Genomic DNA, 53,534 nt, shown 5'->3' with positions numbered 1-53,534 from the left:
GCGTGGTGATGGCGTAGCCCTCGGGCCCCGTGAAGGTGAACATCCTGCCGAACGGGCCGTCCTCGGGTGCCTTCACGATGGGGACCCCGGCGGCCCGGAGCCTGTCGTGCAGGCCCTGCGCGTCAGGGGTCCGGAACCACAGGGCGACGCCGAGACCGGGCCTCGCGGCGGCGTCGAGATCCACGCCCGGCAGCGGCTCGCGGACGGCGAACGGGATGGGTTCGGTGGCGAACACCACCGCGTGGGGCGGCGAGACGGGCGCCCGGCGCAGCCCCAGGTGGTTCTCGTAGAAGGCGGCGGCCGCTTCCACGTCGCGCACCTGCAAGGCGATGAAGTCCGGCCCGGTCACGGTGTCGGTGCTGGTGTCGGTCATGCGTACTCCTCGGTCCACGGCCGTCCCATGTCAGGACTTTGACATAGGGGAAGTTAGGCGTCACCGCGCCCGCATGTCAAACTCCTGACATGTATGACGACGTGACCGAGCGCCTGGGGTACCGCCTCAAGCGCGCCGCCGCCGCCCTGCGCGGCGCGATGGACAAGGCGCTGCGCGAGTACGGCCTGACCGTGCCGCAGTACGCCTGCCTCGAACTCCTCGACCAGCGCCCCGGGCTGTCCAACGCCGAGCTGGCCCGCGGCACCTTCGTCACGCGGCAGTCCATGAACGTCGTCCTGCGCGGACTGCAGGACGGCGGGCTGATCACCCGCCCGGCCACCACCGACCGCGGCCGCGCCCTGCCCGCCCACCTCACCGAGGAGGGCCACCGCCGTCTCGCGGCGGCGCGCTCCGCCGTCTACGCCATCGACCAGCGCATGTCCGAGGCCGTCCCGGAGCACCGCCTCACCGAGCTCCTCGCCGACCTCGACCGTATGGCGGCGGCGGTCGAGGGGTGAGAACGGCCACGGCCCCGCCCCTCCGTGCGAGGGGCGGGGCCGGTCGCGTTAGTCTCGACGCGTGGATCCCAAGACCAGAAACCGCGTGATGGCCGGTGTGCTCGTACTGATGTTCGTCGTGGTGGCCGTGGCCGCCGCCGTCGGCCAGTAGCCCGCCGCCGCTACCAGGCGAACGCCTCCGGCGACGGCCCGGGACCGGGGAAGACCTCGTCCAGGCCCGCCAGCAGCTCCTGCGACAGCTCCAGCTCGACCGCGCGCAGCGCCGAGTCGAGCTGCTCCTGTGTCCGCGGCCCGACGATCGGTCCCGTGACCCCGGGACGGGTCAGCAGCCAGGCCAGCGCCACCTCCCCCGGCTCCAGACCGTGCTTGTCCAGCAGGTCCTCGTACGCCTGCACCTGCGCGCGTACCGAGCTGCTGGACAGCGCGTCCGCCGAACGGCCCGAAGCGCTGCGCCCCGACTCGGCGGCCTTGCGGATGGCGCCGCCCAGCAGGCCCCCGTGCAGCGGGGACCACGGGATCACGCCGAGCCCGTACGCCTCGGCGGCCGGGATGACCTCCATCTCCGCGCGCCGCTCGGCGAGGTTGTAGAGGCACTGCTCGCTGACCAGCCCGAGCCGCCCGGTGCGGGCCGCGGTCTCGTTGGCCTGGGCGATCTTCCAGCCGGGGAAGTTCGAGGAACCCGCGTAGAGGATCTTGCCCTGCTGGACGAGGACCTCGACGGCCTGCCAGATCTCCTCGAAGGGGGTACGCCGGTCCACGTGGTGGAACTGGTAGAGGTCGATGTAGTCCGTCTGGAGCCGCTTGAGGCTGGCGTCGACGGCCCGCCGGATGTTCAGCGCCGACAGGCGGTCGTAGTTGGGCCAGGCCTCGCCCTCGGCGGCCATGCTGGCGTAGACCTTGGTGGCGAGCACCGTCTTCTCGCGCCGACGGCCGCCCTGGGCGAACCAGGTGCCGATGATCTCCTCGGTGCGGCCCTTGTTCTCACCCCACCCGTACACATTGGCCGTGTCGAAGAAGTTGATGCCCGCGTCCTGGGCGGAGTCCATGATCGAGTGGCTTTCGGGCTCCCCGGTCTGGGGGCCGAAGTTCATGGTGCCGAGTACAAGTCGGCTGACCTTGAGTCCGGTGCGTCCGAGCTGCGTGTACTTCATGGGGCACTAGCCAACTGCCTGGAGTGGACTCCAGGCAAGACCCCGCCGTGACGGGCGTGTTACAGCCCCCGGTACGGGCCCCCGATGCCCCAGGCCTGGTGGAGGACGGCCGCGAACTCCCCCGCCAGGCGGTGCTCGCCCGAGGCGTTGGGGTGGGTGCCGTCGTAGGTGTCGTGGTGGATGTCGTACGCCTGCGGGCGCGCTGCCAGCAGGATCGGCGAGGCGCCGGTGGTCAGATCGGCCACCGCCTTCGCCAGGAGCTCGTTGAAGCGGGCCACCTCGGCCGCGAACGGGGCGTCCTCCTCGGCCCGGACGTTCGGGATGACGGGGAGGAGGACCATCCGTACGGCCGGACGGGCCTCGCGCGCGGCCGCGATGAAGCGGCGGGCGTTGGCGGCGGTCTCGTCGGCCTTGGTGTAGAAGCCGAGGTCGATCAGGCCGAGGGAGACGAGCAGGACGTCGGCCCGGGCCTCGCGGACCGCGGGGCCGATCAGCGGGGCCATGTGCTGCCAGCCCTCGCCCCAGCCGGCCAGGTGGCGGCGGGCGTCCGCGGGGAAGTCCGGGTCGGCGTACTCGTGGCTGGTGGGCGCGTCGGTGGAGGTGTCGTACAGCTCGCTGCGCGGGCCGACGATCGAGCAGGGGCCGCCGAGGGTCGCACCCAGGTGCTGCCACATCCGGTAGCGCCAGGTGTAGTCGCCGGCGCGTCCGATGGTCATGGAGTCGCCGACGAACATGAAACGCATCCGGTCATCATCGCGGATCGCGCGACAGGAGCATCTGTGATGCCGGACACGCGGCACGGCCTGGCAGGCTTGGGGGATGCGCCTGCTGCCGGTCCTGTCCGCCTCCGCCGCCCTCGCTCTCGCCCTGCTGCCGACGGCGGCCCTCGCGGCGGGGGGCTCCGGGGCGTCGTCGTTCACGATCAGCGATCCGCGGATCAAGGAATCGAGCGGGCTGGCGGCCAGCCGGATCCACCCCGGCGTGTACTGGACGCACAACGACAGCGACGACGGCCCGTACGTCTACGCGGTGGACTCGGCGACCGGCAGGACGGTGGCCCGGGTCACGCTGACCGGCATCGGCAGGCCCCGCGACGTCGAGGCGATCTCGCTGGGGCCGGACGGGCAGTTGTACGTCGGTGACATCGGGGACAACCGGGACGGCACCTGGGACCACGTGTGGATCTACCGGTTCCCGGAGCCGAAGGAGCTGGGCGACACCACGGTCAAGGCCGCGCAGTTCACGGTGCGGTACGCGGACGGGCCGCGGAACGCTGAGGCCCTGATGGTGCATCCGGTGACGGGCCGGGTGTACATCGCGAGCAAGAACGAGAGCAAGGGCGGCCTCTACGAGGGTCCGGAGCAGCTGTCGGCGAGCGGGACGAACGTGTTCCGGCGGGTCGCGGACGTGCCGTGGGTGACGGACGGGGCCTTCTCCCCCGACGGGAGCCGTCTGGCCCTGCGGGGCTATTTCACGGCGCGTGCGTACCCCTGGAAGGACGGCCGGCCGGAGGGCGCGGGCGAGCGGGTGGACGCGCCGTGGCAGGGACAGGCGGAGTCGGTGACGTACGCGGCGGACGGGTCGGCGCTGATGTTCGGCTCGGAGGGTGCCGACAGCCGTGTCATCGCGGTCCCGCTGACCGCGGCGGCTCCCTCCGCCTCCGCCTCCCCTTCGCCGCAGCCCGGCGCCCCCGCGGAGAAGGCCCCTTCCCCGGAGCCGCCCGGCAGCTTCACCAAGGGAGCCCTCGTCCTGGCGGTCGCCCTGGCCCTGACCCTCGCCGCGAAGCGCCTCTTCCGCCGCCGCGGCCCGGCGAAGTAGCCCTGCCGGGCAGCCTGCCGGTTCCCGGCGCGGCGCGCACCACGCCCGCCCGCCTGTCCGACCCGACCCCGGGCCGCTGCCCGGCCACCAGGACACCGCAGGGGCGCTGCACCACGCCCGCCCGCGGCCCGGCCGCTGGGACCTCCGCGGGACTGCTGCTCCGCGCCCGCCTCCGACCCGACCCCCGGGCCGCTGCCCGGCCACCGGGGCCGCGGCGCAGTCCCCGCCCCCGGTCCGACCCGACCCCCGGGAACTGCGGCCCGGCCGCCAGGACACCGCAGGAGCGCTGCACCACGCCCGCCCGCGGCCCGGCCGCTGGGACGGACCGCGACCCGGCTTCCCCCGAGCCGCTGCCCGGCCGCCAGGACACCGCAGAGGTGCTGCACCACGCCCGCCTGCGTCCGGGCCGCCGGGACCGCGACCCGGCCGCCGGGGCCGCGGCGCAGTGCCCGCCCCGCGCCCGAAGCGCCGACGGGGCCGGAATTGCCCCGTGGGCAATTCCAGCCCGGGCGCGGGGTTGCGCTGCGCGCCCTGTCGGGCAGCCGCCCGGCACGGCCCCGCCCGGGGCACCCCGGCGGCAGCCGGGGAGTTCGCGGGGCGGGGTCCGGGGGGCGGGGGCAGGGCCCCGGCAGCGGCGGCGCGGCGGGTCACTCCTCCCGGATCGGGATGCGGCCGTTCAGCGGACCGCTCGGCGCGGAGCCGTCCGCGGCCGCGGGACCGGCGGGGCCGGGGGTCTGCTGGGACATCGACGCCAGCAGCTGGCGGGCCACGCCCAGACCCGTGCCGCCCATCGTCAGCGCCTTCGCGAACATCTCCGACATGCCCTCCGCCCCGTTGAGCAGGACCATGTGCTCCACGTTCCCGAAGGCCCCCGCGCCCGCCTCCACGATCGCCGGCCAGTTCTCGGCCAGCTGCTGCGCGACGACCGCCTCCTGGTTCTCCGCCAGGGCCGCCGCCCGTGCCTTGATCGCCTCCGCCTCGGCGAGACCCTTCGCCTTCGCCGACGCGGCTTCCGCGAGACCCCGCGCCTGCGTGGCCGCCGCCTCCGCCTCACCCGTGGCCCTGGTCGCGGTCGCCGCCGCGAGACCCCGGGCCTCCGTGGCCTTGGCGTCGGCCGCGGCCGCCGTCGTCACCCGCGTGGCCTCCGCGGCGGCCGCCAGCTCCGTCTCCTTCGCCTTGGCCTGCGCCGCCGAGATCCGGGCGTCGCGCTCGGCCTCCGCCCGGGTCCGCGTCTCGTACGCCGCCGCGTCCGCGGGCTTGCGCACGTCCGCCTGCAGCTGCTGCTCGCGCCGGTGCGCCTCCAGCTCCGCGACCCGGGTCTCCTGCACGACGACCTCCTGCCGCGCGGCCGCCTCCGACAGCGGGCCCGCCTGCCGGGCCGTCGCCGCGGCCTTGTCCCGCTCGGCCTGGTAGCCGGCCTGGAGGATCTCGCTGTCGCGGGTGGCCTCCGACATCCGGGCGAACGCGGCCTGTTCGGCCTCGGTCGCCAGCCGGTTCGCCTCCGCCTGCGCGATCCGCGCGTCCCGCTGCACGGCGGCGGCGTGCGGCATCGCCAGGTTCTTGATGTAGCCCGTCGGGTCCTCGATCTCGTGGATCTGGAGCGAGTCGACGATCAGGCCCAGCTTCTCCATCTCGGTACCGCAGGCCGCCCGGGTCTGCCCGGTGAGCTTCTCCCGGTCCCGGATCATGTCCTCGACCGTCAACCCGCCCACGATGGACCGGAGATGGCCGGCGAAGACGATGTGCACCCGCTCGGGCATCATCTTCTGCTGGTCCAGGAAGCGGCGCGCGGCATTGGCGATGGACACGAAGTCGTCGCCGATCTTGAAGATCACCACGCCCTTGACCCGCAGCGGGATGCCCTGGTGGGTCACGCAGTCCACGTTCAGCTGCGTCTCGTTGAGGTCCAGCGACAGTTTCCGCACCGCCTGCACCCCGGGCAGGACCAGCGTCCCGCGCCCGGTGACGATCCGGAACCCCATCCCCTCGCCGATGCCCTCGGTCTTGTGCGCCGACCCGGAGATGACGAGCGCCTCGTTGGGTTCGGCCACCCGCCACATGAGCTTGAACAGGCCGATCAGAGCCAGAATTGCGGCGAGAACGATTCCCGCCACGACGCCGATAGCCATCGGCAACGCCCCCTTATCGCGGTGCCGTTCGACACCGACGAGGGCGAGTCTGCGCCTGCCCGGCGCCGGCGGGAAGACGCGCGGGACGTCTTGTCGCCATCTTGATACGCACAGGTCGCGCGGGGGCTCAGTTGTCGTAGGCCGCCATCACGTACACCGTGCGCGGCGGCAGGTACTCGACCACCGTCACCACCGTCCCGACGGCCAGCCGGCCGGTGCCCTGGACGGGGTAGGCGAGGAAGTGCTCGGCCCCGCCCCGGATCCGTACGATCACCTCGCCGACCAGCCCCGGCCCGACGGTCCCGGTCACCCGCCCGGGCATCCCCACCATGTCCACGTCGTCGTCCCCCATGGCCCGAGGGTACGCCGCCGCACCGGCCGGCCGGGGCTCCGCGGGGGAGTCCGGCGCGCGGCGCGGAGGCCTACGGAGGCCTACGAGTGGCCCAGGTCCGCGGCGGGGAGGTCCGAGACCGGGACCGAGCCGGTGTCGGGGGCCGGGCGCAGGAGGAACTCGTCCGAGGCCATCGAGTCGAGCACCGGCGGAGCCGGCCGCAGCGGAGCCGGCATGACCGCGGCCTCCGAGTGCCCGCCGCAGCCGTACGACAGGGAGACCAGCCGGCCGTCGGCCGGGCTGAACTCGTTCGCGCAGACACCGAAGGCCTGGCCCAGCGAGCCGCCGATCGCGACCAGGAAGCCGCAGGAGACGCACGACGCGGGCGCCGCCTGCGCCATCGGGGTCTTCCCGCCGAACGACTCGTCCCAGCGGTCGGCCGCGGTGTGCAGCCCGTACCGCGACAGCACGCGGGCGCGCCGCATGCCCAGTTCCTCGGCGACCGAGGTGATGGAGCCGCGCACCGGGACCACCATGCGGTCGGTGACGTCGGCGTCCTCCGCCTCGACCAGTTCGGCCATCTCGGTGGAGACCACCGAGTTCGGCGGCGGGGCGTCCTCGCCCGACCAGCCCGGCTCCAGGCGCAGGTCGTCGGAGTCGGTGGGCAGCAGGTCGCCCGGGCCCATGTCGCCGGGGCGCAGCCGCTCGCTCCACGGCACCCATTCGGGGGCCAGGAGGGCGTCGTCGCCGGGCAGGAGCACCGTCTCGTCGAGGGTGACGTTCTTCGCGCGGGAGGCCCGGGTCACGGTGACGGCCCAGCGCCAGCCCCGGTAGCCCGGTTCCTTGGACTCGAAGAAGTGCGTGACGACCCGGTCACCCTCCGCCACGGCGGAGACGTGCGCGCCCACCACTCCGGGGAAGGCGGCCTCCTCGGCCGCCGCTCGGGCGAGTTCTACCGCCTCGACGCACAGACGGTCGGGGGTACGCGGGGTACGGCTTCGCGTCGTCGCAGCACTCACTGGTCTCGTTCTCTCCTACGCCGTCTCACGAGTGCGCCGTCCGTACTGTCGTCCACAACGACCCGTCGGTCCTGTCCGTACGTGGAGCGGGCGGAGCGGACCAGAGGGCCGCGTCGACGTCCGCACCCGATCGGACTCCGGGCGCACCTTTATGCGATCCATTCTGCGGGATCGCGAAGAGGCGCGCGGCCAAGAGCAACCGCCGGTGGCGCGCTACGCACGCTACCTCCTCCGAAGCCTTGGGCCCACATGCAAGGTCCGATTCGCGGACAAGCCCGTGGGTTAAGGCGCGGGTGAAGGCGCGTCCGCGACGCGCCGGGAGGGGTCCGGGAGGGCCCGGTGGGGCACTATGGCCAGGTGGCACCCGTACGGTCGTCCGGCGACGGCTCGGGACCGGCCAGGCGGGCCGGCCGGGCCCTGGGGCGTGCCCTGCACCTGCCGATCACCGGTACGGCGCGCGGCATCCGGCGTGTCACGCACGCGCACGGGGCGGGTGAATCGGGCCTCGGCAAGCTGATCGAGCTGCACGCCATCAACGGCGCCGGCGATGTGATGATCACGGTGGCGCTGGCCTCGACGGTGTTCTTCTCCGTACCCACGGACGAGGCACGCGGCCGGGTGGCCCTGTACCTGGGGATCACGATGCTCCCCTTCACCCTGCTGGCCCCGGTGATCGGGCCGCTGCTGGACCGGCTGCCGCACGGGCGGCGGGCGGCGATGGCGGCCGCGATGCTGGCCCGGGCCCTGCTGGCGCTGATGATGTCGGGCGCGGTCGCCACGGGCGGACTGGAGCTGTATCCGGCGGCCCTGGGGGTGCTGGTGGCGTCCAAGTCGTACGGAGTGGTGCGCAGCGCCGTGGTTCCGCGCCTCCTCCCGCACGGGTTCCCCCTCGTGAAGGCGAACTCCCGGGTCACGCTGGCCGGCCTGCTGGCCACGGGCGCGGCGGCGCCGGTGGGCGCCGCGCTGCACCTGATCGGGCCGGAGTGGCCGCTGTACGGGGCCTGCGTGATCTTCGTCTGGGGCACCTTCGCGGCGTTCACGCTGCCGCACAAGGTGGACGAGGCCAAGGGCGAGCGGCGGGCCCGGCTCTCCACGCACGAGGCGCACTCGAAGCGGCCGGGGCTGCGGACGGTCAGCCGCTCGGTCCTGTGCGGCCTGCTGGCGAACGCCTCGATGCGCGCGCTGTCCGGCTTCCTGATCTTCTTCCTGGCGTTCCTGCTGCGGGTGCATCCGCTGGCGGGACAGAGCGCGGCGGTGTCACTGGGGATCGTGGGCGTCTCGGCGGGCGTCGGGAACGCGTGCGGCACGGCGGTGGGTGCGTGGCTGCGGGCCAGGGCGCCCGAGGCGATCATCGCTGCGGTACTGAGCCTGACCCTGGTGGTCGCGATCCTGGCGGCGGCCTTCTTCAGCGGTCTCCTCGTCGCCGTGCTGGCCGCCACGGCGGGCTTCTGCCAGGCGCTGGCGAAGCTGTCGCTGGACGCGATGATCCAGCGGGACGTCCCGGAGTCGGTCCGCACCTCCGCCTTCGCCCGGTCGGAGACGCTGCTCCAGGTGGCGTGGGTGCTGGGCGGCGCGATCGGCATCGTCCTGCCGCTGAACGGCGCCCTGGGCATGTCGGTGGCGGCGGCCATGGTCGCCCTGGGCACCACGATGGCCTTCCGCGGCCTCGTGGGAGCCCCCCGCCACCACCACCCGGGCGCCTCCCGCCCGCGGGTGGCCTGAAGTCCGGGGGCGGGGCCGGGGCACCGGCGCCGCACCGGGAGACCCGCGCCACAGCAGGTCAGTGGTACCCCATGCAGCGGCGCGGCCCGGCGGCCCGATAGCCTTCGGCTCATGACCGCACCGCTTATCCCGGGTAGGGCCCGCCGCAGCGTCGCGGCCCTCGGAGCCGTTTCCGCCGGCTTCCTCCTCCTCTCCGCATGCGGGGACAAGCCGACGCCCCTGGCCACCGTGACGGTCGGCACCTCGTCGGTGTCCGCCGAGGCCGCCTGCCAAGAAGGCAAGGAGCCGCTCACGATGGAGAAGCTCCAGGAGTGCCTCACCGAGGCGAAGGCCGCCAAGACCATCGAGTACGGGCGGGGTGACACCCTGCGCCTCGGGGTCGAGCCCGAGGTCGTCGAGGGCGGCAAGAAGTGGCAGGCGGTCCTGGACGGCCAGCAGATCACCGAGCCGTCCGAGAACACCTACCGCAGCTTCCCGGGCGCCGACGTCTTCGCCACCGGTGGCCAGGGCGAGGCCCCCGCCTCGAAGAAGCTGGCCTTCGTCCAGCTCGGCGAGGACGGCAAGCCGCTCTCCGTCTGGACCATCAACCTCAAGCTCAAGTAACCGGACGGCGCCGGTGCGCGTGCTCGTCGTGACCGCGGTGGCGGCGGAGGCCGACTCCGTCGCTGCCGGTCTGTCCCCTCATCCGGACGCCCCCGGTCCCGAACCGCGCACCCTGGCCGGGGGCTACCGCGTCACCCGGCGGGACCTTCCGGGCGTCGCCTTCGACGTGCTCGTCGGGGGCGTCGGTCCGGCGGCGGCCGCCGCCGGCACCGCCACCGCCCTGGTCCTCGCCGACTACGCGCTCGTCGTCTCCGCGGGGATCGGCGGCGGGTTCCAGCCCGCCGCACCGCCCGGCTCCCTCGTGGTCGCGGACGCGATCGTCGCCGCCGACCTGGGCGCCGAGACCGCCGACGGCTTCCTGGACGTGCGGGCGCTCGGCTTCGGGCACAGCGTGCACCTGCCGCCGCCCGAGCTCGCCGCCCGCGCCGCCGAGGCGACCGGGGCGCTGCTCGCGCCCGTGCTGACCGTCTCCACCGTCACCGGGACCGCCGCCCGGGCCGCCGAGCTCTCCGCCCGGCACCCGATGGCCGGGGCCGAGGCCATGGAGGGCTTCGGGGTCGCGGAGGCGGCCGCCGCGCACGGGCTGCCCGTACTGGAGATCCGCGCCGTGTCCAACGCCGTGGGCCCGCGTGACCGTGCCGCCTGGCGGATCGGGGACGCGTTGGCCGCCCTCGCCGACGGCTTCCGCACGCTGGGGCCCGTACTCGCGAACTGGGGAGAACGCCATGAGCGGTAACGCCGTGAAGATCGCCTACTCGCCGTGCCCGAACGACACCTTCGTCTTCGATGCCTGGGCGCACGGCCGCGTCCCGGGCGCGCCCGCGCTCGACGTCACCTTCGCCGACATCGACATCACCAACGGCATGGCCGAGCGCGGTGAGCTGGACGTGCTGAAGGTGTCGTACGCCGTGCTGCCGTGGGTGCTGGAGGAGTACGCGCTGCTGCCCTGCGGCGGCGCCCTGGGGCGCGGCTGCGGCCCGCTGGTGCTCACCCGTGAGCCGGACGTGGACCTCGCCGGGAAGACGGTGGCCGTGCCCGGCGAACGCTCGACCGCCTACCTGCTGTTCCGGCTGTGGGCGGCGGACGTGCTCCCGGACGGGGTCGGCAAGGTCGTCGTGCTGCCGTTCAACGAGATCATGCCAGCGGTGCGCGACGGCCGGGTGGACGCCGGACTGGTCATCCACGAGGCCCGGTTCACCTATCAGGACTACGGGCTGCACTGCCTGGCCGACATGGGCGAGCACTGGGAGTCCACGACCGGCCTGCCCATCCCGCTCGGCGCGATCATCGCCAAGCGCTCGCTGGGCGAGCGGCGGCTGCGCGCGCTCGCCGAGTCCGCCCGTACGTCGGTGCGGATGGCCTGGGACGACCCGGAGGCGTCCCGGCCGTACGTACGCGCCCACGCCCAGGAGCTGGACCCGGCCGTCGCCGACCAGCACATCGGGCTCTACGTCAACGAGTTCACCGCCGCCCTCGGCGACGACGGGTACGCGGCCGTGCGCGGACTGCTGACGAGGGCGGCGGCCGAGGGTCTGGTACCGGCCATTTCGCCCGGCGCGCTGGCCTTCCCCTAGCCCCCCTTGCCCCCGGAAGGCCCGACGGGGCCCTCGGTACGACGGTGCCCCGCCACTCGCAAGAGTGGCGGGGCACCGGACTTCCCGGGGGGTCAGACGTCGAGCTGGTCGGCCACCGCGCGCAGCAGACCGGCGATCTTCGTACCGTGCACCTTGTCCGGGTAGCGGCCGCGCTCCAGCATCGGGGTGATGTTCTCCAGCAGGGTCGTGAGGTCCTGCACGATCGAGGCGAGCTCGTCGGGCTTGCGGCGCTGCGCCGCCGCGACGGACGGCGCCGGGTCCAGTACCGTCACCGAAAGTGCCTGGTCACCGCGTTGTCCGGCCACGACACCGAACTCGACGCGCTGGCCGGGCTTGAGGGAGTCGACCCCGGCAGGGAGCACCGACGAGTGGACGAAGACGTCGCCGCCGTCGTCGCGGGAGAGAAAGCCGAAGCCCTTCTCGCTGTTGAACCATTTGACCTTGCCGGTAGGCACGTCCGTCCTCTGTCCTTGTGCTCGTCGGGGTCCGGAACGCCGCGGAACGGCTCCGGATAACAGCGCAGCGGGCCATGGATGACCCGCCGCTTCAAGGCTAATGGCCGGGAGCCGGGTGACAAGACGTTCCCCGGTCCTTCGCGGGCGGCCGCTTCGGCCGCTCCGGCCTGGGAACTACCCTGGTCGGGTGACTGTTACTCCTCATTCCGACGAAGCACGGCCCGGCGACGCACTGGTGAAGACCGGCGGCATCGTGTTCATCGTGGGCGCCGTGGCCACCCTCGCGACGATGGCCCCGCTGTTCCTCGACGTCGAGCCGTTCCCGTCGTACGCGTGGGCCGTGTGCATGCTGATGGGCGTCGGCTTCGCCATCTCCGCGGCGGGCGTGCTCCGGTCGGCCGCGGCGCAGCGCAGGGCGGCCCGGGCCTCGCAGGCCTGACCCGGGCCGGGACGGCCCTCAGACCGGCTGCGCGGCGACGTACTGCGCGAGCCACCCCGGCAGCGCGGTGAGGTCCGGGAGCACCACGTCCGCGCCCGCCGCCCGCAGTTCCGGCTCGGGGCACGGGCCGGTCGGCACGACCACGGACAGCGCCCCGGCCGTGCGGGCCCCGCGTACGTCGCCCACGTGGTCACCGACGTAGACCTGCGCCCCGTACTCGCGCAGCGCCCCGGCCTTGGCCTCCGCCCAGAGCCAGCCGACGACGGCGTCGGGCTCGATGCCCAGGTGCTCCAGGTGCAGCCGGGCGTTGGGCTCGTGCTTGGCCGTGACGACGATCGCGCGGCCGCCGAGCGCCCGGACGGCCTCGATCGCCTCGCGCGCGCCCGGCATCGCCGGGGTCGGCCCGATGGCGTGCGTGGGATAGATCTCGCGGTAGCGGTCCGCCATGGCCGGGATCTCGGCCTGCGGGAACCAGTGCGCGAGCTCCTCGTCCAGCGGCGGCCCGAGCCGCGTGACCGCCTCGTCGGCGTCGATGAACGTACCCGTCTCGGCCGAAAGTGCCAGGTAGGCCGCCCTGATGCCCGGGCGCGAATCGATCAGGGTCATGTCGAGGTCGAAGCCGACGGTGAGGTTCATACCCGCCATTGTGCCGAGGCGGGCGTACAGCGGGCCGACGCCGGGCTTACGGCAGGGGAACGTACGCGCGGCCCCCGGCGCCGTCGAACCGCGGTGAGGGACGGGCCGGCCGAGACCGGCGGACGGCGGACGGCGGACGGCGGACGGCGGACGGCGGACGGGACGCGGCGGGGCCCGTCAACGGCGGCGGGCCCGCCACACCAGGTAGAGGACGGACGCCAGCGCCGCGCCCCGCAGCAGCCACGGCCACATCCCGTGCAGCACCCCGCTCACCTGGTCCTCGGCCAGGGTCTCGCCCCACTTCTCGTTCATCCGGCCCCACAGCCACACCAGCGCCCCCGCCAGCACCACGCCGGGCGGGCCGAAGACGGCCCACTTGCGCTCGGCGGGCCGCAGCACGCGGGAGGCGTACGGCAGCAGCCAGCCGACGACGAGCAGCAGCCAGTACCCGGTGACCACTCCGGCGAGGAGGAAGGCCGCGGCCACCATCAGGAACGCGTTCGGCCGGGGCCGGGGCGCGACGGCCGCCGCGGCTTCCGGCCCGGCGGCCTCCGCCGCCGCTCCCTTCCTCGCGCGCCGCCGCTCGCGCAGGAACCGTACGAGGCTCTTCGCGCGCCCCCGCGCCGGGCCGGGCGGCGGCGCCGACTGCTCCTCGTCCTCCTCCGGGGCGTCCTTGAACGGCTCCGGGAACTCGATCCCGCCCGCGAAGCCGTCGACCTGCGGGCCCCCGCCGTACCCGCCCGGGCCGACCCGCCACCAGTCGGGCTCCGCCCCGCCGGAAGCGCCGAGTTCGTCCAGACCGGCCAGGTGCGGCGGCACGTTCCGCGGCTCCGCCTCCTCGCGCGGAGGCGGCACCCGCTTGCGGCCCAGTCGGCCCGGACCCCGCTGGGTGGGCACCGCCGGGACCGGATCCGGAACCGCCCGGGAGGGTTCCGGCAGCGCGCCGACGGTGTCCAGCACCTCCTCCGGCGTGCCGATCCGCTGCAGGATGGCCCGGACCGCGGCCGGCGTCTCCGGGTCGTACTTGGCGCGCCGACGGTCGATCTCGTCCCGCAGCCCCGCCACCAGCCGCATCCGGTCGCCGGAGGAAAGCTGCCGCCGCTGCGCCAAGTCCCCGACACGGCTCAGATATTCGTAGACCAACTGGTCGCTTTCGATCCCCACGCCCCGGCTCCTCCCGTACCTCCCCCACTTCGTGGGGGGACCCCCAAACCGAAGGTAGCGCGTGCGCCCATGGAGCTGTCGCGGACGCAGCGGATACCGTGGACCGGATGGGGACCGGCCGACTGACCGGCCGACGCGACCAGGAGGCGACTGTGCCCGAGGAAAGCACTGCGGGAGGATCCGGCGGAGGCGGCGCCCCGCGTTCCCTCGCCGAGGCGCTGCGCGCCCGCGACGACTCGGCGCTCGCCGCGCTGCTGCACGCCCGCCCGGACCTGCTCAGCCCGGTGCCCGGCGACGTGACCCAGCTGGCCACCCGCGCCGGCACCCGGGCCTCGGTGGTGCGGGCGCTGGAGCGTCTGGACCGGTTCGCGCTGCAGACCGCAGAGGCCCTGGCGGTCGCCCCGGACCCGTGCCCGTACCGGGTGCTGGAATCGCTGCTGACCGGGGAGGAAGGCACCACCGGCGAGGACAACGGGGCGCGCGCCGCGCTCCCCCGCGCCCTGGCCACCCTGCGCGACCAGGCCCTGGTGTGGGGCGACGACGACCGGCTGCGCCTGGTGCGCACGGCCCGCGAACTGCTCGCGCCGTCGCCCCAGCGCCCGTCCCCGACCGGCCTCGGCCCCACCGTCGCCGAGGCCACGGCCGGGATGTCGCCGACCCGGATCCAGGAGATCGTGGCGGCCGCCGGACTGCCCGCCACCCACGACCCGGTGTCCGCGGTGTCGGCGCTGACCGGGCTGTTCACCGACCCGGAGCGGATGTCGGCCCTTCTGGACCAGGCCCCCGCGGAGGCCCACCAGGTGCTCGGGCGGCTCGTGTGGGGGCCGCCGTACGGGGAGGTCACCCCGAACCCGACCGCGCCGGTGCGCTGGCTGCGCGACCACGGGCTGCTGCTGCCCGCCACCGCGCGGACCGTGGTCCTGCCCCGCGAGGTGGCGCTGCACCTGCGCGGCGGGCTCGCGCACCGGGACACCGCGCCGGTGGCCCCGCCCGTTCCCGCGCACCGCGAGCACCGTCCACAGCTTGTGGACGCAAACGCCGCCGGGCAGGCGATGGGCGCGCTGTCGACCGTCGAGGAGCTGGTGAAGTCCTGGGAGTACGCGGGTCCGCCGGTGCTGCGCGCGGGCGGGCTCTCCGTACGGGACCTCAAGCGGACCGCGGCCACGCTGGACACCACCGAGTCCGCGGCGGCGTTCTGGATCGAACTCGCCTACGCCGCGGGCCTGCTGGCCGGCGACGGGGAGGCTGACGAACGGTACGCGCCCACCCCCGCCTTCGACGACTGGTGCGAACTGCCGCCCGCCGAGCGGTGGGCGGCGCTCGCGGCGGCCTGGCTGCCGGCCACCCGCACCGCCGGCCTGGTCGGCGAGCAGGACGCCAAGGGACGCACCCTCTCGGTGCTCGGCCCCGAACTCGACCGCTCCGCCGCCCCCGAGGTGCGCCGGCGCGTCCTGGAGCTCCTCGCCGCGCTGCCCGAGGGCGCCTCCCCCGACCCGGGCGCCCTGCTGGACCGGCTCGCGTGGGAGCGTCCCGTACGCGGCACCAGCGACCTGCGGGCCCGCCTCGCGCACTGGACGCTGACCGAGACGGAGATCCTCGGCGTCACCGGCCGGGGCGCGCTCAGCGGCTTCGGCCGTGCCCTGCTGGAACAGCGCGACCCGGCGCCGCTGCTGGGCCCGCTGCTGCCGGAGCCGGTGGATCACGTACTGCTGCAGGCCGACCTGACGGCCGTCGCCCCCGGCCCGCTGCGCCGGCCGCTCGGCGACACGATGGCGCTGCTCGCGGACGTGGAGTCCAAGGGCGGGGCGACGGTGTACCGCTTCACGCCCGGATCGGTGCGGCGCGCCCTGGACGCCGGGCACGCCGCCGCGGACCTGCACGCCTTCCTCAAGGAGCACAGCCGCACGCCGGTCCCGCAGCCGCTGGCCTACCTGATCGACGACGTCGCCCGGCGGCACGGGCACCTGCGGGTCGGTTCGGCTTCCTCGTACGTGCGCTGCGACGACGACGCGGTGCTGGGCGAGATCCTGGCCGACAAGCGGTCGGCCGGGCTGGGGCTGCGCCGCCTCGCGCCGACGGTGCTGGCCGCGCAGGCCGAAGCCACCGCCCTGCTGGAGGGGTTGCGGGCCATCGGGTACGCGCCGGCCGCGGAGTCCCGCACCGGCGACGTACTGGTGACCCGGGCCGACGCGCACCGCACGCCGGCCCGCTCGGCGCCCGTACCGGTGCCGGACGGTCCGCCGGTGCCGGACGAGACGCTGCTGGGGGCGGCCGTACGGGCGATCCGCGCGGGCGACCTGGCGGCGACGGCGGTGCGCAAGGAGCCGGCGGCCGCCGCGGTCGTGCCGGGCGAACTGCCGCGCACCAGCGCGGCGGAGACGCTGGCGACGGTGCAGGCGGCCGCGCTGACCGGGTCGGCGGTGTGGATCGGGTACGTGAACGCGGACGGGGCGGCGAGCCAACGGGTCATCGCCCCGGTGAGGGTGGAGGGCGGTTTCGTCACCGGCTACGACCACACGGCGGACGAAGTGCGGACGTACGCGCTGCACCGGATCACGGGGGTCGCGGAGCTGGCGGAGGACCACGTCTGACGCGCAGGCCCGGGCCGGGCGCGCGGGACCGGACCGGGCGCGCGGGACCGGGTCCAAAAGCGCTGGCCGGACGGGGGCCGGACCCCGCACCCTGGTCCGTATGTCCGACGCCGTGTCCTTCGAGGTACCCGACCGCCAGATCCGCGCCGCCCACACCGGCACCACGGTCACCGTCTACCAGGCGTACGCCCCGTCCCTCGGGGTGCCAGCGGCCCGTGACGGCCGCTTCCCGCCCGCCTGGAAGCGGGAGCGGATGACGTGGATCAAACCGTCGTTCCTGTGGATGATGTACCGCTGCGGCTGGGCCACCAAGGCCGACCAGGAGACGGTGCTGGCGATCGACGTCACCCGCGAGGGCTTCGACCGCGCGCTGCGCGAGGCCTGTCTGTCCCACTACGAGCCAGGTGTGCACGCGGACCGCGACACCTGGCAGCAGGCGCTGCGCGCGACGCCGGCCCGCGTCCAGTGGGACCCGGAGCGCGACCTCCACCTGAACCCGCTGCCCTACCGCTCGCTCCAGCTGGGCCTGTCGGGGCCCGCCTCGCGGGCCTACGCCGACGAGTGGACGGTCGCCGTCCGGGACGTCACCCCGCTGGCCCGGGAGATCCACGGCCTGATCCGCTCCGGGGACGGGGCGGCGGCGCGCGCCCTGCTGCCCGTGGAAACCCCGTACGCCTCGGGCCCGTTGCCTCACCTGGGGGCGTAGTCGATCCGCCCCTGCCCGAAGGGCCACGCCTCGCGCAGCCAGCGGCTCACGGCCTCGTACAGCGGGAGGTCGAGGTGGGCCCGGTCGGCGCGCACCCAGGAGCTGACCTGGACGCTGTGCGGATCGTCCTTGCCCGGGTACATGTACAGGCAGCCGATGACCTCGTCGTCCCCCTCCAGGACCGTGTAGGTGAATCCGCGCCGCTCGGCGAAGTCCCGGGCGTGCCGGGCCAGGTCACCCCGGTTCGCCTCGGCGGACATCCCCTCCACGGGCGGCCAGCCGCGCCCCACGAACCCGGGCGTCGCCCTGATGTGCGCGATGCTCCCGGTCCAGGCGGCGAGATCCCGCTCGTTGTGCTGCTCCCCGAGCGGCTCCAGCCGGAAGCCGTCACCCGCCAAACCGTCCGGCACGTCGAAATCGTCGGGCACGAAGGTCTGCTGATCATGGTTCATGCCCGGACGGTACGTGCCCGCCGCGCCAGCGTCAGCAGCTTTTCCACCGGCCACTGGTCGTCCACGTGCTCCCCGTACCCGGCGGCCAGCACCCGGCCGTCCGGCGCGATCAGGAAGTCCGCCGGCAGGCCCAGCCGCCCGCCGTCCTGTACGCGCGCCGGCGGCTTCGCCCGCCCGCGCAGCATCGCGACCGTGCCGACGGCGATCGCGCGCAGCAGGGGCCACCAGGCGCGCGGGCTCAGCAGCGAACGGTAGGACGACTCGACGCCGAACTCCGCGTACAGCCGCTTGTCCGGGTCCGCGATCACCGCGAACGGCAGGTCGCCGACGTACTCCCGCAGCTCGTCGGCGGCCGAGTGGAAGACGACGACCTCGCGGATCCCGGCCGCCTCGATCTCGGCGTGCCGCCGCACCACCGAGCGCAGGTGGAGGTGGCAGACGGGACAGCCCGCGAACCGCCGGAACTGCAGGTGGACCAGGCGTCCTCCGGGATCGGGGACGGGGACGGACGCGCCGTCCACGACGGCCGTGAGGGCACGGGTGCGGACGACGGAACCGGTGCTGAGCTGCATGGGAGGACCCCTTCGGCAGGCAGGAGGAGCAGGTAGGTGTACGTCGTACACCTACAGCGTAGGCGTATGCCGTACGCTGTCAACCGTCATGCCTCGACCCCGCTCCCTCACCCCGGACCGGCCGGCCGCCGCCGCCCTCGCCGTCATCGACCGCGACGGGCTCCCGGGCCTGTCCATGCGCGCCGTCGCCGTCGAACTCGGCATCAGCACGATGGCGTTGTACCGGTACGTCCAGGACCGCGAGGAGCTCGAAGCCCTCGTCGTCGAACTCGTCCTCAGCGCCGTCGACACCACCCCGCCACCGTCCGCGGGCCCCTGGCACGAGCGCGTCACGGTCCTCGTCGACCGGCTGCGCGACACGGTCGGCGCGCACCCCGCCGTCCTGCCGCTCACCTTCAGCCACCGGCACCGCTCCCCCAGCGTCCTGCGGTGGGGCGAAACCCTGCTCGGGGTGCTCACCGAGGCGGGGATCGGGGCCGAGGACCGGATCGTGGCCCTGCGCGCCCTGCTGGCCTACGTGATCGGCGCGATCCAGCAGGAACACCTCGGCGCCCTGTCCGGCGCGGGTACCGCCGCGATCGCCGGGCTCCCGGCGGACGAGTACCCGTACCTGACCGAGGCCGCGCGCGGCGCCCGGTCCCTCACCCGGGACCGGGAGTTCCACGGCGGCCTCGCGCTGCTCCTGCGCGGCCTGGGATCAGGCCAGGGCTGTGACCGGCAAGGTCCACCGCACTAGTCGGCGCGCTCCAGGTCGATGAACGGCACGGTGTCGCCCGGCAGCACGTACCGCTCGACCTCCTCGAAGCCGTGCGCGAGGGCGAACCTGAGCCCCTCCGGGTTGGACTCCAGCACCACGGTCCGGATCCGCCCGGCTCCCAGCTCCCGCGCCCGCGCCAGCCCGCGCGCGTAGAGCAGCGCGCCGTACCCACGCCCCCGGTGACCGGGCAGCACCCGCGCGATGACGGTGGCCACCGGCTCCCCGTCCCGGGGCGGCCGCACGGTCGTGCAGCCCACCGCCTCGTCACCGAGGTACGCGACCTCCAGCACGTTGCGCCCGGCCCGCTCGCGCACCTCGCCGGGGGAGAGCGGATCGGTCGGAATGATCAGGTTGTGCACGTACCGCCAGTCGCGCAACGTGACGTCGTCACCCACAGCCTCAATACGAAGATCACACATCGCCCCAGCGGACCCACTCACCCGTCTCCCTGTCAACCGCCCCGCGCACGCAGAACCTCCCGGCCCGCGCGGCGATACGGCAGACTGGACGTTTGGCCGCCCGCGCCCGGGCGGACCACCCATGCCGGAAAGGGACGCGGTGAACGGGCCTCTCATCGTCCAGAGCGACAAAACCCTCCTCCTCGAGGTCGACCACGAGCTCGCCGGAGCCGCGCGGCGCGCCATCGCCCCCTTCGCCGAGCTGGAGCGGGCTCCCGAGCACATCCACACCTACCGGATCACCCCCCTCGGCCTGTGGAACGCCCGGGCCGCGGGGCACGACGCCGAGCAGGTCGTCGACGCGCTCGTCGAGTTCTCGCGCTACCCCGTCCCGCACGCGCTGCTCGTCGACGTCGCCGAGACCATGGCCCGTTACGGCCGGCTCACCCTCTCCAAGCACCCCGTCCACGGGCTGGTCCTGACCAGCACCGACCGGCCGGTGCTGGAGGAGATCCTGCGCTCCAGGAAGATCGCCCCGCTCGTCGGGGCGCGGCTCGACCCCGACACCGTGGCCGTGCACCCCTCCGAGCGCGGGCAGATCAAGCAGACGCTGCTCAAGCTGGGCTGGCCGGCCGAGGACCTCGCCGGGTACGTCGACGGCGAGGCGCACCAGATCGACCTGGCCGAGGACGGCTGGGCGCTGCGCCCCTACCAGCAGCAGGCCGTCGAGGGCTTCTGGCACGGCGGCTCCGGTGTGGTCGTACTGCCCTGCGGCGCCGGCAAGACGCTGGTCGGCGCCGGGGCGATGGCGAAGGCCAAGGCGACGACGCTGATCCTGGTCACGAACACCGTCTCGGCCCGCCAGTGGAAGCACGAGCTGGTCAAGCGGACCTCGCTGACGGAGGACGAGATCGGCGAGTACAGCGGTACGAGGAAGGAGATCCGCCCCGTCACGATCGCCACGTACCAGGTCCTGACGACGAAGCGGAAGGGCGTCTACCCGCACCTGGAGCTCTTCGACTCACGGGACTGGGGCCTGATCGTCTACGACGAGGTGCACCTGCTGCCCGCGCCGGTCTTCAAGTTCACCGCCGACCTCCAGGCCCGCCGTCGCCTCGGCCTGACGGCCACCCTGGTACGGGAGGACGGCCGCGAGTCGGACGTCTTCTCCCTCATCGGGCCGAAGCGGTTCGACGCGCCGTGGAAGGAGATCGAGGCGCAGGGCTACATCGCGCCCGCCGACTGCGTCGAGGTCCGGGTCAATCTGACCGAGTCGGAGCGCCTCGCGTACGCGACCGCCGAGACCGAGGAGAAGTACCGCTTCTGCGCGACGACGGCGACGAAGCGGAAGGTCACGGAGGCGCTGGTCGCCAAGCACCGGGGCGAGCAGACGCTGGTCATCGGGCAGTACATCGACCAGCTCGACGAGCTCGGCGAGCACCTGGACGCGCCCGTCATCAAGGGCGAGACGTCCAACGCGCAGCGCGAGAAGCTCTTCGACGCGTTCCGCCAGGGCGAGATCAGCGTGCTGGTCGTGTCGAAGGTCGCGAACTTCTCCATCGACCTGCCCGAGGCGACGGTGGCCATCCAGGTGTCCGGCACGTTCGGCTCGCGCCAGGAGGAGGCCCAGCGACTGGGCCGTGTGCTGCGGCCGAAGGCGGACGGCCACGAGGCGCGGTTCTACTCGGTGGTCGCGCGCGACACCATCGACCAGGACTTCGCGGCGCACCGCCAGCGCTTCCTGGCCGAGCAGGGCTACGCCTACCGGATCATGGACGCCGACGAACTCCTGGCCGCCGACTAGCGCTGTGGCCGGAAGGGTGTGCCGGGGGGGCGGCGTTCCCCCGGCCACCGCTGGGAGGGGCCCCAGGTGCGGTGCATCGCGAGGCGGAGGGCCGCGGCCCCTACGGAACGTACCGGCGCGGTCCGACAACGCGGCGAGGTGCCGTGCCGTGGGGACCGCGACCCGGTGCACCTTGCCGGTCACCGCACTGGCCTCCGGCCGGGGCCGGGGCCGGCGACGGGCGCGTGTGGCGCTCGGTGGCGGCCTGCGCGGGTCAGCGGCGGACGACGCCCGCGTCCTCGGCGTATTCGCCCAGGACGACGACGCTGACGGCGGTCGCCGCGAAGACCTTCGCCGCCCGCATCACACTGCCGAGGCTGAAGCGCGGATGGGAGTCGGAGGTGGCGCTGGCGCCGCCAGGGCGGCCGCCCCGGATCGGGGTGAAGGTTGCGGTGCTCATGTATCCATGGTGCGCTCCTGCGCCGGACGGCACATCGCCCTGGCGGTGTAATCCCCGGGCGCCCCGCCTCCTCCTTCCGGCCCATGCGACCCCCTAGTGGCTCTGCCGCAGGTCTGACGCCCCCTCCCCGTCACCCGGACGCAGGTCCGGCGGGCGAGGGACGTGCGCCCCCGTAATCCGTTCGCGCGGAGGCGGCCCCCTGGCTAGAATCTCCGCTCTTGCCGCCTCCCGCCGCCCTCGTCGGGGAGAGCCGCCCGCCGGTCGGTAACCGGCGGGCCATCTGTTCCGTACCAGCAGCTGGAGGCAGTCCCGTGCCCGCGCACGCCCCCGCATCCGACATCGGCCCGCTCGCGCGCGAGCGGGCCCACCTCACCGCCTCCCGCGCCGCGCTGCGCGCCATGCGCGCCGACGTCGAGGCCCTCGACATCCGCGACGTCACCGCGAACTGGGTCAACGCGGTCGTCCTCCGGGCCCAGATCGACGACCGCATCAAGGCCCTCGCCGATCTCGCCCACACCCCGCTCTTCTTCGGCCGCCTGAACTACCTGCACGCCCCGGGGGCGGAGCTCGCCGAGGGCGCGGACGGCGAGCAGTTCTACATCGGCCGCCGCCACGTCCACGACGCCGACGGCGACCCGATGGTCATCGACTGGCGCGCGCCCGTCTCCCAGCCCTTCTACCGCGCCTCCAAGACCGACCCGCAGGACATCGCGCTGCGCCGCCGCTTCGGCTACACGGGCGGCGAGCTGACGGCGTACGAGGACGAGCACCTCTCCGACCCCGGCGAGGCGGCCGCCGTCAGCAAGCTGCTCCAGCAGGAGATCGAGCGCCCGCGCGTGGGCCCCATGCGGGACATCGTCGCGACGATCCAGCCCGAGCAGGACGAGATCGTGCGCTCCGGCCTGTCCGGTTCCGTCTGCGTGCAGGGCGGTCCCGGCACCGGGAAGACGGCGGTGGGCCTGCACCGGGTGGCGTACCTGCTGTACGCGCACCGCGACCGGCTCGCCCGTACGGGCACCCTGGTCATCGGGCCGAACCGGTCCTTCCTGCAGTACATCGAGCAGGTCCTGCCCGCGCTGGGCGAGCTGGAGGTCAAGCAGGCCACCGTCGACGACCTCGTGGCGCAGGGCGGCCTGGAGGTACGCGGCACGGACGCGGCCGAAACCGCCGTGGTCAAGGGCGACGCCCGGATGGCGCAGGTGCTGCGCCGCGCCCTCGAATCACATGTCACGCAGCCGACCGAGGCGCTGATGGTGGTCCGCGGCTCGCGCCGCTGGCGGGTGCCCTCGTACGAACTCGCGGAGATGGTGGAGGAGCTCCAGAACCGCGACATCCGCTACGGCGCGGCCCGCGACGCGCTGCCGCAGCGGATCGCGCACGCGGTTCTCGTGCGGATGGAGCAGGCGGGCGAGGCGCCGGACGACCGCGTGCAGGACGCGGTGGCCCGCAACGCCGCGGTGAAGGCGGCGGTGAAGGAGATCTGGCCGCCCGTCGACCCGGCGAAGCTGGTGCTGCGCCTGCTGTCCGACCCGGACTTCCTCGCGCTGCACGCGGACGGCGTCCTCTCGGCGGACGAGCAGAAGCTGCTGGCCTGGCCGAAGCCGTTCCGGAGCGTGAAGTCGGCGAAGTGGTCGGCGGCGGACCTGGTCCTGATCGACGAGGCGGCCGACCTCGTCGAGCGCACGCACTCGCTCGGGCATGTGGTCCTCGACGAGGCGCAGGACCTGTCGCCGATGCAGTACCGGGCGGTGGGGCGGCGGTGCACGACGGGTTCGGCGACGGTGCTGGGCGACCTCGCGCAGGGCACCACCCCGTGGGCCACGCGCAGCTGGGACGAGGCCCTGACCCACCTCGGCAAGCCGCAGGCGGTGGTGGAGGAGCTGACGGCGGGGTTCCGCGTGCCGCGCGAGGTGATCGCCTACGCCTCGCGCCTGCTGCCGTCGATCTCCCCGGGCCTGGCCCCGGTCTCCTCGGTCCGCGAGACGCCGGGCTCGCTGGTCGTCACGCCGACGGCGGACCTGACGGCGGCGGTGATCTCGGCGTGCCGCGCCTCCCTCGCCCACGAGGGCTCGATCGGCCTGATCGCGGCGGACGCCCGCGTCCCCGTGCTGGCCGACGCCCTGCGGGAGGCCGGCCTGCCGTACCTGTCTCCGGGCGAGGAGACGACGGCGCAGGCCCGCCTCACGCTGGTGCCGGCGTCGCTGGCGAAGGGTCTGGAGTACGACTACGTGGTCCTGGACGAGCCCGCGGCGATCGTGGACGGCGAGCCGGACGAGCGCACGGGCCTGCGCCGCCTGTACGTCTGCCTGACCCGCGCCGTCTCGGGCCTGACGGCCCTCCACTCGGCCCCGCTCCCGGCGGCCCTGTCCTGACGGCCCTGTCCTGACGGCCCTGTCCTGACGACCTCGGCATCGAGGATTGCTTCCGGCTCATATCGGGTCGGTGGGCAGAGCGGCGCCCGGGTGCGGGTCCGGACGCCGCTCGCCTGTCATTCGCTGGGGCAGACCGCCCTGATCGCCTGCATGGTCGAGATCTTGTTCTGCAGCCCGTCGTTGCCCGCCAGGGCCGCGATGACGTCAGGGTGAGGGGGGTACTTCACGTTCATCCGTTCGTTGTTCTCGCGCACCTCGGCCGCCGTCTTGGCGTCGAGGCCGTCTGCGTGCCGGTTGAGTCCGGACCGAATGCCCGCATCGGACGCCTCCCCGGCAGCGGCTCTGAGCTCCGCAGTCAATACCCGGGTCTCTGAAGCCAGTTCGTCATACGTACGCGCCTTACCACCGGCGTCGTACGCCTCCATCGCCGCGTACGCCGGTTCGCAGCCCGCAGGCATGTCGTTCGCATTCGCCACCACGACCGCTGTGGTCGCCGCCAGAACCACGGCACCGGCGGCCACGGAGGCACCCGTCTTGGTGGAGACCGTGGCGGCGATCTTCCCGAAGAAGCCGAGTGTCTTGCCGCTCTCGACCGCGGTCGCCCCGAGCGCCGGGGCGAGCAGCGCCGCGGCGGCCGCGGCGGTGCCCGCCTTGTCGCCGTCGAGGAGGTCGCGGGTCAGTCTCTCGGCCTGGTCGTAGAACTTGACGTCCTTGGTCCCACCGCCTCGCGCAGCCGCCATCCGGCCCAACGCATACAGTTGAAGCGCTAGTTGACCGCGCCCATCGGTCAGGGCCCGGGGTCCGGCGATCCGCGCGATGCGTGAGGCGATCGCCCACTGCTCCTCGTGGACCAGCGCGCGGGCGACGGCCAGGAAGAGGTACGGGTCCGGCTGAGGACCTGATGGTCCGTCCTGCTGCGCGAGCGCCGCCAGCAGGCCCTCCGCCGCGGTGGTCGCGGCGGCCGGAGCCCACTTCTGGCTGTGGACGGCCGCGGCGGCGTCCTCGGTGATCCAGTACGTCCCGCCGAAGTGCCTGACCATGCGCCGGTCGTGCAACTCCGAAGCTGCGGTGCCGTCCTGCGGATGGCCGGTGACCGGAGCGATCCAGGCAGCAGGAAGCGCCGTGCCGAACGTCGCCAGTGCGAGCAGTACGCGACGCGCAGGCTCGCTCAGGGCGACGGCCAGCGCTTCCGCTTGGCGCCGTGGATCCAGCAGCGCCGGATCGACGGGATCCGGCTCGTCCCGCGGTTCGTCGGCCCCACGGACGCGCCGCTCCCACTGGTCGGAACCCTTGATGAACTGGGCGTACTGACAGATCCGTTGAGGCGAGCCGCCCGACTCGTCCCACACGTGGTCGAACTGCAGCTTCTGCAGCCCCACCGGGCCGAGCGGGAGCCCCATCTCGGCGCTGAGCAGTTCGGCGGCGGCAGCCCGGGACAAGGGCCGGACGAGATGGGCCGCGTCGGTGTCGGGCAGCGTCGCGTAGGGGGACGTGAACAGGAACGTGCAGCCGGGGAAGGTCTCGAGGAGCCGGGTCAGATCGCTCTGCGGCAGGGCGCAGTCGACGACGGTGACGTGCGTACCGGAGAAGTCCGCGGCGGCCACGGCCGCACGCAGCTGCGTCTCGTCAACGGCCCGCAGAAGGTGCGTACCGAAGAACGCCCCGGCGAGCCGCCCGTACAGCACCTGAAGCGACTCCTCCTCGTCCACCCCCGTGCGCGGGTACAGGACGTGGCCGCAACGCCCGCGGGTGGCCAGCTCTCGGTGCACCACCGCGGCCACGGCCTTCTTCCCGACCCCCGGCTTCCCGTGCAGCTGCACGCTGGAGCCGCCGTCGAGCTGCGCGACCACGTCTTCCACCAGTGCGTCCCTGCCGAACAGCTTGCTCCGGCCCGCGGCCGGCAGCAGCGGCGGCCGTTGCGGGGTGAGGTCGCGGAGGCTGTTGATCTCGACGAGGGCGTTCCCGTCGTAGATGACGTTGATGCTGTGGGAGCCGGTGGTGACGATGCCTTTCACGTCGCCGTGCACGACGACTTTCGCGTGGTCACGGCCGGCCTCCACGCGGCCACCGGCTGCCGTGGGGTCCTCGCTCCCGACCGCCGGCTCGGCGGCGCCGGGTTCCTGCTTCGGGTACGGGGGGACCGCCTCCTTCTCCGGCACCCTGCTGTCGCCCGTCACCGGCGCTGGACGTTCATCGCACCGTCTCCGGTCGAGACGATTCCTGAGACGTTCCCGCTCACCGCCACACTTCCGGATCCGCTGCTCTGAGCCGGTCCGGGCGCGGGGAGCAGTGCGGCGATCTCGTCGACGAGCGCGGGGTCGGCCGCGAGGATTCGCCTGATCTGCAGGCGTAACGCGGCCAGCGCGTCCGGATCGTCGGGATCGGCGGCGAGGTCCGTCACGGCCCCGTCGATCACGGTCGGATCGGCAGCGCCGCCGCGAATGCGGGCGAGCAACTGCCGGCCGAGCCGCACGGTGGCTCCTGCCGCCTCGTCCTCGACCCGTCGCAGCACAGCAGCGCCGTAAACGGCCACTGCCGCTCCCGCGGCCGGAACGATCTGACCGAGCATGACTTCGATGTTCGACACGTACACCCCCGTCTGATGGCGCGTTCATGAGTTCTGATTGCGCACGCACTGGCTGAACTCGCCTTGGATTCACTGGCGTTCATCAGTACAGCCCTTTGCGCGTCACCGTGCCAGCCGAAACGCCCAACCACAGCGAAGCCACTGCCGACGCGAAGAACACACCGGGGACCGCGATGTCGCGCACGACGCGCTCACGGAGATGTACGGCTGGGGCTCCGCCTCGGAGCCCGGCCCTTCCCGCCCCGCCGGCGTTCGAGGCGCGGGCGGGGAGCGCCGTTGGGGGTCGGGGCGGAGCCCCCCGGCAACGGCGCCGCGCCGGTCAGGCCAGGGCCGCCCGCCACTCGGCGACCGCGGCGGCCGAGACCGGCCGGCCCCATCCGTCGGGGCGGGCCGCGCCGCCGATGTGGAACGCGTCGATGCCCGCCCCGCGCAGCACCGGAAGGTGCGAGAGGGTCAGGCCGCCGCCGACCAGGATCCGTGCCCCGTACCCCGGCTCGCCGCTCCGCGCCGCCTCCGCGACCAGCACCGGCACGCCCTCGTCGACCCCGGCCGCCGAGCCCGCCGTGAGGTAGGTGTCCAGACCGGGCAGATCGGCCAGCGCCTTGCGCAGGCCGTCGCGGTCCGCCGCGCGGTCGATCGCCCGGTGGAAGGTCCAGCGGCAGCCGTCGAGCTCCGCCACCAGCGCCTCGACCGCGGCGAGGTCCGGGGTGCCGTCCGGGTTCAGGAAGCCGAGCACGAACTCCCGCGCCCCTTCCGCCCGCAGCTCCCGGGCCGCCCGGACCAGCCCGGAGACATCACCGGCGGCGAAGCCGTCCGACAAGCGGAGCATCACGCGCAGCGGGATGTCGACCGCCGCTCTGATCGCCGCGAAGGTCTCGCGCGGCGGGGTGAGCCCGTCGGCGGCCATGTCGGTGACCAGCTCCAGTCGGTCCGCCCCACCGGCCTGGGCCGCGATCGCGTCCTCCACGTCGAGGGCGATCACCTCCAGGAGCGCACGGTTGCTCATTCGATGCCGTCCTTCGTCCGGTACGAAAAATAGGTCTAGTCCAATATTAAGAGTACGGGCCTCCGCCCTCGCTCCACCAGCAGGATCACGCCACCCCCACAATGTCCGCATGGACACCAGTACCCCGCGCACCGACACCACCGCTCTCCGCGCCCGCTGGCACGCGACGGTCACCGCCGCCGGGGCGAGCGGCGACCCCGCCCCCTACGCCGACCGCCTCCTCGCCGCCTGGGCGGAGCCGCAGCGCCGGTACCACACCACCGCGCACCTGGCCGACGTACTGGCACGGATAGACGTGCTGGCGCCGCACGCCGCCGACCCCGCCGCCGTCGAGCTCGCCGCCTGGTTCCACGACGCCGTCTACCGCCCCGACCGCTCCGAGAACGAGGAGCGCAGCGCCGCCATGGCCGAGCGGGCCCTGCCCGAGCTGGGCGTCGACGCCGACCGCACCGCCGAGGTGGCCCGGCTGGTCCGGCTCACCGTCACCCACGACCCGGCCCCCGGCGACACCGACGGCGAGGTGCTCTGCGACGCGGACCTGGCCGTCCTGGCCGGAGCCCCCGAGGCGTACGCCGCGTACGCCGCCGCCGTGCGCGCCGAGTACGGCTTCGTCCCGGACGACGCCTTCCGCACCGGCCGCGCCGCCGTGCTCCGGCAGCTGCTCGCCCTTCCGCGGCTCTTCCGCACGCCGTACGGCACCGCGCACTGGGAGGCACCGGCCCGGGCCAACCTCGCCGCGGAGCTCGCCGCGCTCGCGTAGCCCGGCAGCTCCCGCTCCTGCTCCTGCTCCCGCTCGGGCAGCTCGGGCAGCTCGGGCAGCTCGGCAGCACGTGGGAATGCGATCCCGTTCGCCACGGTTGGTGAGAGTCATGCCCGCAGCCGCCGCACGCCCCCGCATGCCCATCGCCGTCTACGTCCTCGGCCTGTCCGTCTTCGCGCTCGGCACCAGCGAGTTCATGCTCTCCGGGCTGCTGCCGCCGATCGCCGAGGACATGGGCGTCACCATCCCGCAGGCGGGCCTGCTCATATCCGCCTTCGCGATCGGCATGGTCGTCGGGGCGCCGCTGCTGGCCGTGGCCACCCTGCGCCTTCCGCGCCGCACCACCCTCATCTCTCTCATCAGCCTCTTCGGCCTCGGGCAGGTCGCGGGCGCACTGGCCCCCTCCTACGAGCTCCTCTTCGCCTCCCGCGTCGTCTCCGCGCTCGCCTGCGCCGGCTTCTGGGCCGTCGGCGCGGCCGTGGCCATCGCCATGGTCCCCAAGGACCAGCGGGCCCGCGCGATGGCCGTCATGATCGGCGGCCTGTCCATCGCGAACGTCCTCGGTGTGCCCGCCGGTGCCTTCCTCGGCGAGCACCTGGGCTGGCGCTCCGCGTTCTGGTCGGTCGGCGCGGCCTCCGCGATCGCGCTCGCCGGCATCCTGACGCTGATACCGAAGATCCCGCTGCCCGCCGAGAAGCCCTCGATCGGGCGCGAGCTGCGCATCTACCGCGACCGCCAGGTGTGGCTCTCCATCGGCATCACGGCCCTGGCCGCGGGCGGCGTCTTCTGCGCCTTCAGCTACCTGTCACCGCTGCTCACCGAAGTGGCGGGGCTGGACTCCGGCTGGGTCCCGTGGATCCTCGGCCTCTTCGGCATCGGCGCGCTCGTCGGCACCACCATCGGCGGCAGGGTCGCCGACGCCCACCTGTTCGGCGTGATGATCTGGGGCATCACCGCCTCGACCGCCTTCCTGACGGCGCTCGCCGTCCTCGCCTCCGTACAGGCCGCGGCGATCGCCCTCTCGTTCCTGCTCGGCGTCTCGACCTTCTTCACCGCCCCCGCGCTCAACGCCCGCATGTTCAACGTGGCCGGCGCCGCCCCGACCCTGGCCGGAGCCACCACCACGGCCGCCTTCAACCTCGGCAACACCGGCGGCCCGTGGCTCGGCGGCACCGTCATCGACGCGGACCTCGGATTCGCCGCCACCGCGTGGGCGGGCGCGGCGATGACGGTCACCGCCATCGCCCTCACCACGATCGCGCTGCGCCTGGACCGCCGTACGCGACCCGCCGCCACCCGCGTGATCGCGTCCTCGGCCGCCCCCGCCCCCGCCGCCGCCCCGGCCCCGGCCCCGGCCCCGGCCCCCGTGGCCGCCGTGGCCGAGACGGTGTAGACGACGTCTTCAGGCCTGCTCCCGACCCTTCGGGCGGCGCAGTCCCGCCGCCGTGAGGCGGCGGACCAGCTCCTTGCTGCCGATCTCCACCGCGCCCGCCCGCACCGCGTCCGCGTACCGGTGCGAGGGCACGTCGTAGTGGTCCCGCTCGAAGGCCCGCGGCGGGCAGCCGATGGCCGCCGCGAAGGTGTGCAGCTCCTCGTACGAGACGTCGCTGACCAGGTGCGACCACACGCGGCCGTGGCCCGGCCAGGTCGGCGGGTCGATGTAGACGGTCACCGGTGGAAGACCGGGCCGAGGCCGCCCACCGCCGCCACTCTCACGCCCGCCTCCGAGCACACCCAGTGCGGGTCGGGTCCCAGTTCCGGCTCCACGTCCAGCGCGTGCGGCTCGCCGTGCGCGCAGACGGGACAGAGCGGCCAGCGCCCGTACTTCTCCAGCAACGCGTCCTGCACGTCCTGGGCGACGAGTCCGGCCAGGTAGCCGACCCCCTCCGGCCACTGCTCCACCCACCACCGGCGGTGCGTGACCGAGTCCTCGACGAGGGAGACGACATCGGCGTCGGCGACCTCACCGGCGGCGAGATCGGCGAGAACAAGTGCGCGCGCGACGTGCAGCGCCTGTTCCAGGGGGGTCGCGTGGTCCATGCGCCCATTGTGGCCCCGTGCGGGCCAAGTGGCGTAGCTCCGTTTTCCGGGGGGCCTCATGGCGTCTTGACGCCCACCCCCACCGAAAATAAATTTCAAGCGTGAGCAGTGAGGCGAAAGAAACTTTCAGCCCGGCCGGGACCGCGAGGGCCGAGAGCCCTGAGACCACTGAGGGGCCCGGGACGAGCCCCGGGACCGACCCCGGGACGCCGCCGGCCGCCGCCCTCCGGGCGCGCGTGCGCAGCCTCGCGCCCTCGATGACCCGGTCCGTGCTGGCCGTCGCCGAAGCCGTCGCCGCCGATCCCGCGGGCTGCGCCCGGCTCACCGTCTCCGCCCTCGCCGAGCGCACCGGCACCAGCGAGGCCACCGTCGTACGCACCGCCCGCCTGCTCGGCTACCCCGGCTACCGCGACCTGCGCCTGGCCCTGGCCGCCCTCGCCGCCCAGCAGGAGTCCGGGTCCGCCCCCGCCGTCACCGTCGACATAGCCGTCGACGACCCCCTCGCCGACGTCGTCGCGAAACTGGCCCACGAGGAGGCGCAGACCCTCGCCGACACCGCCGCCGGGCTCGACCTGACCCAGCTGGCCGCCGCCGTCACCGCTCTGGCGACGGCCCGCCGCGTCGACATCTACGGCATCGGCGCCTCCGCGCTCGTCGGCCAGGACCTCGCCCAGAAGCTGCTGCGCATCGGCCTGATCGCGCACGCCCACAGCGACCCCCACCTCGCCGTCACGGGCGCCGTCCAGCTGCGCCCCGGCGACGTGGCCGTCGCCGTCACCCACTCCGGCTCGACGGGCGACGTCATCGAGCCGCTGCGCGTCGCCTTCGAGCACGGTGCCACCACCATCGCCCTCACCGCCCGACCCGGTTCCGCCGTCACCCACCACGCCGACCACGTCCTGGCCACGTCCGCCGCCCGCGAGACCCGGCTGCGCCCGGCCGCCATGTCCAGCCGGACCAGCCAGCTCCTCGTGGTGGACTGCCTGTTCGTCGCCGTCGCGCAGCAGACGTACGAGCGGGCCGCGCCCGCGCTCGCCGCCTCGTACGAAGCACTCGCCCACCGCCACCGCACCACCCGCTGAACCCCGGCGGACCACCCGCTGAACCCCGGCCGGAACCCGCTGACCCCCGCCGGACCGCCCGGCCCACCGCCCTCCGAACCCGTCGCCGAACCGCCAGGAGCCGCGCCCATGACCGCGTACGCCGAACTCCGCGCCCAGCTGGAGACGCTCACCACCGAGGCGTTCCGGCCCGAACTGGCCGAGATCGACCGGCTGTCCACCCTCGACATCGCCCGCACCATGAACGCCGAGGACGCCACCGTCCCGGCCGCCGTCGCCGCGCAGCTGCCGCTGATCGCGGCCGCCATCGACGCCATCGCGGCGCGCATGGCACGCGGCGGGCGCCTGGTCTACGCGGGCGCAGGCACGGCCGGCCGGATGGGCGTCCTGGACGCCAGCGAGTGCCCGCCGACCTTCAACACCGACCCGGCCGACGTCGTCGGCCTCATCGCGGGCGGGCCCAGCGCCATGGTCAAGGCCGTCGAGGGCGCCGAGGACTCCGAGGAGCTGGCGGCGCGGGACCTCACGGCGCTGCACCTCACCCCCGACGACAGCGTCATCGGCATCTCCGCCTCCGGCCGCACCCCGTACGCGATCGGCGCCGTCGAGTTCGCCCGTACGCGCGGCGCGCTCACCGTCGGCCTCTCCTGCAACGCCGGCTCCGCGCTCGCCGCGGCCGCCGACCACGGCATCGAGGTCGTCGTCGGACCCGAACTGCTCACCGGGTCGACCCGCTTGAAGGCCGGCACCGCCCAGAAGCTGGTCCTCAACCTCATCTCGACCATCACCATGATCCGCCTGGGCAAGACCTACGGAAACCTGATGGTCGACATGCGCTCCTCGAACGAGAAGCTGCGCGCCCGCGCCCGCCGCATCGTCGCCCTGGCCACCGGCGCGCCCGACGCCGAGATCGAGGCCGCGCTCGCCGCCACCGGCGGCGAGGTCAAGCACGCCGTCCTCGTCATCCTCGGCGGCGTTGACGGCCCGGCCGCCGCCGAACTCCTCACCGCCTCGCAGGGCCACCTGCGCGCGGCCCTCGCCCTCGCCCCCTCGCACGCCCACGCCCGGATCCGCTGACCTCCCCCACCTCTACCTCTGATCTTGGCCAGTGCTCCGCCCTTCAGGGGGGGTGAAGGCCATCCCTGGGCCGGAGGCGCGGAGCGCCTGAGTGCTCTGTGTCTGCGGGGTGACGGTCAGACGGGGCGTTGCTGGTTTTCGATGTACTGCTTGACGGCGGTCAGGGGTGCCCCGCCGCACGATCCGGCGAAGTAGGAGCCGGACCAGAAGTGTCCGCCCCACAGGTACCGGCGGACGTGGCTGTCGTATTCCCGGGGAGCCTGCGGGAGCTGACGCCCTCAGCCCGGAACGTCTTGCACCTGTACCGGATGGGCCACGCGCTCATCCCGGCTGCCGGGAGGGCAGTCGTCAGGCGCGCCAAGCGCGTCAAGCCCGCTACCGCAAGGTAAGCAGGAATCTCCCGGCTTCAGCCAGGAGAGCACTTCAAGGCAAGGCGACCACCACCATGTCCACTGACAAGAACCGCGCCACAGCCGCCGCGATCCTTCCTCTGGTCGGCGGCCCGGACAACATCACCTCGATCGCGCACTGCATGACCCGTCTGCGCGTCGCCCTGCGCGACCGTTCACTGGTCCAGGACGAGGCCCTCAAGGCCCTGCCCGCGGTCCTGGGCGTGGTCGAGGACGACACGTACCAGATCGTGCTGGGCCCCGGCGCCGTCGCCCGCGTCACCCCGGAGTTCGAGGCGATGGTCGAGGAGGCCCGACGGGCCGCGCCCCGCCCGATCACGGCCGGGGCCGCGCCCCGCCCGATCACGGCCGATGACCTCGCCGCCCGCGGCGCGGCGCTCAAGGAGGCCCGGAAGGCGCGCAACGCCACCCCCTTCAAGCTGTTCCTGCGCCGCATCGCCGACATCTTCGTCCCGCTGATCCCGGCCCTGATCGGCTGCGGCATCATCGCGGGCCTGAACGGCGTGCTGACGAACACGGGCCTGCTCCCCGCCGTCGTCCCGGCGCTCGCCGCCATCGCCTCCGGCTTCATGTCGCTGATCGCGGTCTTCGTCGGCTACAACACGGCCAAGGAGTTCGGCGGTACGCCCGTCCTGGGCGGGGCGGTCGCCGCGATCATCGTCTTCCCGGGCATCACCAAGATCGAGGCCTTCGGGCATCAGCTCTCCCCCGGCCAGGGCGGCGTGCTCGGCGCGCTCGCGGCCGCCGTCCTGGCCGTGCACGTGGAGAAGTGGTGCCGCAGGTGGGTCCCCGAGGCCCTGGACGTCCTCGTCACCCCGACCCTCACCGTCCTGGTCTCCGGCCTGGCCACGATCTTCGGCCTCATGTACCTCGCCGGTGAGGCCTCCGCCGCCATCGGCACCTTCGCCGACCGGCTGCTCGCCACCGGCGGCGCCTTCGCGGGCCTGGTCCTGGGCGGGCTGTTCCTGCCCCTCGTCATGCTGGGCCTGCACCAGGCCCTGATCCCCATCCACACCACGCTCATCGGACAGTCCGGCTACACGGTCCTGCTGCCCATCCTGGCCATGGCGGGCGCGGGCCAGGTCGGCGCGGCCATCGCGGTCTACTACCGCCTCCCGCGCAACCGTTCCCTCCGTACGACCATCAAGTCCGCGCTCCCGGCCGGTTTCCTGGGCATCGGCGAACCCCTGATCTACGGCGTCTCCCTGCCGCTCGGCCGCCCCTTCGTCACCGCCTGCGTCGGCGGCGCGGCCGGCGGAGCCTTCGTCGGCCTCTTCAACCAGCTCGGCGTCACCTTCGGCTCCACCGCCATCGGCCCCTCCGGCTGGGCCCTGTTCCCGCTGCTGGACGGCACGTCGGGCACGGGCGTGACCATCGCCATCTACGCGGGCGGCCTGGCCGTCGGCTACCTCGTGGGCTTCGCCGCCACGTACTTCTTCGGGTTCACCCGCCGGATGCTGGCCGATCTGAACACCGGTCCCGAGCCGGCCCCGGACACGTTGACCGGGCCCCCGAAGGAACCCGCCCTGACCTGACCCGGCCCTCCGTGCGGGGAGCGGCGACGATGCCGCCGTGCAGCTCCCCGCCGAAGCCGTGTCCGCCGCCGCGCCGATCGAGGTCGTACGCCTCACACGCCTCACCGCGGAGCCGGTCCGTCCCGCCGACCCGTTCACGGACGCCCCCGTCGCCCTGTGCCCGGCAGACGAGGCCGCACCGGCCCTGGCGCTGCTCGCCCGCTTCCGCGCGGCGGCCACGGGACCGGGCGTGATCGGCACATGACCGACGCGATACCCGATGTGGTCCTCGCCGGGCGGATGAGCGCCGTGCCGCAGCCTCAACTCCCGCTCCCCGGCGGGATGCTGCTGCGCCCCTGGGCCCCGTACGACGCCCCCGCGCTGGCCGAGTCCTGCCGCGACCCGCAGATCCGGCACTGGAACCGGCCGGACCAGCTCACCCTGGCCGACGCCGAGGACCGCATCGCCCGCTGGCACGGGCGCTGGCAGGCCGAAGAGGCCGCGGTCTGGGCCGTCGCCCCGGCCGCGGGCGGCCCGGCCGTCGGGCTGATCGGCGTGGCCGACCTCGATCTGCGCGGCGGCAGCGGCGAGATCGTGTACTGGCTGCTGCCCGCCGGGCGCGGCGCCGGGGTCATGGTGAAGGCCACTGACCGGATCAGCCGCTGGGCCTTCGACGACCTGGGCCTGCACCGGCTGCGCATCACCCACTCGGTGGGCAACCCGGCCTCCTGCGCCGTCGCGGCGAAGGCCGGCTTCCGGCTGGAGGGCACCATGCGCGGCGCCCTCCTCCACGCGGACGGCTGGCACGACGAGCACCTGCACGCCCGCCTGCGCACCGACGTACCGGCGTGAAGCTCTCCGCGGCGGCCGTCAACGCCACCACGCGGGTGGACGTCGTACGCATCTCCGGGCCGCCCCAGCAGTGGGGCGACGCGATGACCGGCGAACTGCCGGCCCACTGGCACGGCCCCCGGGCGGCCGAGGCCCTGACGGTGATCGGAAAGCTGCCCGCCGGCCGGGTCAGCCTGTGCCTGTTCGACCGGGCTGGGGCATCCGGGCGTACGGGGACGACGGCGCGGAGCCGCTCTTCGAGGCGGCGTTCTGCTACGACTGCGACCAGGTCCGGCTCTGGGGCCCGGCCGTCCCCGAACACCTGGGCCAACAGCTCTTCGACGCGGCGTCCCCGTACGCCCAGTACCTCCGCCTGTGCTTCCGCTCTGCCTGAGGGGCAGCCCTGACACGAAGTCAGGGAGAGCTCGGGGTAGGGCAGGGGGACGCCCCGATAGCCGGTGCGCGCGGCGCGGCGGCAGGCTGGGCGGCATGCAGATCACCACTGACAAGCGCCCCTCGGCCGTCCGGCACGGGGCCGCCGGGATCGCCTTCGCCGCCGTACTCGCCGCCGCCACCGTCACCGCCACCGGCGTGGCCGGCGCGGCCGGCGCGGCCGGACCGGCGCCCTCGTACGACTTCGGCGACTGCCCCGCCCTCCCCGCCGGGGTCGACGCGGCCCGCTGGAAGTGCGAGGTCCTCACCGCCACCGGCTCCCTGACCCTCGGCAGCCGCACCCTGCCCGAGCTGGCCCCGATGACCATCACCCACGCCGAGGGCCCGCTGCCCGACGGCGCCGCCGGCCAGGTCTGGGGCGCCCTGCGCGGCGGCCCGACCGACGTCCCCGGCGGCATCCTCGGCGTCCCCGCCGGCCACCCCAACCCCCGCCTCGGACGGCTCTCCCTCCAGCCGGAGTACGGCGGCCGGTCCGACTTCTACTCCGTCGGCGACGACATGGGCCTGTTCACCCTCCGCTTCCGCGCCATCGGCCCGGCGCTGCCCGACGGCTGCGTCATCGGCGCCGGCGAGACCCCCATCGAGATCCGCCTCAAGCGCACGGGCAAGTCCCAGTGGGTCTCGAAGAACCCGCCGGTCATCAAGTTCGACGCGCGCGACGACACCTTCACCGCCCCCGCCGCCACCGGCTGCGGCCCCCTGGGCCGGCTCCTGAACGACCGCCTCGGCCTCCCGTCCGCGACCGGCAACTCGATCGCCCTGTCCGCGCACTACACCTTCAAGACCTACGACCAACTCCCGCCGCGCGCCTAGACCCTGGCTGCGGGATCGCTACAGGAGCCCCGACCAGCCCCCAGCCCCGTACCCCCGCTCGCGTGACCACCTCGCCCCACTCGTGCATGAGCGCGACGGCCCCGTCGAAGGTGGCGGGCCGGGCCGCCCAGCCTGCGGCTTCGGTGCCGAAGGGCCCGCGGAGCTCCTCCAGCCGCGGTGCGGCCCGTTCCCAGGCGCGGACGAGCGCCGGCACCTCGTCCGGCGCACGGAGCAGGAGGACCTCCGGCCGCCAGGGTGCGGGGTCGTCCGGGAAGCCGCCCGCGGGCGGGGGGCCGTCGTCCGGACCCGCCCCCGCGGCGCCGTCCGGGCCGTCCCACACCAGGCCGCCCAGGAAGCGGTCGAGGGCACGCGGGAAGGGCATCAGGCCGTCGGCGCCGTAGCCGAACCCAGGGCCACGCTCGGCCGCCATCGGCAGCCACTGGCCTGCCGGCAGGCCCGGCGAGGCATCCAGCAGCCGCACTGCCACCCGGGGCAGGGGCGACAGGGGCGGCAGCGACCGCCGGGGCCTTCAGACCGCAGGTGCCTCGTACCCCGGCGCGGTCCCCTCGGCGTGCGGCCGCCGGGCCGCCACGAACTCCGCCAGCACGCCGTTGATCGTGGCCCGCCTGGTCGTCGTGCCCAGAATTTCCGCCGCCTCGGCGAGAAGTGCCCCGTCCAGGTCCACCATGGCGCGCGACAGCGCTTCCTCCAGGCGGGCGGCCATCGCATCACGCCGGCCGCGGGACGACCCGGTCACGGGTTGGCCCGCTCGTGGAGTACGGCGGCCAGCCGGAGCGCGGTGTCCAGGTTGCAGCGGCCCAGGTCGACCAGCGGCAGCCCGTACGCCCCGGCCTCCGAGACCCGCTCCACACCCAGGGAGGGGAACAGCACCCCCACCCCGGCCAGCGATTCCCTCAGCTGCCGGACGGCCTCCTCGGCCGCCTGCATGCGCTCCTGTGACGTGAGCACCATGACATGTCACCTTTCTACTCTGCGTATTCGCCTTCGGTACACAGAGTGGCGACGCGCTCGCTAGCCTTTCAACGCGGACACCGCAACAACCGCACGTGTTGGTCAGGGAGTTGCTATGGCAGGAAAGAACCTCGACCCCTCCTCCTCACCCCGCGCCCTGCTCGGCGCCGAACTGCGCGTGGCGCGCGAGCGCGCCGGCCTCAGCCAGGCCGAACTCGGCGAACCGCTCTTCGTCAGCGGCTCGTTCATCGGCCAGCTCGAAGCGGGCACGCGCCGCATGCACATCGAATTCGCCCGGCAGATAGACGACATCCTCGACACGGGCGGCTTCTTCGTCCGCAACTGCGGGGCTGCGGCCAAGTCCAAGTACCCGGACCACTTCGCGGCGGCGGCCGAGGCCGAGGCTCTGGCGAAGGCGATCCGGGAATACGCGCCGCAGCTGATTCCCGGCTTGCTCCAGACGGAGGCTTACGCGCGGGAGGTCTTCCGCGCCGGGCATCCGACCGCGACGGAGGAGAAGATCGACGAGCTGGTCGCGAACCGCCTGGCCAGGGCCTCGCTGCTCAGTGATCCAACAACGCCGCTGTTTTGGTGCGTTCTCGACGAGGGGGTACTGCGCCGGGCCGGGGAGAATCCTGCGGTGCTGGCAGAAGCCCTGCGCCACATCGCGAGCCTGATCCGGTCGCGCCGAATCATCGTGCAGGTGCTGCCCTTCAGCGCGGGCTTCCACGCGGCGATGGGTGGTTTCGTGCAACTGATGTCGTTCGAGGACGCTCCGCCGCTCGCCTACATCCAAGGCATGGGAACGGGGCAGCTGTTCGACGATCCGGCCACGGTCACCCATCACACCCTGACCTACGATCTCCTCACGGCCAACGCGCTGTCACCGCGCAAGTCCCTGGCCCTGATCGAATCGGTGGCGGAGGATTACGAACATGATCAGCACGCCTGAGTACGACCTGTCGGCGGCCACTTGGCACAAGTCCAGCTACAGCGACGCCAGCGGCGGCAGCTGCCTGGAGATGGCCACCTGGCGCAAGTCCACCCACAGCGGAGCCGGCGGCGGCGACACGGTCCCCGTCCGGGACTCCAAGGTCCCCGACGGCCCCCACCTCACCTTCAACGGCCCGGCCTGGACGGCGTTCGTCACCAGCCTCTGACCAGCCGTCCACGATCGGGCGGACACGGTTCGGCATGCGCCTCCCACGTATGCCGAGCCGTAGTGGCCTGCGGCACCGGCCCGAACCCGACCTGCACCCCGGGCAGGGCGACGTGGCTCACCAGCCGATGGTCGGGGCAACGTCGAAGATCGGCGGCAGTCGGCCGTTGTCGTCGAGGTTGACGAACGTCCTGCCGTAGAGGGCGAACGACTCGCCCAGCCGGAGGCCCCGCAGGACCGTCGACTCGCCGCCCGGCTTTCCGGTGCCCGGGTCGAGGTGCCACAGGTGGGTGTACGCGCCCTCCGTGACCACGGCGATCCGGCCGGTCCGGTCGGCGGCCAGCGCGCGGATCCGCCAGTCGTGGTCGAAGGCGCGGGTCCACAGGTGGCGGCCGTCCTTCAGGGAGAACGCCGCCAGGACCTCCCGCTTCTCCCGTTCCGGTACCGCCGCGTACAGCACGTCCCCGGCGACCAGCCACGCCGTGGCGCCCGTGGTCGGGACGTACGGTGCCTGCGACTGCTCGCGCGGGCGACCCGCCTCGTCGAACACCAGCAGGCGCCCGTCACCGACGGCGGCGGCCGGGGAGGCCGACACGATGCGCGGGGACTCGTACCCGACGGGCACCGGGAACTGCCAGGCGACGGCGCCGGTGCGGGCGTCGAGCGCGAACAGCTTCCAGTCCTTGTCGGTCCGGGCCAGGAGCAGGACCCGGTCGGGGCCCGCGGCGACCTCCGAGGCGACGGCGCCCGCGGGCAGCGGGGAGCGCCACAGCTCGGCACCGGTGACCAGGTCGTGGGCGTGTACGGCGTCCGCGGTCGCGGTCACGGCCAGGGAACCTCCCGCGGACGGCTTGCCCACGAGCTTCGGGATGTCCTTGGTCCAGAGCTGCTTGCCGGACGTGACGTCCACCGCCATCAGGCGGTTGCCGCACGTGCTCTCCGCGGTGGCCAGGGTGAGCAGGCCGGTGCCTGAGGGGGTGTCCCCGCTCATCGCGCACACCGCGCCGCCGGCCGGGGCGGGGAGGTCCCAGCCGCGGCGGCCCTCCCCGTTGTAGCCGGTCACGACGTCCGCGCGGCCACGGATCACGAACCCTGTGAACGGGTCCCCCGCCCAGGAGCCGACCGGCCTGTCCGCGCCCGGGCCGTCGGGGACCTGGTACGAGAAGAGGTCCATGTGCGGGCCGCGCAGCCACGAGAAGCCGAGCCAGCCGGGCCACAGGGCGACGAGCGCGACAGCGACGGCCGCGACCCAGCCGACGGCCGAGCGGTACCCGCGGCCCTTCACGGCCGACCGCCACAGCCCGCCCGCGACGAGCCCGGCGGCCAGCGCCCACAGCACCAGTGGGCCCAGCCCGCGCGGGCAGCCGCCGGAGCTGCACACGACGTCGGACATGTCCCCGGCGGTCAACTTGATGCACAGGACGGCGTACAGCACCGCGACGGCGCTGAACGCGCAGGCCGCGGCGAGCCGTACGTGGTCCCGGAGCCGCTTCACGAGCGACGGTGGCGTGTCCATGATCCCCCCGGCCCGCAGCCTAGCCGCGATCGGGCGGCGCGTACGCAGCCCGATCGCGGGCCCCCGCGCACGGGCCCGGGCCGAGCCGTCAGGTCCGCCGTCAGGTCCCTCCGACGGTCACAGACCGCCGGTGGAGAGCAGCTGGTTGGGGGTGGCCGGGCTGACGCTGGTCAGGACGTCCTTGGTGGACTGGGAGTCGAGGAACTCGACGACTTCCGACGGGGCGGCGTTCGGGTGCTCCGCCTTGTAGAGGGCGGCGACGCCGGTGACGTGCGGGGCGGCCATGGAGGTGCCGCTCAGGGCCGCCGCGCCGCCGCCCATCCTGGCCGAGTCGATCTGCTCGCCGGGCGCGTAGAGGGAGACGCACCTGCCGTAGTTGGAGAAGGAGGTCTCCTCGTCCCAGCGGTTGCTCGCCGCGACCGTGAATACGCGCGGGGCGGACGCCGGGGAGATGGTGCAGGCGTCGACCGAGCTGTTGCCCGCGGCGACGACCGGGAGGACCCCGGCGTCGCTCAGGGCGTTCACGGCGTTGTTGAGCGCTTCGGACCGGTCCCCGCCCAGGGAGCCGTTCAGGACGGCCGGCTGCTCGGCGTTCCCGGCCACCCAGTCCAGCCCGGCGATGATCCCCGAGAACTCGCCCCTGCCGTCGCAGTCGAGCACCCGGACACTGACCAGATTGACCTTGCGCGCCACGCCGTACGTCCTGCCGCCGACCGTGCCCGCGACGTGCGTGCCGTGGCCCTGGCAGTCCTGCCCGTTGCGCCCGTCCTTGAAGGCGTCGAAGCCGAAGGCGGCGCGCCCGCCGAACTCGGTGTGGGCGTAGTCGATCCCGGTGTCCAGGACGTAGGCGGTCACCCCGGCGCCGTTGCCCTTCACGGTCACGCTGCCGTCGAGCGGCAGCGCGTCCTGGTCGATGCGGTCGAGGCCCCAGGTCGAGGCCGGCGCCTTGACCGTGGTCGCGGTGGCGGGCGTCATCGGCGGCGCGAACACCGTCGCGTCCGACTCCACCGACTTCACCCCGGGGCTCACGCGAACCGTGTCCAGCTGGAGCGGGGTCAGCGGTACGGCGAAACCATTCATCGCCGCCTGGTAGACGAACGTCGGCTTCAGCTTCAGCTTCTCCGCCAGTGCGGCGGCGTCCACGCCCTTGTCGAGACTGACGATGTACTTGCCGGGAACGGCGTTGGGCGCCACGTGCAGCGGAACCGGGGTCGGCTCCGGGGCCGCGGCGGAGGCCGAACCGGCCGCGACCGGAGTGACGGTGAGGAGGGTCGCGGCAGCCAGGCGTGCGAGCAGGCGCATGAGGAAACTCCCTGACGGGGTGGAAGGTCGGCATGGATGAGCCGCGCCCGCGACGTCATGTGCGTATGGGGGTGCGGCCCTCCTTTCCATCGGGCGCCGCCCCCGCGCGGCTTGAAGCACCGCCCCCGCCCGACCGATGGGCCGACCGTCCCGTCAACACGGCGCGTCCGACAGGCTGCAGAAGGGTTTCCCCTCTGACGCCATGACCGTGCCCCGGCCCGCAGGCCCGTGCCGCTCCCGCAAGATCACCCGTATGGGCCGCCCCCACACCGGGGGCGCACGGCCGGTGCGCTCCCGATGGCCCGCGCCACACCCGCGGACGTCGTTGACCGGCCCCGCCGCGCGTGATGGCCTCCCCCCATGGCAAACCGTCTGAGCCGGGCCCTGCCCGTGGCCGTGGCCGTCGCCGTCGCCGCACTGGCCGCCGTCACCGTGCCCGAACCCGTGCCCCGCGCGGCCCCCGTCGCCCCCGTCGCCCACGCCGAACAGGCCGACCACGCGACGTACATCGTCACCGTACGAAGGGACCTCGACCCGGCCGAGGTGGCGCAGATGGTCGGCGTCACCCCGGTCCACGTCTTCCGCACCGCCCTGCACGGCTTCGCCGCCCGGCTGAGCCCCGGCCAGGTCGCGGCCCTGCACGCGATGCCGGGCGTGGAGGCGATCGAGGAGGACGGCGGCGCGTCCTCGTTCGGCGCCGGCGTCTGACGGCGAGCGCCTCGCGCGCCCGCGCTCCCCGGCACATCCCCGCCCCCGCCCGCCGCTTAGGGTGAGGCGGATCAACTCATCGGTTGATCGGGGGAATCGGGGGGAGACCGGTGGACAGCGCGACCGAGGCGTTCGAGCCGCTACGGGCGGACGACCCGCAGACCGTGGCGGGCTACCGCCTGGCGGCCCGGCTCGGCGCGGGAGGCATGGGCCGCGTCTACCTGTCGCACACCCAGGGCGGCCGCCCGGTGGCGATCAAGGTGGTGCGGCCGGAACTGGCCGAGGACCCGGCGTTCCGGCGGCGGTTCCGCCGGGAGGTGGAGGCGGCCAGGCGGGTCCGGGGCGCCTACACCGCCGAGCTGATCGACGCCGAGGCGGACGGGGTGCCGCCCTGGCTGGCCACCCTGTACGTGCCGGGCCCCTCGCTGGCCGAGGCCGTCGCCCGGCGCGGACCGCTGCCGGTACCCGCGGTGCTGTGGCTGGTGGCGGGGGTGGCCGAGGCCCTGCAGGCCATCCACGGCGCGGGCGTCGTGCACCGGGACCTGAAGCCGTCGAACGTGCTGCTGGCCTCCGACGGGCCCCGGGTCATCGACTTCGGCATCTCGCTGGCGTCCGGCACCACCGCGGCCACCGCCACGGGCACCGCCATCGGCACGCCCCAGTACATGGCCCCCGAGCAGGCGTCGGGGGGCGAGGTCACGGCAGCCACCGACGTCTTCGCGCTGGGCCAGACGGCGGCGTTCGCGGCACTGGGCGAACCGCTGTACGGGGACGGCCCCTCCGTGAGCGTGCTGTTCCGGATCGTGCACTCCGACCCCGACCTGTCCCGGCTGCCGGAGCCGCTGCGCCCGCTGATCGCCCGGTGCCTGGCCTCCGAGCCGGAGGAGCGGGCCACCCCGGCGGAGATCGTGGCGTGGTGCCGGAAGCATCTGGGGAAGGACGCCGACGCTGGCGGCGGACCCGCCGTCTGGCGGGAGGTGACGGGGCCCGAGGTGGAGATTCCGGCTCCGGTCCCGCATCCCACGGCGGTGCACACGACCCCGGTGAACTGGCTTCCGCCACAGCCGCCACAGCCGTGGGCGCCGCTCGGACCGGAGGAACAGCGGGCGCGCAGGCGACGCATCGCGCTGATCACGGCCGCGGCGGTGACGGCCGGAGCAGTGCTGCTGACGGGCCTGGCCTGGCTGGGCAAGGGAGCGGCGGACCGGATGCGCGAACTGGACGCGTCCCGGGCGAAGCCGGGCGGCCCGGCCGCGGCGGCCCAGGAGACGCCCTCGGGGCCGGCGGGATCGGCCGGGTCGGCCGGGTCGGCGAGCGGCGGCAAGGGGCCGAAGCCCTCCGGATCCGCACCGGGCACGACCCGGCCGCCGAAGCCCCTCGCCCACCCCCACCCCGGGCTGCGCCTGGACGAGAAGAACTCGATCGGCATCAAGGATCCGGTCCGGCGCGACGACCTCACGGGGGACATCCGCCTGAACTGCGAGGTGACCGGCTGCCAGCTGGTGAGCGACACGAGCGTGTTCACCATGCTGTACGCCGAGCCGGGCACCGGCAGCCTCGACACGTGCAGCCTCCTCACGCGCGCCGCCACCAGCAAGGAGTTCCCGCTGGCCGCGGCGGCGGGCGGCAGCGAGATCTGCGTCAGGCACCCGTCGGGGGACATCGCGCTGCTCGTGATCCAGATCAAGTCGACCCAGTACGTGAAGGGCACGTCCGGCACGGTGACCGCGGACATGACGGTCTGGCCCGCGCCCTGACCCGGCCGCCCGCCCGCCCGCGCCCGGACAGCGCGCCCTAGGGCCGGCCTAGTACCCGCCTAGGGCCGGTACACGGACAGCCGCGAGACCTCGTACTCCATCTCCGTCACCCCCGGGCGGGGCGCCGGGTGGTAACGCCCGGCGCAGACGGACAGGTTCACGATGAGGTACGCGCGCCAGGACCGGCCCACGCCCGCGCGGTCGGCGAACACGCGGGCCCCGTTGACCCACCAGACGACCGACCTCCGCCCGAACTCGACCTTGAGGTCGACCCAGGCGCCCGGCCGCACCGACGGGTCGCGGTGGTAGCGGTGCGCCTGACGGACGTGGTTGGAGAGCTCCAGGAGATCCGGATTGTCGGGGTGGTACTCGAAGACGTCGATCTCCTGGCCGCCGTCCCGCCAGGTCCAGATCGCCGGCCAGGCACCCGTCTCCACCGGGAGCCTGACCCGGGCCTCCAGGATGTCGCCGGTGCGCACCATGAACCCCTCGTCGCTGCCCTCGGTGGTGAGCAGCCCGGTGTTCCAGTTGCCGTCGGGCCTCCGCTTGGCCCGGAAGACGCCGCTGCGGCTGTAGGCGGGATCGTCGACGAGGTGGTCCAGTTTGTTGTCGCCCGGGTTCGTCGGGCCGCCGTCGGGATACGCCCAGGAGCGGCCCGCGACCCACTGGGTGGGCGAGGAGAAATCGGCGGTGAAGGCGGGGGCGAGGCGCGGCCTGACCGCGACCGCGCCGCCGGCGCCCGCCGGGGCGAGGCGCGACGTCAGGCGCCGCAGCCAGCCGAGCTTTTCCGAGTCCATGCAGGGTGTCTGCCCGTAACCGGACGCGCCCATGCCGGAATCATCGCACAGGGTAATCGCGCGGAAGCATTCAGCGACGGGCGGCGCGCGCCGCCTCGACGAAGGCGCGGATCAGCTCGGGCGATTTCACCCCGCGCTCCCGCTCCACGCCGCTGGAGACGTCCACGCCCCACGCGCCGGTGGCCCGGACGGCGTCGCCGACGTTGGCGGGGGTCAGCCCGCCCGCGAGCAGCCACCGCCCCTCGGGCGGCGCGAAGTCCGCCGCCCCCCAGTTCCACGGCTTGCCGGAGCCCGGGTCGGGGGCGTCGAGGAGCAGCAGGTCCTCTCCGTACTCGCCGCAGCGCTTCACGTGCTCGGCGGTGGCCCGCAGCAGCGTCCGCCCCGCGGCCCGCAGCGCCGCGAAGTCCTCGGGGCCCTCTTCGCCGTGCAGCTGCACGCCCCGTACGCCGCTCTCCTCGGCGAACCGGCGCACCTCCGCCACCGGCTGCCCCCGGAACACGCCGACGGTGAGCACCCCGTCCGGCACCCGCGCGGCCAGCTCCCGCGCGGTGGCCGCGTCGACCGTACGGGGGCTGCCGGGCGCGAAGACGAACCCGACGGCATCGGCCCCGGCCTCGACGGCCACGTCGACGTCGCCCGGCGTCTTCAGCCCGCAGATCTTGATGAACACGTCAGTCATACCCCGAAGTCAACCAAACCCAGCGCGATTCGCGACGATGCATCCCATAAGCCGGGCAGGGAAAGCGTCCCGCCACTAGCCTGGGACGAGGCACACATTCAGGGCACATCACGCCATCCGGAGGACGACGGTGACGACCATGACCGAGCGGGCCACACCCATAGAGAGCCTGTCGCCGCCGACATTCGAGAGCCTCCTGCGCACGGTCGAGGAGATGAACACGCCAGACGGCTTCAAGGCCGAGCTCATCCGGGGGAAGATCGTCGTGTCGCCGTTCTCCAAGCTGCGCTACTACCGGCGCATGCGTGCAGTACGCGAGCAGCTACAGGCCCACGCCCCCGAGGGTCACGTCGCCGATGTCGCCCCCTTCCTCTTCAGCTTCCCGGCAGCGGAGCGGGCCTACGGGCCCGACCTCTTCGTGGCGGACGAGGCGGCGTTCGACGAGGAGGGCCGTCACGCGGACAGCGCGGCCCTGTCACTGGTCGCGGAGTTCACCTCCGTGTCGACCAAGGACGCGGACTGGAACGAGAAGCTGAACGTGTACGGCCGCCTCGTACCGGTCTACCTGGTCGTCGACATGCAGGACGCGGAGATCACCTGCTTCTGGGACCCCTCCCCGCACGGGTACCGCTCCCGCCGGACGGTGTCCTTCGGTGAGACGCTGCCCGTCCCGGAGCCCTTCGGCTTCGAGCTCGACACCACGGGCTTCTAGTGCCGGCCGCGAAACGCCCGAGGGCGGCACCCCCCGCAGGGAGTGCCGCCCTCGTTCGAGAACAGCCGATCGACCGGCGGCCTGAGCCGCGGGAGGATCAGAAGTCCATGTCACCGCCCGGCATGCCGCCCGGGGCGCCGGCGCCGGCCTTCTCGGGCTTGTCGGCGATGACGGCCTCGGTGGTCAGGAACAGCGCGGCGATCGACGCGGCGTTCTGCAGCGCGGAGCGCGTGACCTTGGCCGGGTCGATGATGCCCTCGGCGATCATGTCCACGTACTCGCCGGTCGCGGCGTTGAGGCCGTGACCGATCGGCAGGTTGCGGACCTTCTCGACGACGACGCCACCCTCGAGACCACCGTTGACGGCGATCTGCTTGAGCGGGGCCTCCAGGGCCAGGCGCACGGCGTTGGCGCCGGTCGCCTCGTCGCCCGTGAGCTCCAGCTTCTCGAAGACCGCGGAGGCCTGCAGCAGGGCCACGCCACCACCGGCGACGATGCCCTCCTCGACGGCCGCCTTCGCGTTGCGAACGGCGTCCTCGATGCGGTGCTTGCGCTCCTTGAGCTCGACCTCGGTCGCGGCGCCGGCCTTGATGACGGCCACGCCGCCGGCCAGCTTCGCGAGGCGCTCCTGGAGCTTCTCGCGGTCGTAGTCCGAGTCGGAGTTCTCGATCTCGGCGCGGATCTGGTTCACGCGACCGGCGACCTGGTCGCTGTCACCGGCACCGTCGACGATGGTGGTCTCGTCCTTGGTGATGACGACCTTGCGGGCGCGGCCGAGCAGGTCGAGACCGGCGTTCTCCAGCTTGAGGCCGACCTCCTCGGAGATGACCGTGCCACCGGTGAGGATGGCGATGTCGCCGAGCATGGCCTTGCGGCGGTCGCCGAAGCCCGGGGCCTTGACGGCGACGGACTTGAAGGTGCCGCGGATCTTGTTGACGACCAGGGTCGACAGGGCCTCGCCCTCGACGTCCTCGGCGATGATCAGCAGCGGCTTGCCGGACTGCATGACCTTCTCCAGGAGCGGCAGCAGGTCCTTGACCGAGCCGATCTTGGAGTTGACGATCAGGATGTACGGGTCGTCGAGAGCCGACTCCATACGCTCCATGTCGGTGGCGAAGTACGCCGAGATGTAGCCCTTGTCGAAGCGCATGCCCTCGGTGAGCTCCAGTTCCAGACCGAAGGTCTGGGACTCCTCGACGGTGATGACGCCTTCCTTGCCGACCTTGTCCATGGCCTCGGCGATGAGCTCGCCGATCTGGGTGTCGGCGGCGGAGATGGAGGCCGTGGAAGCGATCTGCTCCTTGGTCTCGACATCCTTCGCCTGCTCCAGCAGGGCGCCGGAGACGGCCTCGACGGCCTTCTCGATGCCGCGCTTGAGGGCCATCGGGTTGGCGCCGGCGGCCACGTTGCGCAGGCCCTCGCGGACGAGCGCCTGGGCCAGCACGGTGGCGGTGGTCGTACCGTCGCCGGCGACGTCGTCCGTCTTCTTGGCGACTTCCTTGACCAGCTCGGCGCCGATCTTCTCGTACGGGTCCTCGAGCTCGATCTCCTTGGCGATGGAGACACCATCGTTGGTGATCGTGGGCGCGCCCCACTTCTTCTCAAGGACGACGTTGCGACCCTTGGGGCCAAGGGTGACCTTGACGGCGTCGGCGAGCTGGTTCATCCCACGCTCGAGACCGCGCCGGGCCTCCTCGTCGAACGCAATGATCTTGGCCATCTGAAGTGGTCCTCCCGGACAGCGGTGGATTGCTCCCGGACCGCGCCCGCGCCCGCGACGGACGGCCTGCGTGCCCGGCGGTTCCTTCCCGCCGGACGCTGCGGGCCTCACCGACCCGGTCCTCAGTTTGGTAGCACTCTCACCTGGAGAGTGCTAACGCCAATGATTAGCACTCGACCCCCACGAGTGCAAGCGGCTTGGGCCAACGCCCCCGCGAACGCACGAGGGGCCCACACCCCGTGTCCAGGATGTGGGCCCCTCTTGCGTACGCGTGGGCGGTCGATCGCGCCGGGACTAGCCGAGTGCGAGCTTGACCATGTCCGCCTGCGGACCCTTCTGGCCCTGCGAGATCTCGAACTCGACCCGCTGACCCTCTTCAAGGGTGCGGTACCCGTCCATCTGGATGGCGCTGTAGTGGACGAACACATCCGCACCACCGTCGACCGCGATGAAGCCGTAGCCCTTCTCCGCGTTGAACCACTTGACGGTGCCCTGAGCCATGCCTAACTCCCCTATTACTGGCCCTTGCGCAGGAACGCACTTCGCGCTCCCGGGTCAGAACTTGCGCCGGAACGCGTCGACCGAGGCTGAATGTATCCGCGTCGGTGCTGTCTGCAACAGGTCAATCCGACGAGAAATCTGGACACTCGGAAACATTGAAATAGAGTGAAAATTTGGCATATCCCAGGGCAACTCGGGCCTGGCATATCTCGCCAAAGCCCCATACCGCACCCGCACATTGACCCGATGTCGACCCTCACGCGACCCGTTCATATGCGGCGGGCAAGTCCAGCGGAGGGGACTTCCCCAACTCTACCGTGCCCAATCAAACAGAATTGCCCCCTCCGCTTTTAGCGGAGGGGGCAATTACGGTTTTCGCGTGTCAGCAGCCGCCGGCACGGCGCATGTCCGGTCAGCCTCCGGCGACGGCGGGAATGATCGAGACACCGGCGCCGTCCGGCGTCGCCGCCTCCAGCCCTCCCTCGAAGCGCACGTCGTCGTCGTTGACGTAGACGTTCACGAAGCGGCGCAGCTTGCCCTGGTCGTCCAGGACGCGGGCGGCGATGCCCGGGTGGCTCTTCTCCAGCGACGCGATGACCTCGGACAGGGTCGTGCCCTCGGCCGGGACCTCGGCCTTGCCGCCGGTGTAGGTGCGCAGGATGGTGGGGATGCGGACGTTGACGCTCATGGTGCTACTGCCTTTCCGGTGGAGCGGGGGGAGGTGGTCAGGCCAGGCCGGCGGCGCGGAACGCGTCCAGGCTCGGGCGGATGGTGGCGGTCTGCCCGCTGTCCGCGGCCACCGCCTCCAGGGTCTTGAGGCCGTCACCCGTGTTCAGGACGACGGTGGTGAGCGCCGGGTCGAGCTGCCCGTTCTCGATGAGCTTCTTCGTGACGCCGACCGTCACGCCGCCCGCGGTCTCGGCGAAGATGCCCTCGGTCTGCGCGAGGATCTTGATGGCCTCGACGACCTGCTCGTCGTTGACGTCCTCGACGAAGCCGCCGGTGCGCCGGGCGATGTCCAGGACGTACGGGCCGTCCGCCGGGTTGCCGATGGCGAGGGACTTGGCGATGGTGTTCGGCTTCTGCGGGCGGACCACGTCGTGGCCGGCCTTGAAGGCGGTGGAGACCGGGGAGCAGCCCTCGGCCTGGGCACCGAAGATCTTGTACGGCTTGTCCTCGACCAGGCCGAGCTTGATCAGCTCCTGCAGACCCTTGTCGATCTTCGTCAGCTGCGAGCCGGACGCGATCGGGATGACGATCTGGTCGGGCAGCTGCCAGCCGAGCTGCTCGCAGATCTCGTACGCCAGGGTCTTGGAGCCCTCGCCGTAGTACGGGCGCAGGTTGACGTTGACGAAGCCCCAGCCCTCGCCCAGCGGGTCGCCGATGAGCTCGGAGCAGAAGCGGTTGACGTCGTCGTAGTTGCCCTCGATGCCGACCAGGTCGCCGCCGTAGACACCGGCCATGACGACCTTGCCCTGCTCCAGGTCGTGGGGGATGAACACGCAGGAGCGGAAACCGGCCCGGGCGGCCGCGGCGCCGACGGCGCCGGCCAGGTTGCCGGTGGAGGAGCAGGACAGGGTGGTGAAGCCGAAGGCGCGGGCGGCCTCGACGGCGATCGCGACGACGCGGTCCTTGAAGGAGTGCGTCGGGTTGCCGGAGTCGTCCTTGACGTAGAGCTTGCCGGTGACGCCGAGCTCCTTGGCCAGGTTCTGCGCGTCCACGAGCTTGGTGAAGCCCGGGTTCAGGCTCGGCTTGGAGGCCACGTCCGCGGGGACGGGCAGCAGCGGCGCGTACCGCCAGATGTTGTTCGGGCCGGCCTCGATGGCGGCGCGCAGGGCCTCGGGGTCTCCTGTCGGGAGGTCGTAGGCGACTTCCAGAGGTCCGAAGCACTCGACGCACGCGAAGATCGGTCCGAGCTCGAAGCGGGTACCGCACTCACGACAGGAAAGCCCGGTGGCAGGTCCGAGATCGACAGAGGTGGGATCAGTCAGTGCAGCCATGATGGCGAGGCCCTTTCTCCTCATCTTCCCCATGGCGCACTTCGCCATGAGACGGAATTGGCACCTTCCCTAGCCGGGGACCTCGCGGGGGTGCGTGAAAACGCATCGCGAGAACCGACTGGAGGGTTGCCGGGGCTTCAACGGGCCGTGTCCCTCTGCCCCTCTGGATGAGCGGTATGGCACCGGACCGCGCGCTCCATGGCGCTCCGGGCGTTTGTGCGCAAGGACCCCCGGCATGCGGTGGTCCTTTGCGTTGTTCAAGACTGTAACCGAAGGGCAGGGCGGTTGAGACAGCCGTCCGAACCGCGAGATGGATCGCATATCGGCCCGGACAAGTGACGATGCAGGGAGTCCAAGGGTGCTGGAAGAGGTGGAGCGCTGGCTGGCAGACCGCTCCTGGTCCGCCGCCGACCGACCGCTCGACCAGCTGCTGGACCGGAAACGGGCGGCTGGGACCACGGTCAGCGTGGTGCTGCCCGCGCTCGACGAGGAGGCGACGGTCGGCGCGATCGTCGAGGTGATCCGGCGCGAGCTGATCGAGGGACTGCCGTTCCCCCTGGTGGACGAACTGGTGGTGGTCGACTCGGGCTCCAGCGACCGGACGGCCGAGGTCGCCGCGAAGGCCGGCGCCCGCGTCGTCCACCGCGACGAGATCCTGCCGCGGATCCCCGCGCTGCCCGGCAAGGGCGAGGTGCTGTGGCGCTCCCTGCTGGCCACGTCCGGGGAGATCGTCTGCTTCGTTGACGCCGACCTGCGCGATTTCTCGGCCGACTTCGTCTCCGGGATCGTGGGGCCGCTGCTGACGGAACCGGACGTGCAGTTCGTCAAGGCGATGTACGACCGCCCGCTGGGCGACGCCCCCGGCCAGGGCGGCCGGGTGACGGAGCTGGTGGCGCGTCCCCTGCTCAACCTGCACTGGCCCCAGCTGGCCGGTTTCGTCCAGCCGCTGGGCGGTGAGTACGCCGTACGCCGCTCCCTGCTGGAGCGGCTGCCGTTCCCCGTCGGGTACGGCGTCGAGCTGGGCCTGCTGGTGGACGCGCTGCACACGGTCGGGCTGGACGCGCTGGCCCAGGTGGACGTCGGCGTACGGGTCCACCGCCACCAGGACGGGCAGGCGCTGGGCCGGATGGCCGCGGCGATATACCGCACCGCGCAGCTGCGGCTCGCGCACGGGCACTCCCCCGGCCACCGCGGGGGGTACCCCCTCGTACGTCCGGAGCTGACGCAGTTCGAGCGGGGGCCGGAGGGGTTCGTGCCGCGGACGTACGAGGTGGACACGGAGGAGCGGCCGCCGATGCTGGACGTCAGGGAGTACGTGCTGCGCCGCGTGGCGTGACGCAGGGAACGGTTTGAGGGGACCCGGGCCGGGCTAGGTTCGGCGCATGGCTTCTCAGGTGCTCGTAGCCGCCAACCGCGGCCCGCTCTCGTACGCCCTGTCCGCCGAGGGCACCCTCAGTGCCCGGCGCGGCGGGGGCGGTCTCGTCTCCGGACTCTCCGCGGCCCTGGCGGAGCAGCCGGACGCGGTGTGGATCTGCGCGGCCCTTTCGGAGGCGGACCGGGAGGCGGTCCGCCGGGGCGTGGCCGAACCCGGCGTCCGCATGCTGGACATCGATCCCACGGTGTACGACGACGCGTACAACGGCATCGCGAACTCGGTGCTGTGGTTCACCCACCACCACCTGTACGACATCCCGCGCACGCCGGTGTTCGACGCGCAGTTCCGCCGCCGGTGGGGGTCGTACGTGGAGTACAACCGCGCCTTCGCGGCGGCGCTTGCCGAGGAGGCGGCGGAGGGCGCCCGCGTCCTGGTGCAGGACTACCACCTGGCCCTGGTGCCGGGGCAGTTGCGGGAGCTGCGGCCGGACCTGCGGATCGGGCACTTCACGCACACGCCGTGGGCTTCGCGGGAGTTCCTGGGGATGCTGCCCGACGACATCCGGGAGCAGCTGCTCTGGGGGATGCTCGGCGCCGACCGGCTGGGTTTCCACACCTGGGCCTGGGCGGTCAACTTCATCACCAGCGCGAACCTGGACGACGCGACCGGCATCGCGCAGCCGTACCTCCCGAGCGGGACTCCCGAGAGCGGGGTGCACCACCACAGGTCGAAGGCGGACGGCCCGGGCTACGGGGAGAAGCGGTTCACGCAGGTGACCCAGTACCCGCTCGGGGTCGACGCGGAGGAGCTGCGCGAACTGGCGCACCGGCCGGAGGTGGAGGAGAAGCTGGCGGCGCTGCGGGCGGAGGTCGGTGACCTGAAGACGATCGTCCGGGTGGACCGGACGGAGCTGTCGAAGAACATCGTGCGCGGGCTCCTCGCCTACCGGGAGCTGCTGACCACGCACCCCGAATGGCGCGGCCGGGTGGTGCACCTGGCGTCCGCCTACCCGTCGCGGCAGGACCTGGCGGTGTACCGGGCGTACACGGAGTCGGTGCGGGAGCTGGCGGCCGAGGTGAACGCGGAGTTCGGCACGGCGGACTGGAAGCCGGTCCACGTGTCGGTGCAGGACGACTTCGCGCGCTCGCTCGCGGCGTACCGGATGGCGGACGTCGCGCTGGTGAACCCGGTGCGGGACGGGATGAACCTGGTGGCGAAGGAGATCCCGGTGGTGTCGGAGGAGGGGTGCGTGCTGGTGCTGTCGACCGGGGCGGGGGCGTACGAGGAGCTCCGCCAGGACGCGTTGACGGTGAACCCGTACGACGTGACGCAGACGGCCGAGGCGCTGCACACGGCGCTGTCCATGCCGGACGCCGAGCGCGCGGACCGCACGAAGCGCCTGGCGGCGGCCGCGACCGCCCTCCCCCCGGCCCAGTGGTTCACCGCCCAGCTGGCGGACCTCCGGGCCTGACCCGCGCCACCGCTCCTGGGGCTCCGCCCCGGACCCCGCTCCTCAAAAAACGCCGGACGGGCCGGATCCGGCCGATGCCGTCCGCCCGGCCGGGCTGGATTGCCCGCAGGGCAATCTCAGCCCCGCCGGCGATTGGGGCGCGGGGGGTGGGGGGGCGCGCCCCCCCCCCCCCCCCGGCCCCCCCCCCCCCCCCCCCCGGGCGCGGCCGGTGGCGTATAAAAAAAAGAAGCTGCCCGCGATATGTTTTGTGTTTTTATAGGGGGTGGGCG

At 73.3% G+C, this 53,534-nt stretch carries 57 protein-coding genes, 2 pseudogenes and 1 riboswitch (1 of these 60 only partly in view); of the genes and pseudogenes, 29 read left to right on the top strand and 30 right to left on the bottom strand.

What is annotated here, in order from left to right:
• On the bottom strand, window positions 1-373 hold the 5' portion of the coding sequence (locus ACFCZ1_RS10920; RefSeq protein ID WP_376678058.1) for a VOC family protein. Its footprint begins 11 nt before the window's first position; the window shows 373 of its 384 coding nt (coding positions 1-373); the start codon lies at window positions 371-373; its stop codon lies beyond the left edge, outside the window.
• An 89-nt stretch (window positions 374-462) separates the two neighbouring features.
• On the opposite strand from ACFCZ1_RS10920, the gene ACFCZ1_RS10915 reads away from it, so the two are divergent.
• A complete protein-coding gene (locus tag ACFCZ1_RS10915; protein WP_376678057.1) occupies window positions 463-891 on the top strand; it encodes a MarR family winged helix-turn-helix transcriptional regulator in 429 nt (142 codons plus the stop codon).
• A gap of 161 nt (window positions 892-1,052) precedes the next feature.
• Here ACFCZ1_RS10915 and ACFCZ1_RS10910 read toward each other — a convergent pair whose 3' ends face one another.
• A complete protein-coding gene (locus tag ACFCZ1_RS10910; RefSeq protein WP_376678056.1) occupies window positions 1,053-2,042 on the bottom strand; it encodes an aldo/keto reductase in 990 nt (329 codons plus the stop codon).
• A gap of 59 nt (window positions 2,043-2,101) precedes the next feature.
• Window positions 2,102-2,785: a GDSL-type esterase/lipase family protein gene (locus tag ACFCZ1_RS10905; RefSeq protein WP_376678055.1), complete on the bottom strand. Its 684-nt coding sequence runs from the start codon at window positions 2,783-2,785 to the stop codon at window positions 2,102-2,104.
• Between the two features lie 76 nt (window positions 2,786-2,861).
• Here ACFCZ1_RS10905 and ACFCZ1_RS10900 point away from each other — a divergent pair, with 76 nt between their 5' ends.
• Window positions 2,862-3,860: a WD40 repeat domain-containing protein gene (locus ACFCZ1_RS10900; RefSeq protein WP_376678054.1), complete on the top strand. Its 999-nt coding sequence runs from the start codon at window positions 2,862-2,864 to the stop codon at window positions 3,858-3,860.
• 647 nt (window positions 3,861-4,507) lie between these two features.
• Here the strand turns inward: ACFCZ1_RS10900 and ACFCZ1_RS10895 are convergent.
• From ACFCZ1_RS10895 to ACFCZ1_RS10885, 3 genes are all read right to left on the bottom strand, one after another.
• Complete coding sequence (locus ACFCZ1_RS10895; protein ID WP_376678053.1) at window positions 4,508-5,989, bottom strand: flotillin family protein; 1,482 nt, start codon at window positions 5,987-5,989, stop codon at window positions 4,508-4,510.
• Between the two features lie 127 nt (window positions 5,990-6,116).
• Window positions 6,117-6,341, bottom strand: a complete 225-nt coding sequence (locus ACFCZ1_RS10890) for a hypothetical protein (RefSeq protein ID WP_376678052.1) — start codon at window positions 6,339-6,341, stop codon at window positions 6,117-6,119.
• Between the two features lie 80 nt (window positions 6,342-6,421).
• Window positions 6,422-7,339, bottom strand: a complete 918-nt coding sequence (locus tag ACFCZ1_RS10885; protein WP_376678051.1) for a DUF3027 domain-containing protein — start codon at window positions 7,337-7,339, stop codon at window positions 6,422-6,424.
• A gap of 339 nt (window positions 7,340-7,678) precedes the next feature.
• Between ACFCZ1_RS10885 and ACFCZ1_RS10880 the strand changes: the two genes are divergently transcribed.
• The 4 genes from ACFCZ1_RS10880 (at window position 7,679) to ACFCZ1_RS10865 (ending at window position 11,238) form a co-directional block, all read left to right on the top strand.
• A complete protein-coding gene (locus ACFCZ1_RS10880; RefSeq protein ID WP_376678050.1) occupies window positions 7,679-9,061 on the top strand; it encodes an MFS transporter in 1,383 nt (460 codons plus the stop codon).
• A 111-nt stretch (window positions 9,062-9,172) separates the two neighbouring features.
• The gene (locus tag ACFCZ1_RS10875; RefSeq protein WP_376678049.1) at window positions 9,173-9,664 is read left to right on the top strand and encodes a DUF2771 domain-containing protein; all 492 of its coding nucleotides are present in this window, start codon (window positions 9,173-9,175) and stop codon (window positions 9,662-9,664) included.
• Between the two features lie 13 nt (window positions 9,665-9,677).
• A complete protein-coding gene (locus ACFCZ1_RS10870; RefSeq protein ID WP_376678048.1) occupies window positions 9,678-10,400 on the top strand; it encodes a futalosine hydrolase in 723 nt (240 codons plus the stop codon).
• Entirely contained in the window at window positions 10,390-11,238 is an 849-nt protein-coding gene (locus ACFCZ1_RS10865) for a 1,4-dihydroxy-6-naphthoate synthase (RefSeq protein WP_376678047.1), read from the top strand. The genes ACFCZ1_RS10870 and ACFCZ1_RS10865 overlap by 11 nt, the downstream gene beginning before the upstream one ends.
• 92 nt (window positions 11,239-11,330) lie before the next feature.
• On the opposite strand, the gene ACFCZ1_RS10860 is transcribed toward ACFCZ1_RS10865, so the two are convergent.
• Complete coding sequence (locus ACFCZ1_RS10860; RefSeq protein ID WP_322975534.1) at window positions 11,331-11,714, bottom strand: cold-shock protein; 384 nt, start codon at window positions 11,712-11,714, stop codon at window positions 11,331-11,333.
• A 187-nt stretch (window positions 11,715-11,901) separates the two neighbouring features.
• Here ACFCZ1_RS10860 and ACFCZ1_RS10855 point away from each other — a divergent pair, with 187 nt between their 5' ends.
• Window positions 11,902-12,153, top strand: coding sequence for a hypothetical protein (locus ACFCZ1_RS10855; RefSeq protein ID WP_376678046.1), 252 nt, complete (start codon window positions 11,902-11,904; stop codon window positions 12,151-12,153).
• Window positions 12,154-12,171: 18 nt separating this feature from the next.
• Here the strand turns inward: ACFCZ1_RS10855 and ACFCZ1_RS10850 are convergent, their stop codons facing one another.
• Both ACFCZ1_RS10850 and ACFCZ1_RS10845 read right to left on the bottom strand, forming a co-directional pair.
• A complete protein-coding gene (locus ACFCZ1_RS10850) occupies window positions 12,172-12,789 on the bottom strand; it encodes an HAD family hydrolase (RefSeq protein ID WP_376678045.1) in 618 nt (205 codons plus the stop codon).
• Window positions 12,790-12,966: 177 nt separating this feature from the next.
• Window positions 12,967-13,953: a hypothetical protein gene (locus ACFCZ1_RS10845; RefSeq protein WP_376678044.1), complete on the bottom strand. Its 987-nt coding sequence runs from the start codon at window positions 13,951-13,953 to the stop codon at window positions 12,967-12,969.
• A gap of 107 nt (window positions 13,954-14,060) precedes the next feature.
• On the opposite strand from ACFCZ1_RS10845, the gene ACFCZ1_RS10840 reads away from it, so the two are divergent.
• Together ACFCZ1_RS10840 and ACFCZ1_RS10835 are read left to right on the top strand one after the other, a co-directional pair.
• The gene (locus tag ACFCZ1_RS10840; protein ID WP_376678043.1) at window positions 14,061-16,544 is read left to right on the top strand and encodes a helicase-associated domain-containing protein; all 2,484 of its coding nucleotides are present in this window, start codon (window positions 14,061-14,063) and stop codon (window positions 16,542-16,544) included.
• 100 nt (window positions 16,545-16,644) lie between these two features.
• On the top strand, window positions 16,645-17,250 hold the full coding sequence (locus ACFCZ1_RS10835; protein WP_376678042.1) for a DUF4291 domain-containing protein: 606 nt from the start codon (window positions 16,645-16,647) through the stop codon (window positions 17,248-17,250).
• Here ACFCZ1_RS10835 and ACFCZ1_RS10830 read toward each other — a convergent pair.
• Together ACFCZ1_RS10830 and ACFCZ1_RS10825 are read right to left on the bottom strand one after the other, a co-directional pair.
• The gene (locus ACFCZ1_RS10830) at window positions 17,235-17,702 is read right to left on the bottom strand and encodes an N-acetyltransferase (protein ID WP_376678041.1); all 468 of its coding nucleotides are present in this window, start codon (window positions 17,700-17,702) and stop codon (window positions 17,235-17,237) included. The genes ACFCZ1_RS10835 and ACFCZ1_RS10830 overlap by 16 nt on opposite strands.
• Window positions 17,699-18,274 (bottom strand): peroxiredoxin-like family protein, encoded by a 576-nt coding sequence (locus tag ACFCZ1_RS10825; protein WP_376678040.1) that lies wholly within the window; start codon window positions 18,272-18,274, stop codon window positions 17,699-17,701. The genes ACFCZ1_RS10830 and ACFCZ1_RS10825 overlap by 4 nt, the downstream gene beginning before the upstream one ends.
• An 88-nt stretch (window positions 18,275-18,362) precedes the next feature.
• On the opposite strand from ACFCZ1_RS10825, the gene ACFCZ1_RS10820 reads away from it, so the two are divergent.
• Window positions 18,363-19,010 carry a TetR/AcrR family transcriptional regulator gene (locus ACFCZ1_RS10820; RefSeq protein WP_376678039.1) on the top strand — a complete coding sequence of 216 codons (648 nt, stop codon included), beginning with the start codon at window positions 18,363-18,365 and terminating at the stop codon, window positions 19,008-19,010.
• Here ACFCZ1_RS10820 and ACFCZ1_RS10815 read toward each other — a convergent pair.
• Window positions 19,007-19,450 (bottom strand): GNAT family N-acetyltransferase, encoded by a 444-nt coding sequence (locus ACFCZ1_RS10815; protein ID WP_376678038.1) that lies wholly within the window; start codon window positions 19,448-19,450, stop codon window positions 19,007-19,009. The genes ACFCZ1_RS10820 and ACFCZ1_RS10815 overlap by 4 nt on opposite strands.
• A gap of 139 nt (window positions 19,451-19,589) precedes the next feature.
• Between ACFCZ1_RS10815 and ACFCZ1_RS10810 the strand changes: the two genes are divergently transcribed.
• Complete coding sequence (locus ACFCZ1_RS10810) at window positions 19,590-21,233, top strand: DNA repair helicase XPB (RefSeq protein WP_376678037.1); 1,644 nt, start codon at window positions 19,590-19,592, stop codon at window positions 21,231-21,233.
• Between the two features lie 253 nt (window positions 21,234-21,486).
• Here the strand turns inward: ACFCZ1_RS10810 and ACFCZ1_RS10805 are convergent, their stop codons facing one another.
• Complete coding sequence (locus tag ACFCZ1_RS10805) at window positions 21,487-21,672, bottom strand: hypothetical protein (RefSeq protein WP_376678036.1); 186 nt, start codon at window positions 21,670-21,672, stop codon at window positions 21,487-21,489.
• Window positions 21,673-21,983: 311 nt separating this feature from the next.
• Between ACFCZ1_RS10805 and ACFCZ1_RS10800 the strand changes: the two genes are divergently transcribed.
• The gene (locus tag ACFCZ1_RS10800) at window positions 21,984-24,044 is read left to right on the top strand and encodes a HelD family protein (RefSeq protein ID WP_376678035.1); all 2,061 of its coding nucleotides are present in this window, start codon (window positions 21,984-21,986) and stop codon (window positions 24,042-24,044) included.
• Between the two features lie 116 nt (window positions 24,045-24,160).
• Here the strand turns inward: ACFCZ1_RS10800 and ACFCZ1_RS10795 are convergent, their stop codons facing one another.
• The 3 genes from ACFCZ1_RS10795 to ACFCZ1_RS10785 all read right to left on the bottom strand — a co-directional run bounded on the left by ACFCZ1_RS10795 (window position 24,161) and on the right by ACFCZ1_RS10785 (window position 27,637).
• Window positions 24,161-26,221, bottom strand: coding sequence for a hypothetical protein (locus tag ACFCZ1_RS10795; protein WP_376678034.1), 2,061 nt, complete (start codon window positions 26,219-26,221; stop codon window positions 24,161-24,163).
• Window positions 26,218-26,631 (bottom strand): hypothetical protein, encoded by a 414-nt coding sequence (locus ACFCZ1_RS10790; RefSeq protein WP_376678033.1) that lies wholly within the window; start codon window positions 26,629-26,631, stop codon window positions 26,218-26,220. Before ACFCZ1_RS10790 ends, ACFCZ1_RS10795 begins: the two co-directional genes overlap by 4 nt.
• A 319-nt stretch (window positions 26,632-26,950) precedes the next feature.
• A complete protein-coding gene (locus ACFCZ1_RS10785; protein WP_376678032.1) occupies window positions 26,951-27,637 on the bottom strand; it encodes a copper homeostasis protein CutC in 687 nt (228 codons plus the stop codon).
• 109 nt (window positions 27,638-27,746) lie between these two features.
• Between ACFCZ1_RS10785 and ACFCZ1_RS10780 the strand changes: the two genes are divergently transcribed.
• Together ACFCZ1_RS10780 and ACFCZ1_RS10775 are read left to right on the top strand one after the other, a co-directional pair.
• Window positions 27,747-28,397, top strand: a complete 651-nt coding sequence (locus ACFCZ1_RS10780; protein WP_376678031.1) for a hypothetical protein — start codon at window positions 27,747-27,749, stop codon at window positions 28,395-28,397.
• 136 nt (window positions 28,398-28,533) lie between these two features.
• On the top strand, window positions 28,534-29,790 hold the full coding sequence (locus tag ACFCZ1_RS10775) for a Cmx/CmrA family chloramphenicol efflux MFS transporter (protein WP_376678246.1): 1,257 nt from the start codon (window positions 28,534-28,536) through the stop codon (window positions 29,788-29,790).
• Window positions 29,791-29,799: 9 nt separating this feature from the next.
• Here the strand turns inward: ACFCZ1_RS10775 and ACFCZ1_RS10770 are convergent, their stop codons facing one another.
• On the bottom strand, window positions 29,800-30,069 hold the full coding sequence (locus ACFCZ1_RS10770) for a DUF4031 domain-containing protein (protein ID WP_376678030.1): 270 nt from the start codon (window positions 30,067-30,069) through the stop codon (window positions 29,800-29,802).
• Window positions 30,066-30,437 carry a hypothetical protein gene (locus ACFCZ1_RS10765; protein ID WP_376678029.1) on the bottom strand — a complete coding sequence of 124 codons (372 nt, stop codon included), beginning with the start codon at window positions 30,435-30,437 and terminating at the stop codon, window positions 30,066-30,068. Before ACFCZ1_RS10765 ends, ACFCZ1_RS10770 begins: the two co-directional genes overlap by 4 nt.
• A gap of 236 nt (window positions 30,438-30,673) precedes the next feature.
• Between ACFCZ1_RS10765 and ACFCZ1_RS10760 the strand changes: the two genes are divergently transcribed.
• Together ACFCZ1_RS10760 and murQ are read left to right on the top strand one after the other, a co-directional pair.
• Window positions 30,674-31,519 carry a MurR/RpiR family transcriptional regulator gene (locus ACFCZ1_RS10760; protein ID WP_376678028.1) on the top strand — a complete coding sequence of 282 codons (846 nt, stop codon included), beginning with the start codon at window positions 30,674-30,676 and terminating at the stop codon, window positions 31,517-31,519.
• A 108-nt stretch (window positions 31,520-31,627) separates the two neighbouring features.
• Window positions 31,628-32,575, top strand: a complete 948-nt coding sequence (murQ, locus tag ACFCZ1_RS10755; protein WP_376678027.1) for an N-acetylmuramic acid 6-phosphate etherase — start codon at window positions 31,628-31,630, stop codon at window positions 32,573-32,575.
• Window positions 32,576-32,691: 116 nt separating this feature from the next.
• Here the strand turns inward: murQ and ACFCZ1_RS10750 are convergent.
• Window positions 32,692-32,781 (bottom strand): annotated as a pseudogene (locus tag ACFCZ1_RS10750) (transposase); the annotation flags it as partial.
• 72 nt (window positions 32,782-32,853) lie between these two features.
• On the opposite strand from ACFCZ1_RS10750, the pseudogene ACFCZ1_RS10745 reads away from it, so the two are divergent.
• From ACFCZ1_RS10745 to ACFCZ1_RS10720, 6 genes and pseudogenes are all read left to right on the top strand, one after another.
• Window positions 32,854-32,964 (top strand): annotated as a pseudogene (locus ACFCZ1_RS10745) (RNA-guided endonuclease TnpB family protein); the annotation flags it as partial.
• Between the two features lie 56 nt (window positions 32,965-33,020).
• On the top strand, window positions 33,021-34,520 hold the full coding sequence (locus ACFCZ1_RS10740; RefSeq protein WP_376678026.1) for a PTS transporter subunit EIIC: 1,500 nt from the start codon (window positions 33,021-33,023) through the stop codon (window positions 34,518-34,520).
• 37 nt (window positions 34,521-34,557) lie between these two features.
• On the top strand, window positions 34,558-34,764 hold the full coding sequence (locus ACFCZ1_RS10735; RefSeq protein WP_376678025.1) for a hypothetical protein: 207 nt from the start codon (window positions 34,558-34,560) through the stop codon (window positions 34,762-34,764).
• Entirely contained in the window at window positions 34,761-35,351 is a 591-nt protein-coding gene (locus tag ACFCZ1_RS10730) for a GNAT family N-acetyltransferase (RefSeq protein ID WP_376678024.1), read from the top strand. The genes ACFCZ1_RS10735 and ACFCZ1_RS10730 overlap by 4 nt, the downstream gene beginning before the upstream one ends.
• Before the next feature lie 175 nt (window positions 35,352-35,526).
• Window positions 35,527-35,724, top strand: a complete 198-nt coding sequence (locus ACFCZ1_RS10725) for a hypothetical protein (protein ID WP_376678023.1) — start codon at window positions 35,527-35,529, stop codon at window positions 35,722-35,724.
• 95 nt (window positions 35,725-35,819) lie between these two features.
• Window positions 35,820-36,596 (top strand): hypothetical protein, encoded by a 777-nt coding sequence (locus ACFCZ1_RS10720; RefSeq protein WP_376678022.1) that lies wholly within the window; start codon window positions 35,820-35,822, stop codon window positions 36,594-36,596.
• On the opposite strand, the gene ACFCZ1_RS10715 is transcribed toward ACFCZ1_RS10720, so the two are convergent.
• The 3 genes from ACFCZ1_RS10715 to ACFCZ1_RS10705 are packed head-to-tail and all read right to left on the bottom strand — an operon-like array spanning window position 36,562 to window position 37,568.
• On the bottom strand, window positions 36,562-37,083 hold the full coding sequence (locus tag ACFCZ1_RS10715) for a hypothetical protein (RefSeq protein ID WP_376678021.1): 522 nt from the start codon (window positions 37,081-37,083) through the stop codon (window positions 36,562-36,564). The two genes, ACFCZ1_RS10720 and ACFCZ1_RS10715, sit on opposite strands and share 35 nt — an antisense overlap.
• Before the next feature lie 42 nt (window positions 37,084-37,125).
• The gene (locus tag ACFCZ1_RS10710; protein ID WP_376678020.1) at window positions 37,126-37,353 is read right to left on the bottom strand and encodes a type II toxin-antitoxin system VapB family antitoxin; all 228 of its coding nucleotides are present in this window, start codon (window positions 37,351-37,353) and stop codon (window positions 37,126-37,128) included.
• Window positions 37,350-37,568 (bottom strand): hypothetical protein, encoded by a 219-nt coding sequence (locus tag ACFCZ1_RS10705; protein WP_376678019.1) that lies wholly within the window; start codon window positions 37,566-37,568, stop codon window positions 37,350-37,352. Before ACFCZ1_RS10705 ends, ACFCZ1_RS10710 begins: the two co-directional genes overlap by 4 nt.
• Window positions 37,569-37,683: 115 nt before the next feature.
• Here ACFCZ1_RS10705 and ACFCZ1_RS10700 point away from each other — a divergent pair, with 115 nt between their 5' ends.
• A complete protein-coding gene (locus ACFCZ1_RS10700) occupies window positions 37,684-38,520 on the top strand; it encodes a Scr1 family TA system antitoxin-like transcriptional regulator (RefSeq protein WP_376678018.1) in 837 nt (278 codons plus the stop codon).
• Complete coding sequence (locus ACFCZ1_RS10695; RefSeq protein ID WP_376678017.1) at window positions 38,504-38,728, top strand: DUF397 domain-containing protein; 225 nt, start codon at window positions 38,504-38,506, stop codon at window positions 38,726-38,728. Before ACFCZ1_RS10700 ends, ACFCZ1_RS10695 begins: the two co-directional genes overlap by 17 nt.
• 117 nt (window positions 38,729-38,845) lie before the next feature.
• Here ACFCZ1_RS10695 and ACFCZ1_RS10690 read toward each other — a convergent pair whose 3' ends face one another.
• A complete protein-coding gene (locus ACFCZ1_RS10690) occupies window positions 38,846-40,243 on the bottom strand; it encodes a PQQ-binding-like beta-propeller repeat protein (protein ID WP_376678016.1) in 1,398 nt (465 codons plus the stop codon).
• Between the two features lie 117 nt (window positions 40,244-40,360).
• Entirely contained in the window at window positions 40,361-41,545 is a 1,185-nt protein-coding gene (locus tag ACFCZ1_RS10685; RefSeq protein WP_376678015.1) for a S8 family peptidase, read from the bottom strand.
• 360 nt (window positions 41,546-41,905) lie between these two features.
• On the opposite strand from ACFCZ1_RS10685, the gene ACFCZ1_RS10680 reads away from it, so the two are divergent.
• Both ACFCZ1_RS10680 and ACFCZ1_RS10675 read left to right on the top strand, forming a co-directional pair.
• Window positions 41,906-42,253, top strand: a complete 348-nt coding sequence (locus ACFCZ1_RS10680; RefSeq protein WP_376678014.1) for a protease inhibitor I9 family protein — start codon at window positions 41,906-41,908, stop codon at window positions 42,251-42,253.
• Between the two features lie 110 nt (window positions 42,254-42,363).
• On the top strand, window positions 42,364-44,010 hold the full coding sequence (locus tag ACFCZ1_RS10675) for a serine/threonine-protein kinase (RefSeq protein WP_376678013.1): 1,647 nt from the start codon (window positions 42,364-42,366) through the stop codon (window positions 44,008-44,010).
• 59 nt (window positions 44,011-44,069) lie between these two features.
• Here ACFCZ1_RS10675 and ACFCZ1_RS10670 read toward each other — a convergent pair whose 3' ends face one another.
• Window positions 44,070-44,807 carry a beta-glucanase gene (locus tag ACFCZ1_RS10670; protein ID WP_376678012.1) on the bottom strand — a complete coding sequence of 246 codons (738 nt, stop codon included), beginning with the start codon at window positions 44,805-44,807 and terminating at the stop codon, window positions 44,070-44,072.
• A 70-nt stretch (window positions 44,808-44,877) separates the two neighbouring features.
• Entirely contained in the window at window positions 44,878-45,486 is a 609-nt protein-coding gene (locus ACFCZ1_RS10665; RefSeq protein WP_376678011.1) for a phosphoribosylanthranilate isomerase, read from the bottom strand.
• Between the two features lie 139 nt (window positions 45,487-45,625).
• Here ACFCZ1_RS10665 and ACFCZ1_RS10660 point away from each other — a divergent pair, with 139 nt between their 5' ends.
• Entirely contained in the window at window positions 45,626-46,198 is a 573-nt protein-coding gene (locus ACFCZ1_RS10660; protein ID WP_376678245.1) for a Uma2 family endonuclease, read from the top strand.
• 97 nt (window positions 46,199-46,295) lie between these two features.
• On the opposite strand, the gene groL is transcribed toward ACFCZ1_RS10660, so the two are convergent.
• The 4 genes from groL to thrC all read right to left on the bottom strand — a co-directional run bounded on the left by groL (window position 46,296) and on the right by thrC (window position 50,443).
• Entirely contained in the window at window positions 46,296-47,918 is a 1,623-nt protein-coding gene (gene groL, locus ACFCZ1_RS10655; RefSeq protein ID WP_328926339.1) for a chaperonin GroEL, read from the bottom strand.
• Window positions 47,919-48,212: 294 nt separating this feature from the next.
• A complete protein-coding gene (locus tag ACFCZ1_RS10650) occupies window positions 48,213-48,419 on the bottom strand; it encodes a cold-shock protein (RefSeq protein WP_030009783.1) in 207 nt (68 codons plus the stop codon).
• A gap of 412 nt (window positions 48,420-48,831) precedes the next feature.
• Window positions 48,832-49,107 carry a MoaD/ThiS family protein gene (locus ACFCZ1_RS10645; protein ID WP_376678010.1) on the bottom strand — a complete coding sequence of 92 codons (276 nt, stop codon included), beginning with the start codon at window positions 49,105-49,107 and terminating at the stop codon, window positions 48,832-48,834.
• A 37-nt stretch (window positions 49,108-49,144) separates the two neighbouring features.
• A complete protein-coding gene (gene thrC, locus ACFCZ1_RS10640) occupies window positions 49,145-50,443 on the bottom strand; it encodes a threonine synthase (RefSeq protein WP_376678009.1) in 1,299 nt (432 codons plus the stop codon).
• Window positions 50,437-50,593, bottom strand: a riboswitch (SAM riboswitch). (Overlaps the previous gene by 7 nt.)
• Window positions 50,594-50,777: 184 nt before the next feature.
• Here thrC and ACFCZ1_RS10635 point away from each other — a divergent pair.
• Window positions 50,778-51,755 (top strand): glucosyl-3-phosphoglycerate synthase, encoded by a 978-nt coding sequence (locus tag ACFCZ1_RS10635; protein ID WP_376678008.1) that lies wholly within the window; start codon window positions 50,778-50,780, stop codon window positions 51,753-51,755.
• Window positions 51,756-51,801: 46 nt separating this feature from the next.
• Window positions 51,802-53,265 (top strand): trehalose-6-phosphate synthase, encoded by a 1,464-nt coding sequence (locus ACFCZ1_RS10630; protein WP_376678007.1) that lies wholly within the window; start codon window positions 51,802-51,804, stop codon window positions 53,263-53,265.
• Window positions 53,266-53,534 lie beyond the last annotated feature (269 nt).

Origin of the sequence: Streptomyces sp. NPDC056224, assembly GCF_042267665.1 — a bacterium.
GTDB lineage: Bacteria > Actinomycetota > Actinomycetes > Streptomycetales > Streptomycetaceae > Streptomyces.
This window is presented reverse-complemented; position numbering and strand designations above follow the sequence as displayed.

Coding starts and splice junctions, on each gene's coding strand:
- ACFCZ1_RS10915 (WP_376678057.1), top strand. CDS start 463: ATGTATGACGACGTGACCGAGCGCCTGGGGTACCGCCTCAAGCGCGCC.
- ACFCZ1_RS10910 (WP_376678056.1), bottom strand. CDS start 2,042: ATGAAGTACACGCAGCTCGGACGCACCGGACTCAAGGTCAGCCGACTT.
- ACFCZ1_RS10905 (WP_376678055.1), bottom strand. CDS start 2,785: ATGCGTTTCATGTTCGTCGGCGACTCCATGACCATCGGACGCGCCGGC.
- ACFCZ1_RS10900 (WP_376678054.1), top strand. CDS start 2,862: ATGCGCCTGCTGCCGGTCCTGTCCGCCTCCGCCGCCCTCGCTCTCGCC.
- ACFCZ1_RS10895 (WP_376678053.1), bottom strand. CDS start 5,989: ATGGCTATCGGCGTCGTGGCGGGAATCGTTCTCGCCGCAATTCTGGCT.
- ACFCZ1_RS10890 (WP_376678052.1), bottom strand. CDS start 6,341: ATGGGGGACGACGACGTGGACATGGTGGGGATGCCCGGGCGGGTGACC.
- ACFCZ1_RS10875 (WP_376678049.1), top strand. CDS start 9,173: ATGACCGCACCGCTTATCCCGGGTAGGGCCCGCCGCAGCGTCGCGGCC.
- ACFCZ1_RS10865 (WP_376678047.1), top strand. CDS start 10,390: ATGAGCGGTAACGCCGTGAAGATCGCCTACTCGCCGTGCCCGAACGAC.
- ACFCZ1_RS10850 (WP_376678045.1), bottom strand. CDS start 12,789: ATGAACCTCACCGTCGGCTTCGACCTCGACATGACCCTGATCGATTCG.
- ACFCZ1_RS10840 (WP_376678043.1), top strand. CDS start 14,061: ATGGGGACCGGCCGACTGACCGGCCGACGCGACCAGGAGGCGACTGTG.
- ACFCZ1_RS10835 (WP_376678042.1), top strand. CDS start 16,645: ATGTCCGACGCCGTGTCCTTCGAGGTACCCGACCGCCAGATCCGCGCC.
- ACFCZ1_RS10830 (WP_376678041.1), bottom strand. CDS start 17,702: ATGAACCATGATCAGCAGACCTTCGTGCCCGACGATTTCGACGTGCCG.
- ACFCZ1_RS10825 (WP_376678040.1), bottom strand. CDS start 18,274: ATGCAGCTCAGCACCGGTTCCGTCGTCCGCACCCGTGCCCTCACGGCC.
- ACFCZ1_RS10820 (WP_376678039.1), top strand. CDS start 18,363: ATGCCTCGACCCCGCTCCCTCACCCCGGACCGGCCGGCCGCCGCCGCC.
- ACFCZ1_RS10815 (WP_376678038.1), bottom strand. CDS start 19,450: ATGTGTGATCTTCGTATTGAGGCTGTGGGTGACGACGTCACGTTGCGC.
- ACFCZ1_RS10805 (WP_376678036.1), bottom strand. CDS start 21,672: ATGAGCACCGCAACCTTCACCCCGATCCGGGGCGGCCGCCCTGGCGGC.
- ACFCZ1_RS10785 (WP_376678032.1), bottom strand. CDS start 27,637: ATGAGCAACCGTGCGCTCCTGGAGGTGATCGCCCTCGACGTGGAGGAC.
- ACFCZ1_RS10780 (WP_376678031.1), top strand. CDS start 27,747: ATGGACACCAGTACCCCGCGCACCGACACCACCGCTCTCCGCGCCCGC.
- ACFCZ1_RS10775 (WP_376678246.1), top strand. CDS start 28,534: ATGCCCATCGCCGTCTACGTCCTCGGCCTGTCCGTCTTCGCGCTCGGC.
- ACFCZ1_RS10765 (WP_376678029.1), bottom strand. CDS start 30,437: ATGGACCACGCGACCCCCCTGGAACAGGCGCTGCACGTCGCGCGCGCA.
- murQ (WP_376678027.1), top strand. CDS start 31,628: ATGACCGCGTACGCCGAACTCCGCGCCCAGCTGGAGACGCTCACCACC.
- ACFCZ1_RS10740 (WP_376678026.1), top strand. CDS start 33,021: ATGTCCACTGACAAGAACCGCGCCACAGCCGCCGCGATCCTTCCTCTG.
- ACFCZ1_RS10730 (WP_376678024.1), top strand. CDS start 34,761: ATGACCGACGCGATACCCGATGTGGTCCTCGCCGGGCGGATGAGCGCC.
- ACFCZ1_RS10720 (WP_376678022.1), top strand. CDS start 35,820: ATGCAGATCACCACTGACAAGCGCCCCTCGGCCGTCCGGCACGGGGCC.
- ACFCZ1_RS10705 (WP_376678019.1), bottom strand. CDS start 37,568: ATGGTGCTCACGTCACAGGAGCGCATGCAGGCGGCCGAGGAGGCCGTC.
- ACFCZ1_RS10700 (WP_376678018.1), top strand. CDS start 37,684: ATGGCAGGAAAGAACCTCGACCCCTCCTCCTCACCCCGCGCCCTGCTC.
- ACFCZ1_RS10695 (WP_376678017.1), top strand. CDS start 38,504: ATGATCAGCACGCCTGAGTACGACCTGTCGGCGGCCACTTGGCACAAG.
- ACFCZ1_RS10690 (WP_376678016.1), bottom strand. CDS start 40,243: ATGGACACGCCACCGTCGCTCGTGAAGCGGCTCCGGGACCACGTACGG.
- ACFCZ1_RS10685 (WP_376678015.1), bottom strand. CDS start 41,545: ATGCGCCTGCTCGCACGCCTGGCTGCCGCGACCCTCCTCACCGTCACT.
- ACFCZ1_RS10680 (WP_376678014.1), top strand. CDS start 41,906: ATGGCAAACCGTCTGAGCCGGGCCCTGCCCGTGGCCGTGGCCGTCGCC.
- ACFCZ1_RS10670 (WP_376678012.1), bottom strand. CDS start 44,807: ATGGACTCGGAAAAGCTCGGCTGGCTGCGGCGCCTGACGTCGCGCCTC.
- ACFCZ1_RS10665 (WP_376678011.1), bottom strand. CDS start 45,486: ATGACTGACGTGTTCATCAAGATCTGCGGGCTGAAGACGCCGGGCGAC.
- ACFCZ1_RS10660 (WP_376678245.1), top strand. CDS start 45,626: ATGACCGAGCGGGCCACACCCATAGAGAGCCTGTCGCCGCCGACATTC.
- groL (WP_328926339.1), bottom strand. CDS start 47,918: ATGGCCAAGATCATTGCGTTCGACGAGGAGGCCCGGCGCGGTCTCGAG.
- ACFCZ1_RS10650 (WP_030009783.1), bottom strand. CDS start 48,419: ATGGCTCAGGGCACCGTCAAGTGGTTCAACGCGGAGAAGGGCTACGGC.
- ACFCZ1_RS10645 (WP_376678010.1), bottom strand. CDS start 49,107: ATGAGCGTCAACGTCCGCATCCCCACCATCCTGCGCACCTACACCGGC.
- thrC (WP_376678009.1), bottom strand. CDS start 50,443: ATGAGGAGAAAGGGCCTCGCCATCATGGCTGCACTGACTGATCCCACC.
- ACFCZ1_RS10630 (WP_376678007.1), top strand. CDS start 51,802: ATGGCTTCTCAGGTGCTCGTAGCCGCCAACCGCGGCCCGCTCTCGTAC.